The sequence below is a fragment of the Cytophagaceae bacterium ABcell3 genome (genome assembly GCA_030913385.1).
GTDB lineage: Bacteria > Bacteroidota > Bacteroidia > Cytophagales > Cytophagaceae > ABcell3.
This window is the reverse complement of the sequence record CP133159.1, coordinates 3751755-3809425: the sequence shown is the minus strand read 5'-3', so window position 1 is coordinate 3809425 and position 57671 is coordinate 3751755. Positions and strand designations below refer to the sequence as shown.

Genomic DNA, 57671 nt, shown 5'->3' with positions numbered 1-57671 from the left:
AAAAAGCTGGATTGACAGATAAAATTAGTTTTCAACAAGCAGATTCAGAGCAATTGCCTTTTGAAGACAATACTTTCGATGCCATTATCGTCGCTTTTGGTGTGAGGAATTTTGAGAACTTGGAAAAAGGACTTTCAGAATTTTATAGGGTGCTAAAAAGTAATGGTACCGTCATGGTACTGGAGCTTTCAATGCCAACAAATTCCATACTTAGAGGTTTGTTCAGTTTATATTTTAAGAGAATCTTGCCTTTGATAGGAAAACTTGTTTCGAGAGACAATGCAGCGTATTCTTATTTGCCAGAGTCTGTAGAAAATTTTCCATCAGGAGAGGCTTTTTTAGATAAATTAACGGGAATAGGTTTTAAATCTTCAAAATGTACAACATTAACTTTTGGAATAAGTTCCATATATACAGCAAAAAAATAGGTTTTATCTTTTTGCTTGTGCTGCTTTTCTCAGGAAAAGATATTTATGCGCAGAGTAGACAAAGGACAGAACTTAACCTCCCTTTTTATGACGATAAGCGGATGCACTATGGTTTCACCCTCGGCATGAATGCGGCGAGGTTCAATCTTACGCATTCTAATTATTACCTGGAGTCCGACACCTTGACTTCAGCGCTTTCCCCTGGTCGGCCAGGCTTTTCTTTGGGTTTTATAGTCAACATGAAGTTTGCAGATTATTTTGATTTGCGACTATTACCTACGGTGTCTTTTTATGAGCGGACAGTGGTGTACCGCTATAGAGGAGGTGCTTTTGAAGAACAACAGAACGAGTCCACTTTCATTGAATTTCCTCTATTGGTAAAATATAAGTCCCAGAGAAGAGGCAATATGCGTATGTATGCAGTAGGTGGCGTAAAAGCTGGTATAGAGGCTGGCGCTAATAAAAGAGATAGGGGTGATGACCAGTTACGGGTAAATACTATGGATTTTGCTATTGAATATGGAGCTGGTCTTGATTTTTACTTTCCATTGTTCAAGTTTTCCCCTGAAATCCGTTTGTCTCACGGACTGGTCAACTTGCTGTCACGAGACCCTAATATTTATGCCCGCAGCTTAAACCGGCTGAATACACATACCATCAGTCTATTCCTGCACTTTGAATAGAGAAGGTCATTTTCAACTTTTTTATAGTCTCAGTCAGGTGAGGCTTTTTTTATGTCCGCATGACAAGTAGCTCGTTCTGACGTAGGAGGGATCTGGCATCGAAAAACCTTTGTGCAACTTTATGAGTATGCTGCGTAATATTTTAGGGATAAAATATTTAGTTGAATTTGTGTTTTGGTTGAAGAAGGATTGCCTAATGCTTTGTTTGTAGTTAATATTAAGATAGTATCTGTGAAAGGTATTGTTTGTTGAATGTAATAAATTTCGCTTAAGTGTTTGTTTTTTGTATGTATTTAATTACTTTTGGCACATGATTCTGCTACAAGTGACGCAGGCTGTTAAGTTGTTTACAATTTAATTCTCATAGTTTGCTGACTTTGTGCTTTTATTGTAAATAGAGTGATATTTTTTTCAAATGCCATTTTTATTTGATCATATTTAATATTAATATTGTCATACGACTTACTTAAATTTTAGAAACAATTAACTTAAACAATTTATGAAGAAACTGCTACTATTAGCTGGTGCAATGGGTATTGCATCAATGTCTTATGCGCAGGATGAATTTGTTTGTGATGAACCAGCAATCGATGCGCATTATGTTTATGATGATTTTAGTGGACCAGAGCCATTTTTATGGAGAGCTCAAGACGATGACGATTTCGAACGCCGTTACGGAACTGGATTTTACGAATGGCAAGACACTTCTTATACGGTCTTGACGCTAGGTTCCACTCCTGAAAGAAATGAAGAAGGTACTTTCTCTTACTCTTTAGATAGAAATACTGAAGAAGGGTATTTGGAGGCTACTGTTACTCAGCCAATAGGTGCTTTTGAACCTTTTGGTATTAGTTTTGGGGACAGAGCAAATATTGAATACCCAGATAATGGGAATGGCGAAGAAAACGGGAATGGTGAAGATAATGGGAATGGTGCAACGGCTAGGTTCTATCATGATGATAATGGCAATGGCAATGGGGGGCAAGAAGGGGAAGATCCATTTACTTTAGATTTTACCCCAAGTAGTCAGTTATTGGCAATAGTATCGAACATGAATGATTATCCTGTAGAAATTAGGATTTCTCTACAAGATATTTATGGACATACTGCTGATACTAAACCTACTGTTGATGAAGATAATTTAGCTAATGCTTGGGAACACACTATAGCAGAAGTTATTCCTGCAAACCAGGAAGAGTTTGAAATTTTCTTCGAATATGATGGTGCTGTTCAAATGGAATGGTATGATCATCCAGATCGTCCTGATTATGGGCCTGGTGAATTGCACGATGTAGACTTGTCTCAAATTTCAAGCATCAATTTTACTTTAGTTAACACTGTTCCTAAATACGGAGAAGGTAACATGGAAAACGATCCTGAATGGTTCCATGCTGGTCTGGAAGATGCTACTATACTTATCCACTCTATTCAAGTAGGAGACTGCCGTATCACTCCTGTAAGAAAGGCTGCTGCTAAACAACCTTTGAAAGTTTTCCCTAACCCAGCTTCTTCTCAGGCGCTTGTTTCTTATGAGTCTGTGAAAAGTGGTAATGTTGAAGTTAGAGTATCTAACTTAATGGGTGTTGAAGTTGCTTCTTTCAACGGTGGAAGATCTGAAACTGAAATCCCTGTTAGCAACCTAAGCAAAGGTGTATACTTAGTTACTGTTTTAGGTGACGGTGTCCCTGTAGGTGCTTCTAGACTTGTAGTAGAATAAGCACAAGTTTAACAACTAACATTTAAAAAAAGCCTTGTCTTTGGACAGGGCTTTTTTTTTGACCGTTAGAGGATATTTGTTCTAGCTTTGTCAACTACATATTTTAGCTTTCTCTTTCGACTATTTTCAATAAAGCTGCTTTATTGATCTCATGCTCTCCTTCGAATGTAATTACCTCCAGGTCTTTTTTTACTTTTTTGAACGCTTCAAATTTTTCTAAGTGCTCTTGCTGTAGCATAGGGTCTTTAGTCCCATATACTACATAGGTATCAACGGCTTTAAGCTTGTCAATTTGGGATCCAAAGTCGGTTTTAATGTCTGGTGGGAATATTCCCGCCCATAGTATAAGTTTATTTGGATTGAATAATTGCGAACTTAGTGCCCATCGGTAGGCAGTAGAAACACCTTGCGAAAAACCTAAGATGTTTATGTTTATGCTGGCATGTGGTTTCAGTGTTTGGTAAACTTGGTTCATATATTGGATATAATCTTCAATTTCACTATCACGGTCTTCTTTGGTCATCCAACTAGCACCTACGCGCCCTGTATATCCTGATAAATAAAACCTGGACAAAGCCTCGGGGGCTACGATTACGTTCTCTTCATCATGAATAGGGGTGAAGTTTCTAATAAAATATTCGGCTAACTGACCATACCCATGAATAACAAACCAGATGTTTTTTGTTCGTTCTGTTATGGTGCCTAATGTAAAAAATCTTGCCGTACGGGTAGTTTTCAGCCGATGTTCCTTCATAAACTTTTGTTGTCTTGTATATTTGTTTTACCTTAATACTAAACAAACTGTTTATATGAAGCAAATTCTTCTTTTTGGTTCTGGGAAATCTTCTCAGGTACTTATTGAATATTTACTGGGTTTATGTGCAAAGAAACAATGGAAACTCACCATTGCAGATATGCTTTTAAGTCCTTATGTAGCAAACCTTCCTAAGTCTGTTTATTTTGAGACGCTTTCGATAGATGTTATGGATGACGAAGTGCGAAGGTCGCTCATACAAAAACATGACATAACTGTTTCGCTGCTTCCTCCTCGCTTGCATTATACAATTGCTAGAGATTGTGTTGAGCTGGGAGTACACTTTGTCTCTGCTTCTTATATGAGCGAGGAGATTAGGTCTTTAGACGATGAGGCAAAGAAGAATGGGGTAGTATTGCTCATGGAGGCAGGTCTAGATCCTGGTATTGACCATATGTCTGCTTTAAAAGAAATTGATGAACATAAGGCAAAAGGGGGGAAGTTGGTTTCTTTTAAATCGTATACAGGTGGCTTGGTTGCTCCTGAAGCAGATACAAATCCATGGCATTATAAAATATCTTGGAACCCTCGAAATGTCGTTCTTGCCGGTCAGGGGCCAGCAGCTAAGTACATGGAGGATGGAGGATATAAATACCTACCTTACCATAAACTCTTTCAGCGCCTTGAAGAGGTGCCTGTTGCAGGATATGGAACTTTAGAAGGTTACCCTAACCGGGACTCTTTGAAATATCTTGACCTATACAACCTTCAGGGTGTTTCTACTTTTATTCGGGGAACTTTACGCTATGCTGGATTTTCTTCTAGTTGGGATATGCTGGTGCAGTTAGGGCTCACAGACGATACTGTTGTACTTGAAGGGTCTGAACATTTGTCCAACCTTGCTTTTACAGAATCTTTTTTACCGGGTGGTAACGGCTCTGTTTCGGAACGTCTTGCCAGTTATTTAGGTATATCTCAAGAATCAGAAACGTTTGATAAACTGGTTTGGCTTGGATTGTTGGACGATCAGGAAAAGCAAGGTATTGCAAATGCTACTGCTGCCCAAATATTACAATCTATTATCGAGAAGAAATGGAAGCTGGATAGCTCTGATGCAGACTTGGTTGTAATGAAGCATATTTTTAGCTTTGACGTGCAAGGTAAGCAGGAAAACTTTTCCACCACGATGACATTTACCGGAAAGGATGCCGGCCATACGGCAATGGCTGCAACTGTCGGATATCCTGCCGGGATTGCTACACGCCTTATCCTTGAAGGGGAAATTTCGGCAAAGGGGGTAATGCTGCCAGTGACTTCTGAGTTTTATAACCCTATCTTAAAAGAGCTGGAAGCTTTTGGCGTAAAGTTTATTAAAGAAAAGCTCTAATGGCCAATAATTACTTCAAGTTTAAACAGTTCACTATTTACCAGGATCAGTGTGGCATGAAAGTGTGCACTGATTCTTGTGTTTTTGGGGCTTTGATTAAGCCCGAGGGTGCAAAAAGAATACTTGATATAGGTACCGGTACGGGGTTGTTGGCTTTAATGGTCGCCCAACGTGCCATAGGCCATATTGATGCCATTGAAAAAGATGAAAGTGCATATAAGCAAGCTTTATTTAACATCAATCATAGTCCTTGGCCAGAACAGGTTTCTGTTTACCATCAAGCGCTTCAAGATTATCGCCCTAGAGATGGATATGATTTGATATGTTGCAATCCTCCTTTTTATAAAGATTATTTAAAGTCTGGAAAGGCCAAATATGACCTGGCTTGCCACTCTGCTGGGCTGTCGCCTTCTGTTTTGTTGCAGTTTGCAGACAAGTATCTTAAATACGATGGCCGTTTTTATATTCTTTACCCCGAAAAAGAATTTGCTTCATTTGAGCAAGAAGCTGAGCGGTATCAACTGAGTTGCCAGGAAAAAATATTAATTAGGAATCACTATGGTAAACCAGCTATTAGGGTTGTTGGTGTATTTTCTAAAATTACAAAGCCTAACGCACTTGTTTCAGAGCTGGTGATCAGAAATAGTGATCAATCATATACTTCCGCATTTAACGATCTGCTGAAATCATATTACTATAACTTGTAAAGTAAGTTACATTCCTCCTGACTCATACCCTTCGTCTACTTTTAGGTTGCCACTTTCTGCGCTTTCTACCGCAAGTTTGTCGCAGATTTCGTTTTCGATATGTCCGGCATGGCCTTTAATCCATTTTAATTTTACCTTATGCCTACGGTATACATTGGCAAAGCGTAACCAAAGATCTTTGTTTTTTTTGTCTTTAAAATTCTTTTTTATCCAATTCCAGACCCAACCTTTCTCCACAGCATCTACTACATACTTAGAATCGGAGTATATAGTGACCTCCATGCCAGGCTTTTTTAAAGCTTCAAGTCCCACTATGACAGCTAATAGTTCCATTCTATTATTGGTCGTTTTCCTAAAGCCTTCGCTTATTTCTTTTCTGTGTTGATGGTATTTCATTACCACACCGTAACCACCAGGCCCAGGGTTCCCTCTTGATGCCCCGTCTGTATAAATTTCAATCATACGGTAAAATTACAGAACTAAAGGTAAAAGTGAAGGCAAATATTACTGGAATTAAAGAAAAAGTATTGAAATAATTTCATTTTATATAAATGAAGTTACTTTTGTGTAGTTTTTCTTAATTGTGGGAGTTGATTGATCCGAAGGGAATTTTTATACTTAGGAACTATTTTGTGCGTTTTTTTGTAGAAACAGCAACTTCTCCGACCGATCCAACTAAAGAAACAGGGGTATGAGTGTAAAAGTGAAAGAACTTACGAGGGTTTATGGTACCCAATATGCCGTAAACAATATCACATTTGAAGCCCAAAAAGGCCAAATTACAGGTTTTCTTGGGCCAAACGGGGCGGGTAAATCCACAACCATGAAAATTGCTACGGGATATATTCCGCCGTCCGGTGGCTCTGTTGAGGTCTGTGGGTACAGTGTTTCAGATGACCCGTTAGAAGTTCAGCGCAGGGTCGGTTACCTTCCTGAACACAACCCTCTTTACCTTGACATGTATGTTCACGAATACCTGCGTTTTATAGGGTCGCTTCATGGTATGAGAGGAGCTAAGCTAAAGGAGAGGGTGGCTGAGATGGTTGAGATTTGTGGTTTGACTATTGAGCAGAACAAGAAAATAGGCGCTTTGTCAAAGGGTTTCCGTCAACGTGTTGGTCTGGCACAGGCACTGATCCATGACCCGGAGGTACTTATTCTTGATGAGCCTACGACTGGGCTGGATCCAAATCAGATCCAAGATATTCGTACGCTTATTAAAGATGTGAGCAGGGAAAAAACGGTGATTTTTTCTACCCATATCATGCAAGAGGTAGAAGCTTTATGCGATAGGGTGATCATTATCAACAGGGGAGAAATTGTCGCTGATGATTCGGTTGCTGCATTGCATAGCAGAAGTAGTGGTACCAAAGTGCTTTCTGTGGAATTTGAGCATGAGATTGATGTTGAAGCATTGAGAGCTATTCCTGGCGTAATGGATGTGAAACAAATCTCTACTGGTCGTTATGAGCTTACTACTGGTGCAGAAGATATCAGATCCCAGATTTTCAAAGCTGCTTCTGAACATCATTGGGCTTTGGTAGGATTGAAGCAAGAGGTGAACTCTCTGGAAAAAGTCTTTCGTGAATTAACTAATAAAGAATCGGTTTGACGGGGGTATGTCCCTGATGCAATAAATCTTTTAATATGCTTAGTATATTACAAAAAGAAATTAACGCCTTTTTAAACTCTTTGATAGCCTATATCGTCATTATCTTGTTTTTGACGGCTATAGGCCTGTTTATTTGGGTATTTCCTGAAACGAGTATTTTCGAGTATGGCTTTGCTGAAATGGAAGCCTTTTTCTCCTTGGCGCCTTGGGTGTTCATCTTTCTTATTCCCGCTATTACTATGCGCACCTTTGCTGAAGAGAAAAAAGATGGAACTATAGAATTGCTGTTGACGCGCCCAGTTACTGACTGGCAAATTATATTTGGAAAATATTTCTCTGCCATAGTGCTGGTTTGCCTAGCTTTAGTGCCTACCTTACTTTATTATTATACGGTAAGTGAATTAGGTAGCCCCGCCGGAAATGTGGACTCCGCAGCAGTAGCTGGCTCATATATCGGGCTAATCCTTTTAGGAAGCGTTTTTGCCTCTATTGGTATTATGTCTTCTGTCCTTACTACCAACCAGATTGTCTCTTTTATTATAGCAGTGTTTCTCTGTTTTATATTCTATACCGGTTTTGAATCGCTGGCATCTGTCAATGTATGGGGACAGTATTCGGTATTAATAGACAAGCTAGGTATTTCCTATCACTACAGAGCACTCAGCAAAGGATTGATTGACTCCAGAAATCTTGTATATTTCTTTAGTGTCATTTCCATCATGTTATTGTCCACCAAACTTATCCTGGGAAGTAGAAAATGGTAAAAAATAAGTGGAATCAGATTATAGAATATGTCCTGATACTAATAATTATTGTATTAGTAAATATAATAGCGTCAGGTCACTTTTTCCGTATTGACCTTACAGAAGATAAAAGGTATACAATTTCTGATACATCTATAGATATTCTTAAGGAATTAGACGATGTTGTTACGGTAGAGGTGTATCTGGAAGGTGAGTTCCCGTCAGGTTTTGAGCGGCTTCAGCGTACTATTCGGGAAACGTTGGATGAGTTCAGAATTCACGCAGGCACTAAAATCCAGTATCGTTTCATTAATCCGGGAGCAGAAGCTGATGAGGAAATGCGCAAAAGAATTTATTATCAGCTTGCGCAAAAGGGAATTCAGCCAACTAACCTTTTTGCGAAAGAAGGTGATAAGAAAGTAGAAAAGCTGATCTTTCCGGGTGCCATGCTTAGTTATAAAAACCAAGAGGTGCCAGTAATGCTTCTTAAGGGAAATAAAACCGCTGACCCTCAGGAAACGTTGAACCAATCTGTAGAAGGGGTAGAGTATGAGTTGATTTCAGCGATTAGACAGTTGACCCAGAAAAAGCGTAAATCCATTGCGTTTATAGAAGGGCATGGCGAGCTTAATGAGGTAGAAGTGGCAGATTTAAAATCAAGTTTGCAAAAGTATTATAATGTGTACAGAATTAACTTGGAAGATACCAGGGAACTGGACAATTATGACGCTTTGGTGGTTGCAGCTCCTAAAACACCTTACACAGAACAGGAAAAATTCCTTATTGACCAATACATTGTGAATGGTGGGAAGGCTATGTTTTTTATCAATAATGTGAATGTTGATATGGATAGTCTGGGAGATGAAGGAGGGGTGATTTTTCCTTATGAAACTAATTTGGATGACCTGCTTTTTAGGTATGGTGTTAGGCTTAACTACAACCTGATCAAAGACTTGAATTCAGGATATATACCAGTGAATGTGGGCATGATGGGAGACAAGCCAAATGTTCAAATGGTCAATTGGCGGTTTTTCCCTCTATTGAATACTTTTGGGAACCATCCTATTGTCAAAAACATGGATGCTGTGTATGGTAAGTTTGTGGGGAGCATGGATTCTGTTAAGGCTGATGGTATTGTCAAAACCCCTTTGGTATTTTCTTCAAAGTATTCAAAATTGTTAAATGCCCCTGCCAAACTTTCGCTTAACGAAATGCGTGCAGATGCTAACCCAAGGGAGTATAACAAAGGGCCACAAGCCATGATGTTCTTGCTTGAAGGTAAGTTTACTTCATTGTATAAAAATAGACCGTCTCCTGTTGCGGGTCAGAAAGCTGTCGGGCAGAACCAGTCATCTAGTATCTTGGTATGTTCTGATGGAGACTTTATAAGGAACGAAATGGATCCAAAGCGCAATGAAGTGTTGCCACTGGGCTATGACATGTATTCCAGACAGACCTTTGGTAATAAAGAATTGGTTTTAAATGCTGTAGCGCATTTGCTTGATGATAAAGGCATTGTCAATGTTCGAGCGCGTGAAGTAATCTTACGGCCTTTGGATAAGGTTAGAATTGAAGAAGAGCGCTTGATGTGGCAGATCATCAACCTGGCAGTTCCTGTAATATTGATAATTGGTTTTGGAGTTGTAAGGTACATTTATAGAAAAAGAAAATTTGAGCAGTTTAGATCATGATTCTTACTACCAGAATAAAAATTTTATTATCCCTAGTTGTTGTATTGTCTATCGCAGCTTGGTTTACGGTAAAGGAAAAGCGTACCGGGTCTACCTTTAATGAAGATTTGGCTGTAAGCATTGCAGATACGTCTTCGGTTTATGAAATAGGGTATCAGTCTGACGAAATAAACGGCGTTCTGAGAAGAGACAGGAACAACGTGTGGATTATCAATGAAAAATACCCAACACGTATTCAGCTTTCTGATTTATTGCTTTTTGGTATTGCTAAGCTTGAAATAAGACGCCCTGTATCGGAAGAGAATAAGCAAAAAGTGTATGAAAAACTGAAAAGCGAAGGGATTCGGGTTAACGTGAAAGAAAAAGATGGCGAACATGTATTTCATGTTCTGTCTAATGATAACGACCCTAACAGTTCTTATTTTCTCAAAGAAGGTAGTGATACGCCATATATTACCTATGTGCCTGGTTTTACAGGAAACCTGACCAACCTGCTTACCTTGTCAGAAAACGACTGGAGGTCTAGGACTGTGTTTGCCAGTGATAACCGGTCTCTTCAAAAGATAAAGGTGCATTATCCTGAAAGCGAAGAAGATGATTTTGAGATCAAGTATCAGGAGGGGAGTTTCGGTATAGCAGGAATAAATCCTATAGACACTATGAAATTGGTTAATTACCTTCAGAGTTTCGTAATGGTCAATGTCAGTGGATTTGTAGATAATCCAGACTCTTTGCGTGAAGAACTGGCTAATTTACAGCCAAAAGCAATTTTAGAAGTGGAAGATATGCTTAAAGAGAGAAGCAATGAGCTGTTGATCTATAAGCCTAAGGATGAAAAGTATTGGTTCGGCCTGGTGAAAGCAATTAATGAACCTGTAATTTTAAGAAATGAGCTTGTTGAAAGGCTACTTCCTGTAAAGGAGGATTTTGTGTATAAGCAATAGCAAAGTGGACATAAAATAATAAAAGGTAAAATTGAAATTTCCTTAACTAGTGTATAGGTATTTTTTAATTTCTTTGCTACCTTTACCCGAGTATTTTTATTTCAAAATCCCAGGAATTTACCTATGAAATTCGTAGTTTCTTCATCATCATTACTGAAGCATTTAACTTCTATAAATGGTGTTATTACCACTAATCCTGTTGTTCCTATTCTGGAAAATTTCTTGTTTGAAATTGTTGATAGTAAGTTGGTTGTGTATGCGTCTGACTTACAGACTTCAATGATAACAGAAATTAATATAGATACCAAAGAGCAGGGGAGTGTTGCTGTTCCTTCACGTATCTTGTTAGATACGTTAAAGAACCTTCCTGACCAACCGGTAACTTTCTCGATAGACGAAGAAACCTACAGTGTTGAAATAAGCTCTGATAATGGCCGCTATAAACTGTCAGGTGAAAATGCAACGGACTTTCCTCGTGTTCCGGCAGTAACTAATGGATACAATCTGGATATAGCATCAGATGTTCTTGAAAGGGCGATCTCTAGTACCATATTTGCAGCTTCTAATGATGAGCTCAAGCCGGCGATGTCGGGTGTTTACATGTCTTTGAATGAAACAAATACTACTTTTGTGGCTACTGATGGGCACCGCCTGATCCGTTACAGAAGGGTTGATGTGGCCTCGGACATGAGCAACTCTATCATCATTCCTAAAAAAGCACTTAACCTTTTAAGGGCTTCTTTGCCTTCTGGTGATACTATTGTAAAAATGGAGTTTAATGCCTCCAATGCTTTCTTTAGCTTTAATAATACAAGGATGATTTGCCGCCTTATTGATGAGCGTTTCCCTGATTATGAAAATGCTATTCCTGTTAATAACCCGAACAAATTGACCATTAACAGGGGAGAGTTATTAAACGCGCTTAGGAGGATTTCTATTTATGCTAATAAAACAACCCACCAAGTGAGGTTTAAAATAGCCGGTAGTGAACTTCAGATTTCTGCTGAAGACCTTGACTTTTCCAATGAGGCGAATGAAAGGCTGTCTTGTGATTATGAAGGTGAAGATATGGAAATAGGCTTTAACGCAAAATTCCTTATCGAAATGCTCAATAATCTAAGTTCTGAAATAGTAGACATTCATATGTCAGAACCTAACAAAGCAGGGCTTTTGACACCTGGAGGAGATAAAAAAGATAAAAACGAAGATGTGCTGATGTTGGTAATGCCAGTGATGCTTAGCAACTATGTATAGTTTTCAGATATAAATGTCTGTAGTGTTGAAAAAGGCTACCTCTAAAATAGGGGTAGCCTTTTTTATTGTTTGTTGCTCTTACACTAATAAGATTGATGTTAATGGTTACTTTTTTGTCTTTGGGAGTATATACTCCTAAAGAAACTATTTAGTTGTTGGTCTTTTTTGAAGTATTTTTTGTTTAACAATCAGTTTTTATGAACAAGGTTTTTCTTTCCTTATTACTTGCTGCTTTAAGCTCATTTATGGCTTACGCTCAAAGCTGGAATCCCGGTGCCACTTGGAATTATAGTAGTATTCCTGGATGTTGGCCAGACGGTAGCGCCAAATACACTTTCAAGTACGAATCTGATACTATTGTTGGAGGTAAACAGTGTCAGAAAGTTGTTGAAGATAAGGTTTTTCACCCATATAGCTTAGGAGATGTCCCTCAAGATAGCATACTATCTGAAGAAATACACATAACGCATTTTTCGGGAGATACAGTTTTTTATTATCACAATGAAGCATTTTATACGCTTTATAACTTTGGCGCTGAAGTAGGTGACCAATGGCTTGTGAGGGTAAATGAACAGTTGGGGTGTAACGACTCTTCTTTTGTGCAGGTAGATCGAAAAGGAACTGTAAAGATAGGAGAGGAGGAGTTTAGGTGGATAGAAGTTTCTCCGGTGCTAGGTTCTTCATATGGGTTACATGGTAAAATTATCGAAGGACTAGGCATGGTGGATGTCTCTATTTCTGATGAATTAATTGTGCAGAATATGGGATGGGGATTTTTTATTCCTTATCAGGTTGACTGTCAAGGAAGAGAACAGTCATGCCTTAGGAGAAAAGTGGTAACCGGGTATAAGGATGATATTTTCGGCACCTCAATCTCTAAGAGTGATTTAAAATATTTTGAAGATAGAGAGGAGGATGTTTGGGTCAAGCCTGGGGCCACATGGCATTATGTTTCTTGTGGTGGAGATAGACGTCTGTCGTGGAGGCATGGATTGCATAGGCTAGTGTATGAAAGTGATACATTGGTGGATGGCAAGAACTGCCAAAAAATAGTTCATTATGTGGCAAAGCGTCGTCTTTATCCTGATAATTCTGGGGATAATTTTTATAAAGTTTATGAAGAAGAGATACCTCTCAGGAGTCTAATAACTTATGTGGATGATGACAAAGTTTTTTATTTAGAAGATGGAGGGTTTTACCTTCTTTATGACTTTGCTGCTGAGGTTGGTGATAGTTGGCTAATTAGTCCCCACGGTGATTCATATGTTGAAGTTACCCAGAAAGGAGAGGTTGTTGTTAATGGCAGAACATTACGATGGGTTGACATAGCGCCTAAAGAATGTGGGGTGAACGGGATTAACTCTAGAATTGTAGAGGGTATTGGAGCTGTTGGTAATTATTCTGATGCCTTTGGTGGTGGATATGCTAGCGCTATTCTTTACCCTATCCGACATAGATGTCCTGATGAACCTGTTAATTCTTACGGTCAAAGCTTCTACTCCTTTCAGTGTTTTCAAGAAGATGGTGGATTGGAGGCCGGAAATTTAGATGATAATTGTGGCCTTGACTGGTTTTTTGATGATTCTGAAGTGGGTAAAGATTCTCCTTATTGTTATTCACAGCACGGCTATGATTACTTTGACTGGGATGGCAGTGGGGAAGAAGCACCTAAAGATGATGATGACGATGAATCGAAAGGAGAGGTTACGGGAATTGGCAATGAGAAAGAGGTAACTAAAATTTACCCAAACCCTGTTGAAACAGAACTTGTTGTAAACAATCATGGTGCATTCAACTCATATGTTATATATAGGCTAACAGGTGAAAAAGTGCTGGGCGGTAAGTTGATAGAAGGGGTTAACTCATTGTATACAGATGGTTTGGTCAGTGGTACCTATATGATTCAATTGTCAAGACCTGATGGTCAAGATTATCATGTTTTTATTAAGCAATAAAGGATAATTAATTGAATCGGTTTTTTTTAACATTTGAGTTTAACAATCAGTTTTATGAACAAAATTTTTCTTTCCTTATTACTTGCTGTTTTAAGTTCATTTATGGCTTACGCTCAAAGCTGGAATCCCGGGGCTACTTGGCGGTACCAAAGTGGGACGAATTGTACACCAAGCGAAACGCGGTTTTATGAGTTTAAATATGAATCAGATACAGTAATCAGTGGTGTGCAGTGTGAAAAGGTTGTAGAGTATTTCGAAAGTCATGTCTATTTTGATGTAGAGACAGGAGAGTACCAAGATAGGGTTGAACATTTTTCCTATACAAGTGGAGATAGTGTTTTTTACAGGCTAGGGGATGATTTTATGTTAATGTACGACTATGGAGCAGAAGTGGGAGATCGTTGGCTGGTACATGTAGGAGATAATCAGCATTGCGATGACTCTTCTTATGTTCAGGTTGATAAAAGAGGAACCGTGCGTATTGGAGAGAAGAATCTTCGTTGGGTAGAGGTATCTCCGCTACCTAATGGTGGTTTTGGGTTCTCAGGTAAAATAGTAGAAGGATTGGGTATGGTTGGCGCTGCTAGTGGGACAATTCTTAACCCTGGTTTTTGGGGAACTCATCAGGTTAATTGCTCTTCAGGGTGTAGTAACGAAAAACTGTTTGGTAGCTATGAAGATGAAACATTGTTTATTAAGACGGATACACTTCTTAATTTTATAGAGCATGGTGAAGAGGGCGAAGACGATGAACCTTTAGGCGTGGCTGATGTACATACCTTAAAAACATTAGTATACCCTAACCCGATTGCGGAAAAGTTAAATGTTGATAATAAAGAAGCTTTTGAATATTATTTTATATATAATATGACGGGTGAGGTGGTCAAGCATGGAAGCCTGAAGGATGGGCAGAATGTTCTTTTTATGAATGGTACGCCTAAAGGGGCTTATATTCTTGAACTGTCAGGGAAAAATGGGAATAACCGGCAAGTTATTATCAAGTCATAATATATAGTTAACCATTGCCAATAGCTCCTAAATTCACGGTTTGGGGGCTATTCTATTTTTTACTGGTGATGTTTACTTTTAGTATACTGTCTGTGAGGGTGAGTACTTCGTAAATATAAGTTTCGGAGGTGGGTTCTTCGATCGTAACTAAGTATTTCGAACCTTTCTTTTTGACAAACTTGCCCTTATGCTCTATCCATCCATCTGCAGGGCTTGTTCGGAATTCAGAAAAAGTACCATCTTTTCGAAATTCTATAGCCTCTCTTGCTCTGGTGGGCGGAAAGTCGTATGTTTCGGGTCTATAAACTTTTACGTCACTGTCAGACTCTTCGTGGGAGTGATACCACTTTTGATACATTTCGTCAGGAATTTTCTGGCCTGGTGCTGCCAATAGCAGGTAGCTTAAGAGGCAAAGTATTAGGGCTTTCATAGTTGTTGAAGAAGATGCCCTTAGTGGGCATCTATCCTTTTTATATCTGCACCAAGCGCATTTAATCTTTTGTCAATATGCTGATACCCTCTGTCAATTTGGTTGATGTTGTGGATAACGCTCTTTCCCTCTGCTGACATAGCGGCTATTAAAAGGGCTACTCCTGCACGAATATCTGGTGATGTCATCTGAATGCCTCTTAATGGAAATTTACGAGCCAAACCTATTACTGTAGCGCGGTGTGGGTCGTTTAATATTATTTGAGCGCCCATATCTATCAACTTGTCCACGAAGAATAAACGGCTTTCAAACATTTTTTGGTGAATTAGTACTGACCCTTTGGCTTGAGTGGCTACCACAAGTACAATACTCATTAAGTCAGGAGTAAAGCCTGGCCAAATAGCATCTGCAACGGTAAGAATCGACCCGTCTATAAAGGTATCAATCTCATAAAGTTCCTGGGAGGGAATATGAATATCATCCCCACGGAATTCCATTTTTATTCCTAAACGTTGAAAAACACTTGGGATCATGCCAAGTTGATCAATCCTACAATTTTTTATGGTCAACTCTGATTGGGTCATGGCGGCAAGCCCAATAAAGCTGCCTATTTCGATCATGTCAGGCAAAATGGTATGCTCGGTTCCCTCAAGAGATTTTACACCTTCTATGTAAAGCAGGTTAGAACCTATTCCAGATATTTTTGCCCCCATCCTGTTTAGCATGGCGCAAAGCTGCTGAAGATAAGGCTCACAGGCGGCGTTATAGATGGTGGTTTTTCCCTTGGCCAACACTGCGGCCATAACGACATTCGCAGTTCCTGTTACAGAGGCTTCATCCAGTAGCATATAGGTGCCATTTAGATCTGACGCATCTATATGGTAAAAAGCATCTTTTGACTCATAGTTGAACTTGGCCCCCAGTTTTTGTAAACCAATAAAGTGGGTGTCTAGTCTTCTTCTTCCAATTTTGTCGCCACCAGGTTTGGGCATTTTTGCCCTGCCAAACCTTGCCAACAATGGCCCTAATATCATTATAGAACCTCGTAAGGATGCTGCTTTTTGTTTGAAGGTATCTGTTTCTATAAAATCGACATTGATTGTGTCTGCCTGAAACGTATAAGTATCTTCACTATCCTTTTTTACTTTTACCCCAAAGTCTTTAAGGAGATCGATTAGTTTGTTGACATCTAATATATCAGGTACATTTTTGACAACAACGGGTTCAGGAGTAAGCAAAACGGCGCATAAAATTTGCAAAGCCTCATTTTTTGCTCCCTGAGGAAAAATTTCTCCTTTCAGACGCTTCCCGCCTGTGATTTCAAAAGCATCCATTAATTATTACTGTTTCTTCTTTTATTATCAGATTGTTTTCTTTGTCTTCCGCGTCCATAGCTTCCACCCACCTGACGACTGTCCCTTTCTCTAGGGCTGTTTGAGTCAAATAAGTTTTCAGATTTTACTTTTTCAACATCTATATCCAGCTTGTTGTTTGAAAGAATACGTAGGTGCTCTATAATGATCTCGTCATCAATGCTTTCTTTGTTCCAGGCACTGTAGAATCTTTTCATTAACTTGCCTACAAAACTAATGGCAGCTTCTTTCTCTTCAGGGTCGTCTGTATCTATGGCTTTTTGGATGAGTAGTTCAACATTTCTCCCATAGTGCCTGAAGCGAAGGTTGTGGGTGTTGTATTCTACCTTCATAGGCTTCCTGCTTAAAATGGATACCTCAGGCATAGGGTACGGCGAGTCTACATCCAACTTAAACCCTGAGATCACATACAAGTGGTCCCAAATTTTTTGGTAAGTATCCTGTGCATCGCGCATGGTAGGGTTTATCTGCTTCATCAACTCGACAAGCGTTCTGGCAAACCTGCTACGTTTTTCGCGATCTTCTATACTAAGTATATATTTAACAATCTTTTGGACATTTCTGCCGTACTCCTTTAGGATTATACCCTCTTCTTCAGAATATTCCATAAATGTGATAGGGTTTTATATTTATTTACTAATTTCTTCTACTGTATACTATGAATTTTCAACTTGGCGAAATTCAAAATTAGTGTTTTTTCACCATGATTATCAAAATCTATTAGCGCCTTTTTATCATTCCCGGCTATGTCCATCTTTTTTACTATGCCATATCCAAACTTAGGATGCTCAACTTTCATGCCTGCTTTGAGCTTAGAAGTATCACTAGGTTTAAAGTCTGGTGATGGAATATAATGAATCTTAGGACGACTTCTGGCTGTAGCGGCTGTAAACCTTGTTCTTGGCGCATCTGCGGTTGACTCCCTTTCTCTTGCTACATACTTTCTAGACATTTTAATATAACTTTGGTCAAACTCTGTCAAAAACCTGCTGGGTTCACAAGGTTTCAGACGGCCAAAACGGTATCTTGTCGTAGCATAGCTAATGGTAAGGTTTTTCTCCGCCCTGGTAATGGCTACGTAAAAGAGCCTTCTTTCCTCTTCCAGGTCAGCCCTGCTGCTTAGCATCATTTGAGAAGGAAATAGGTCTTCTTCTAAACCTACCAAGTAGACATTTTTGAATTCCAGCCCTTTTGATGAGTGAATGGTCATTAACGTAACCTTGTCCAAGTCATCGTCTTTGTCATTGTCAGCGTCTGTAAGCAGAGATATTTCCTGTAGGAAAGCACTAAGGCTTTTATCCTCTCGGTCTGGTGTGTCTACAAACTCCTTTACTGCATTTAGTAATTCTTGTACGTTTTCATGCCTGTTTAAGCCTTCTATGGTTTTGTCTTCATAAAGCTCTTTCATTAGCCCGGACTCTTTGGCTATCTGCATAGCGGTTTCAAAAGCATCTTTCTTTTCCGAAAATAATCCAAATGCTTTTATCCTGCTGGCAAACTCTTGAATTGCCGAAGCTGTTCGGGTGGTTAAAAAAGAACTTGCTTTATTGAGGGTTTCCCATAATGTAAGGCTATTCTCCTCCGCAGCTACCATAAGCTTAGAAACTGAAGTCTCACCGATACCTCTCTTTGGATAATTAATAATTCTACGCAGAGATTGTTCATCATTGTTGTTAACAGTGAACCTCAGGTAAGCTACCAAGTCTTTTATTTCTTTTCTTTGGTAGAAAGAAAGACCTCCAAAAATTTTATACTTTATGTTTTTTCTTCGTAAGGCCTCTTCTATTGATCTGGATTGGCTGTTGGTACGGTAGAGGATGGCAAAGTCGCTGTTCTTTAGCTTTTTGTTCATTTTCTCCTCAAAAATGGAGTTTGCTACCAACATGCCCTCTTCGTTATCGGAGTTTGCTTTTATTACCTCTATCAGGTTGCCATCTTCATTAGATGTCCAGACGTTTTTAGGCAACTGAGCTTTGTTTTTAGTTATTACACAATTTGCCGCATTTACGATTGTTTTGGTAGACCTGTAATTTTGCTCTAGTTTAAAGACCTTTAACTCTGGATAGTCTTTTTCAAAGTTTAAGATATTTTGGATATCGGCGCCTCGGAATGCATAAATACTTTGCGCATCATCACCCACCACACAAATATTTCTATTCTGAGCAGATAGCTTTCTTGTAATCAGGTACTGGGAAAAGTTCGTATCCTGAAACTCGTCTACCATGACATATTTAAACCTGTTCTGATATTTGTTAAGAACGTCTATGTGGTCTTTGAACAAGACATTTGTATTGAACAACAAATCGTCAAAGTCCATGGCGCCTGCTTTGAAGCACCTGTCCTGGTAGAGCTTATAAATCCTTCCTATTTCAGGTCGCAAGGCTGCTTGGTCATCTGCTTGTATTCTTGGATTGTTAAGATAATCCCTTGCGGAAATCAAGCGGTTTTTGGCTCCTGAAATCCTTGCCAATACCGTATTGGGTTTATATACCTTGTCGTCAAGATAGTTTTCTTTTAGAATTTGCCGTATCAATGACTTGGAATCTTCCGTATCATAAATCGTAAAGTTGGAAGGATATCCTATCTTTTCAGCTTCAGAGCGTAAAATTCTGGCAAATACCGAGTGAAAGGTACCCATCCATAGATTGCGGGCATCCGTGCCTACAACTTCTTCTATACGGGTACGCATTTCTTTTGCCGCCTTATTGGTGAAAGTAAGGGCTAAAATGTTGAAAGGATCTATACCACTTTGTATGAGATTGGCAATCCTGTAGGTAAGTACTCTTGTTTTTCCTGAACCTGCACCCGCTATTATCATCACCGGTCCTTCTGTAGTCAAGACGGCATTTCTCTGAGGTTCGTTCAGACAGTCTAAATAGTCCATTCAGGGAATTTTATTCTTTAAATTGCAATTTAAGAATTTCCGAATTGGAAATATATTAATTTTGTTACTAAAAGAACATTAAATTTAATATAAAAAATCCTAAAAGTGATAGTAATTGACAATACCATTATAAGTGAGGATATCGCTGAGCAGATGTTCCTCTGTGATTTAAAGAAATGTAAAGGTGCTTGTTGTATTGAAGGGGATTCTGGCGCCCCGCTGGAAATTAGTGAATTAGATACCTTAGAGAAGAATTATAGCAAAATTAAACCTTACCTTATGCCGGAAGGAATTAAAGCGATAGAAGAGCAGGGGCTGTATGTAAAGGATGGTTTTGACGATGAGTTTGTCACACCTACTATTGGTGGGAGAGAGTGCGCTTATGTTACTTATGAAAATGGTATGCTGCAATGTGGTATTGAAAAGGCTTGGAAAGATGGTAAGATTAAGTTCCAAAAGCCGATTTCTTGTCACTTGTACCCGATTCGTATCAGTAAGTATGATCATTATGAGGCCCTAAACTATGACAGGTGGTATATTTGTAATGATGCTTGTAGAAATGGAATGGAAAACGGGGTAGAAATTTACAAATTTACCAAGGACGCTTTAATCAGAAAGTACGGAGAAGACTGGTATAAGCAGTTGGTTTATAAAATTGAAAACGAAAAGTAGCAAAGGGTAAACCTGAAATAGGATTACCCACTTAAGTCTTTAGGAAGTAGTGAATTTATATTGTATGATAAAATTATTTACACGGATTTCCTAAAGTGGCGGTATGTGTCATTGTTAGAGAATAAGGCGGCCATTGATGAAATTGCGTTAAGAACTTTGTAGCCATGAAGCGGCCAAAAAATTTGCTGTTTGATCCCGACGCAAGGAGGGTGAGTTTCAAATTTTTTAGCGTAATGGTTATAAAGTTTAGCAAATTTCATCACAGGCCTTGACTTTTTTGCTTACTTTTTTTGTCCAAGAAAAAAAGTAAGGCCCTGCCGGCGAGGCAAAAAGTAACTATGCGAGCATATGTAAGCAAATAAAACATAAGATATCTTAACGGGTAACCTTAACCTGAAACATGCAATAGTATTACGTAGCAACATAACTTTAAACCAGTGCATACAGGTTAAAAGCGGGTAATTACTCGTATGTTATTGGTACCATTAATACCATTTTAAGCATCAGTACATTATCCCTGACTGGGTTTTTACTAAGTTGACTGATGTTGTCTATGTAATCAGTCATTGGGTTTAGCAGTCCTGCTTGTAAACCTATGCCATAATGATTGGGAAAGAAATATGCTGCACCAAGAGTGGTCGGAAAGCTCAGGCTAACATTGGAGAAATCTTCGTTAGGTGCTCGCGTGTCTGTCCGGGATAATAAATCCTCGCCAAAAGCGTCGCGAGGGGAGAAGCGCAAAAGACCAACCCCTTGACTGACCCATAGCATGAATTGATCTGTTTTTATTAAATGAAACTGAAGGTTGTAGTTTAGTGATAAAATACGAGTTTTAAAATAGTCTGCTGCGGGGTATTGGTGGTTGAATGCTGAAAAGTAGTTGATGTTTTGGCCTTCAACATTTCCTGCCAACAATGTAACATGGCTGTTAAACCGTTCTTTAAAGTTCAACTTTAGCCCTAGGTGTACCATACCTGACCATCTTTCGAATCTTGGGGTTAGATCTCCTCTATAGGCTGCAGGACCTCCTCCAATTTCCAAAAAACGGGTTGGGTTTCGTGAATCCTGTGCACAGACATATTGAGTTGCGCAAGAAAGAAATATCAGTATGGTTATATATTTTTTCATTATTCAGTGAAAATAAGAAAAAATATGCTAAGCAAGAAGGACTGTAAGTGTGTTTATTTTGCTTCTCAAGACGAAGTCCATTGCGTAATTCAAAGTTGATAAATGCAAACTGGGAAATATAACATGGCATAAAAAAGGCTGCACAAAAATATATGCAGCCTTCTTAAGTTTTTCTGAAAATTTACTTCAGTTTGGAGAAGTCAAAACCTTCAAGGAATGCTGTTGTAAACCTGCCAGACCTAAACACAGGGTCGTCCATTAGTTTGATATGGAAAGGAATGGTTGTTTTCACACCTTCAATAACAAATTCTTCCAGCGCTCTTTTCATTCTGTTCAATGCCTCATCACGGGTAGCTGCACTACAGATGATCTTAGCCACCATAGAGTCATAGTTTGAAGGGATAATATATCCTGTGTAGCAATGGGTATCTACCCTTACGCCATTTCCACCGGGTAAATTAAAGTTTGTGATTTTTCCTGGTGATGGTCTAAAGTTATTGGCAGGGTCTTCAGCGTTAATCCTACATTCTATGGAGTATCTTTGCGGAGTCAGGTTTTTAGATTTAATCTTTTCGCCTGCTGCCATTCTTATTTGTTCTTTTATAAGGTCTACACCCGTTACCTCTTCAGTAATTGGATGCTCTACCTGTATACGGGTATTCATTTCCATAAAATAGAAATCGCCGTGCTTATCGACCAGAAACTCAATTGTCCCTGCACCTTCATAGTTAATGGCTTTTGCCCCTTTTACAGCAGCGTCTCCCATCTTGCTCCTGAGTTTATCTGTAATAACAGGAGAAGGGGTTTCCTCAACTAGTTTTTGGTGTCTTCTTTGTATAGAACAGTCTCTTTCAGAAAGGTGAATGGCTTTTCCATGTTTATCACCAAGAATTTGGATTTCAACATGCCTTGGCTCTTCAACAAACTTTTCTAGGTATAATCCGTCGTTCCCAAAAGCAGCACCTGCTTCTGCTTTAGCATCTTTCCAAGCTTTCTCAAACTCTTGGTCATTGCGAACAATCCTCATTCCTCGTCCACCTCCGCCTGCAGTTGCTTTTAAAATAACGGGGTACTTGATCTTGTTGGCTATTTTTAAACCTTCCTGAACAGATTCTAACAACCCATCAGATCCTGGTATGGTAGGGACGCCTGCTTTTTTCATGGTGGCCTTAGCCGAAGACTTGTCACCCATGGAACAGATCATTTCAGGACTGGCACCAATAAATTTTATATTGTAATCCTGACAGATTTTAGAAAAGTCTGCATTTTCCGAAAGGAAGCCATACCCTGGATGGATGGCATCTGCATTGGTTATTTCGGCCGCTGAAATAATGTTAGGAATGTTCAGGTAGGATTTGCTACTAGTGGCTGCACCTATACAAACCGCTTCATCTGCATATTTCAAGTGAAGGCTGTCTTTATCAGCCGTTGAATAAACCGCAACTGTTTTTATATTTAATTCTTTGCATGCACGAATTACCCGAAGAGCTATTTCTCCCCGGTTTGCTATGAGAATCTTCTTAAACATGATGTAGGGTGAAAAAAGTTGTAAAAGTAAAAATGCTGCATGGTAGTGCAGCATTTTTATCAATGATATTAAGGTTCAACCAAGAACAACGGCTGATCGTATTCTACTGGAGAAGCGTTTTCTACGAGCACTTTGACAATTTTTCCTGAAACTTCAGATTCAATTTCATTGAAAAGTTTCATTGCTTCAATAATGCAAACAGTTTTTCCTGGTTTTACTTCATCGCCAATGTTGACAAAAGGAGGGGTGTCTGGAGAGGATGAGCGGTAGAATGTACCTATCATCGGCGACTTTATAGTTATTAGATTACCTTCTGAGGATTTAGGAGCTTCAGGCTCTGCTTTTGAAGAAGGTGATGGCGAAGGTGCCGGGGCAGCTGGTGCCTGTGGGGCAGGAGCTGCTACTTGTTGAACTTCAGCACGTACAGGTGCCTCATTATGTTTTTTAACAGCTATTTTAAACTGTTCTGTTTCAATATTGACTTCTGCAAGACCTGATTTAGAAATAAAGTCTATTAAGTCCTGAATTTCTTTAGCTTTCATGTTTTTTCTTTTAAAATCCTGTAAATGCCCTGAAGCAGCTACATTCAAAAATTGATTTAAAAAGCCTCTTTTTTTATGATGTTCAAAATAAGACGCTAAAATTTAAAATACCAAACGCTAAAATGGAAAGATTATTTAGGGTCGTACGCCCATTTTAGGTACACAGAGCCCCATGTAAATCCTCCACCAAAAGCTGACATAATAATATTCTGACCTTTTTTAAAATTCTTTTCAAAGTCCCAAAGTAGAAGAGGAATGGTAGCATTGGTAGTATTTCCATACTTCTCAATGTTCATAAGTACTTTATCAGAACTTAAGCCCATACGCTCTGCTGTGGCATTAATAATTCTTTTGTTCGCTTGGTGTGGAGCTAGCCATGCAATATCATCGGCTGTTAGGTTGTTTTTCTCCATAATTTCTGCAGACACATTTGCCATATTGCTAACAGCAAATTTGAATACAGTAGCCCCCTCTTGGTAAGCATAATGCTCTTTGTTTTGCACTGTTTCAATGCTTGGAGGTCTACGGCTGCCGCCTGCTTTCTGGCAAAGATATTTTGCCCCAGCGCCATCTGTTTTTAAAATACTGTCAATGACTCCATGGCCGCTGGTATCAGGCTCTAACATTACCGCTGCTGCACCGTCCCCAAAAATTATGCAAGTGGTACGGTCTTCATAGTTGATGATGGAAGACATTTTGTCTGCACCAACAACAATTACTTTTTTAAACTTTCCTGTTTCTACAAACTGGGAAGCCGTGCTTAGGCCAAATATAAAACCTGAACATGCCGCTTGTAAATCATAACTAAAAGCGTTTTTTAGCCCGGTCATGTCGCAGAGTATATTTCCTGTTGCAGGAAACACAAAATCAGGGGTTGTGGTACAGCAGATCAGTAGATCTACCTCCTCGGGTTTGGTGTCTGTTTTTTGAAGAAGTTCATTAACGGCTTTTTCAGCCATATGGGAAGTCCCCTTGTCTTCTCCTTTTAAAATGCGACGTTCTTTGATACCTGTCCTGGAGGTAATCCACTCGTCGTTGGTTTCCACCATTTTTTCGAGTTCCTGATTGGTTAGTATGTACTCAGGTACATAGCCACCCACTCCGGTTATAGCAGCTCTTATTTTGCTCATTTAGTGAAATTCTTTCTTGAGTAAATCCCTTAGCAATACGCCTGTTTTATTTTAGAAGTGATATCAGCTTCTGCAAGTTTTACTGCTTGTAGGATCATGTTTTTTATAGCCATAGGATCTGAACAACCATGTGCAATGATTACATTTCCGTCTACGCCTAAAATAGGGCTTCCGCCAACAGTAGCGTAGTTAAAAAGTTCAATAAACGGAGATGTTATATTCCTTTTGCTCATTAGGTCGTAAAAAGATTCGGCCATTTTAAGGATAACGTTACCATTAAAGCCGTCACATACTATTACATCAGCCTTTTCATTAAAGAGATCTCTACCTTCGACGTTTCCGACAAAGTTGATTTTCTTATTGGCTTTCATTAATTGATGCGCAGCCTGTGTGATCACAGAACCCTTTTGTTCTTCTTCGCCAAGATTCATTAGAGCTACTTTAGGGTTTTCTATGTTCATAACATTTTGTGCATAGATAGACCCCAAGACAGCAAACTGATCTAATACTTCAGGCTTGCATTCGGCATTGGCTCCTACATCCAGGATTACGCCATATTCTCCACGTTCTTTGGGAATAAGACCTGCTATGCCTGGACGCATTATCCCTGGAATAGCCTTTACTGTAAAGAGCGATCCGACCATCATAGCCCCTGTGTTTCCTGCGCTGCAGAACACATCGGCTTTTCTACTTTTCAGCATTCCAAAACCTATCGCAATACTTGCGTTAGGCTTTTGCTGAAAAGCTTTGGTAGGATGCTCGCCCATTTCGATGATATCATCGGAATGGACTATGGTAAAGTATTCAGGAGAACCGCCGCATTCAGCAATTTCTTTAAGTATATCAGATTCTCTTCCGATAAGAACAATGTTCGTTTCGGAAGGAATTAAATCCCTGGCTAAGAGCGCACCTTCAATTACAGCCTTGGGCGCGAGATCGCCACCCATTGCGTCCAATGCTATATTCATCTCTTATACCAATACTTCTTTTTCCAATACAACCTGGCCTTTGTAATATAATTTCCCTTCGTGCCAGTAAGCTCTATGTGGTAGATGGTATTCTCCTGTTACTGAACAAACCGCAAGCTGATCTGCTGTGGCTTTATAATGGGTTCTTCTTTTGTCTCTTCTTGTTTTAGAAGTTTTACGTTTAGGATGAGCCATTTTTTATATTAATTATAATTGTTTCTAATGTTTTTTAAAATTTTCCACCGGGGATCTTCATCCCCTTCATCAGATTTTTCTTCTTTTTCTCCTTTTTCCTCAGTTTCTTCAGAAGTGTAAATCAATATAGATTCGGCATCTTCATGGTTCTCCTCAGTTATAAAACGAGGATGCAGTTTTTTCATAGGTACTGATAATCCTATGAATTCATATATGTACTGAGCTACGTTTAACGTCTGAAGGTTTCTTGGTATAAGAATAATCTCTTCAGTAAGCTCTGTATAGTCGTCTCCATATTTAAAGATCAACCCTTCGTCTAACAATATCTGGAAGTCGAACTGCTCGAGACTCCTGTCGCAAGTTAACTCTACTGTTCCATTGACCTTAAAATTGATCCTGATCAATGTTTCAGTTTTGTCGAGTGTAAGTTCTGCTTGTAAACTTCCTTGTTGTATATATGAATCCTCAAAAATTGCAAAAAAAGAACTGTCTATCTGATAGCTGTAATAATGTTTCTTATTACTTAATGATATTATGTCAATATCATACAATCTTCTGTCCTTCATGCCATCCCTTGTTTAAGTGCGCAAAGTTAGTACAATATTTCAATTTATAAAAATGTTAATTAGTTCAAATCGCTCTGTTGTCCCGTATGTTTGAACTTTACGATGTCGCAAGCCATAAACAAAGCTTGCCTAAATGAGTCTTCTTCGGCCAAATTTTTGCCTGCTATATCAAATGCGGTACCGTGATCCGGAGATGTTCTGACAAACGGAAGACCCGCCGTAAAGTTTACTCCGGTGCTGAAATTTAGGGCTTTAAATGGGGCTAACCCTTGGTCATGGTACATAGCCAGCACAGCATCATATTTTTTATAAAGCTGTTTGCCAAAAAAACCATCAGATGGATAGGGGCCAAATACCAGTTGCCCTTTTGTTCTTTTTTCTTCTATAAATGGTATTAAAAGTTTTTGTTCTTCTTGTCCCATTAAGCCGTCTTCGCCGGAGTGAGGGTTGAGTCCCAGTAGTGCGACTTTAGGTTTTGTTATTCCAAAATCACTTTTTAATGTTTGGAAAAGTGTTTTTAGTTTATTTTCCAGCAACTGCTTGTTCAGTGCCTCAGGTACTTGGTTCAGTGCTATATGGGTAGTTGCTAATGCCACCTTCATTAGCTCACTTGCCATGATCATTAATATATTGTCAACACCTGCTTTGTGTCCTAAATATTCGGTATGGCCGGCAAATTGAAATTTTTCGCTCCTGATATTGGCTTTATGGATGGGTGCTGTGACTATCGCGTCTAGCAAATTGTTCTGTATATCATTAGTCATTCGCTCTAACGCTAGAAAAGCGCCATTGCCAGACTCCTGTGTGGGAGTTCCTGGAGAAATTTCATAATCCTCCTCCCAACAATTGATTAGGTTTACTTTCTTATAATTGAGCTTTTCGGCTGTTTTTATTTGAAAAAACTGCACATCAGCCTGACTGTCCAAGAGTTTTTTATACTTAGAGAACACCTTTAATGATCCGTATACCACAGGTATACACATTTTCAAGATCCTGGAATCGCTTAAGGTTTTTAATATGATTTCAGGGCCTATGCCATTAAAGTCGCCAATGCTAATTCCTATTACGGGTCTATCTGATTTGTTATGTAAATATGACATGATTTTTTACGAAGCCTTCTTTTTAAAAAAATTATACATTAATCTAACGCCTATGCCTGTGCCGTTTTTGGAACGGTATGCGTCCGCAGCAGAAAGAAAAGCCATGCCTGCAATATCGATATGTATCCAGTCATATTCAACAAAGTGCTCAAGAAATTTGCCCGCGGTAATGGCTCCTGCCTCTGCACCACCTATATTCTTAAGGTCTGCTATATCCGATTCGATCATTTTTCCATATTCTTCCCATAGCGGGAATTCGACCAGCCTTTCATGGGTCTCCAGGCCAACTTGTTGAAGTTGATGGATGTTTTCAGGCGTATTGCCCATGCAAACTACACCTTCTTTGCCTATAGTTCTTGCAGCAGCACCTGTTAATGTTGCAAGGTCTATGACTAGCTCAGGCTTATATTTTGAGGCATAAGCCAAAGCATCCGCAAGTATTAACCTACCTTCTGCATCTGTATTTAATACTTCCACTGTTTTTCCATTATAGGTAGTAATTACATCTCCAGGTACCATGGCATTGCCATCAGGTCTGTTTTCAGTGGCAGGTATCATACCTATAATATAAATAGGTAATTTATTGGCAGCGATAGCGTAAATGGCACCTGCTACAGAAGCAGCACCTCCCATATCACTTTTCATAAACTCCATGCCTGAGGATGGTTTTAGGCTTAATCCGCCGGTATCATATACAACTCCTTTTCCGACCAATATATACGGTTGGTCATTCACGGCGTTTTCAGGCTTGTATTCCATGACTGTAAAAGTAGGTGGATTGGGACTTCCTTCGTTTACTGCCAATAATCCGCCCATTTTCAAGCTTTGTATCTTTGGCTTGTGGAAAATGTCAACTTTGAAATCAGCTTCATTGCCCATCTCCTGAATGGCTTCGGCCAACTGAACGGCATTTAGGGCATTTAAAGGTTCGTTGACTAGGTCTCTGGCCAAACATACTCCTTTTACTAAAACATTCAGCTCTGAAACTTCTTTTTCTGAAACTTTTTCGGATACAATAGATAAAGTATCTAAGGGATTTGTTTTTGGGTTACTTTTATATTTGTCAAATCTGTAGGAACTTAACATTAGTCCTTCTGCTAAAGACAAAAGCGCCTCTTTATTTTCTGAAAAAAGCTGAAGTGCTGATAGCTTTTTTTCTTCAACTAGTTTATAAAGTTTAGCGCCTTTGCTTCTCAGGGCTTCTAGTTGCTGGTCTTTAGTACCTTTTTTATTATTTTTAATAAAAAAGAAGTGTACCCCATTTTCAAAAATATGCGCTATCGGATTATGGGCTAAATCTTGTGCAGCTAATTTCTGATGTTCATTTACTTTAAGGAACTTCGTCAGTTCAGAATCATCGCTCAAAAGTACAGAAAGATGAACCTTCTCTTGCAAATTCTCTACTTTCTTAAGTTTTATATGCATCTTTGCTTTCTTTTTGGGACAACAAACGACAAAATTAAATTAAATTCTGAAATAAGTACATTTTATGAGATTTGTTTCGGAATTGCGATACGATTAATATTTAATGGAAAGAGTCAGAGCTAAAAAACATTTAGGGCAACATTTTTTGCGGGACAAGGGTATTGCTGCCGATATAGTTGCAGCGTTAGAACCGCAAAACAGGTTTAAGTATGTCCTGGAAATAGGTCCTGGTACTGGCGTTTTGACAGATATTCTTGTAAAAAGAACTGATATTGACCTTTCGGTAATAGAATTGGATAAAGAGTCAGTGGCCTTTTTGAAGGAAAATAAGATATTAAGTCCGGAAAAGATTATAGAAGGGGATTTTTTAAAGCTCGATATCCAACAGCTTTTTAACGGGCCGTTTGGCTTAATTGGCAACTTTCCTTATAATATTTCTTCGCAGATTTTCTTTAAAGTGTTAGAAAATAAAGAGATAGTTCCAGAAGTCGTTTGTATGATCCAGAAAGAGGTTGCCCAAAGAATAGCTTCTCCACATGGAAATAAGGATTATGGTATTCTAAGTGTTCTGCTACAAGCATTTTATGATATTAAATATCTATTTACTGTAGATGAAAACGTATTTATACCGCCACCTAAAGTGAAATCTGCTGTAATTAGACTTACGAGAAACAGTCGGGAAACACTTCCTTGTGATGAAGTTTTTTTTATAAAACTGGTAAAGCAGGCATTTTCTACCCGTCGGAAAACCCTGCGGAACGCCCTTAAACCCTATGGGATTTCTGCAGAATTGTCAAAAGACCCTATTTTTGATAAAAGAGCAGAGCAGCTTTCTGTAGATGCATTTATAGATCTTGCTGTAAGGATAAAACAAAAGTAAATACACACATTTGATTTATGAATCGGATAAAATGTCTTATAATAGACCAAATGCATGATTCTATAGTACCTTTGCTGGAAGGAATTGACGTGCAGGTGGATTATCGGCCGGATATAACGCGAGAGGAAGTTTTAAATATTATTGCTGATTATGATGGTATCATTGTAAGGAGTAAAACAAAACTGGATGTAGATTTTTTTGATCGCGCCACTCATCTAAAATTTATAGCTCGGGCAGGGGCAGGGTTAGACCAAATAGATACCAAAGAGGCTTTTAAAAGGAAAATTTTTATGCTCAATGCCTCTGAAGGAAACAGAGATGCCCTTGGAGAACATGCATTAGGTATGCTGTTGTGCTTGATGAATAAAATGCACCTCGGCGATCGTCAGGTTCGGCATGGTATTTGGGATAGAGAAGGTAATCGTGGCTATGAAATTGGAGGCAAGACAATCGGTCTTATAGGGTATGGCCATATGGGCAGGGCATTTGCACGAAAGGTCAAAAGCTTTGATTGTAAAGTGCTGGCTTATGACAAATATCTAAACAATTTCTCAGATGATTTTGTCATAGAATCTGATATGGAAGCCATATACAGTGAAGCGGATATTTTAAGTTTGCACGTGCCGTTGAACTCAGAGACTCGTTTTCTTGTTAATGGTGCATACCTTAGCCGTTTTAAGAAAAACATCTGGCTGCTCAATACAGCCAGAGGGGAAGTGGTAGATACAAAATTTCTACCAGAACTTTTATCATCGGGCAAAATTTTAGGAGCAGCGCTCGATGTGTTGGAAAATGAAAAGTTAAAAACTTTGTCAGCAGGACAATTAGAGACTTTTAAGCTTTTAGCTGCTAGTGAAAAGGTACTTTTGACCCCTCATGTAGGCGGTTGGACCTTTGAATCTTACGAGAAAATAAATGCAGTGTTAGTCAAGAAAATAAAAGAAGTTTTACCGCAACTTGTTAAAAGGTAAAGCTTTTCTATTTAGAATAAATTATTTAATTTTGTCATGCAGAACGGCTCGACAGCCGTTCTGTTTTATTTTATCACAGCCTAAAAAAGAGGAAAAGATGAGTAAAGTATCTTATTACACAGAAGAAGGACTACAAAAGCTCAAGGAAGAGTTGAACCACCTTAAAACTAAGGGAAGAGCAGACATGGCTAAACAAATTGCAGAAGCCCGTGATAAGGGAGACCTTAGTGAGAATGCTGAATACGATGCAGCAAAAGATGCTCAGGGCCTTCTGGAATTGAAAATTTCCAAGCTAGAGGAAATTGTGTCTAATGCAAGGATACTTGATGAATCAAATATTGATACTTCAAAAGTTTCCATACTTTCTACAGTTAAGATTAAAAACAAGAAAAACGGTCAGGAAATGACCTATACTTTAGTTTCTGAGGAAGAATCTGATATTAAGAAAAATAAAATTTCAGTAAAATCTCCTATTGGAAAAGGTCTGTTGGGACTTAAAGTGGGAGAAGCAGCCGCTATTAATGTACCTGCTGGAAAATTAGAGTTTGAAATCCTTGAAATTTCACGCTAATGGCATCTTTGTTCACGAAAATAGTTAACGGGGAAATTCCTGCTTATAAAGTGGCAGAAGATGATAATTTCCTTGCCTTTTTAGATATCAACCCTTTGGTTCCTGGGCATACTTTAGTTATCCCCAAGAAGGAGATTGATTATATTTTTGATATTGAAGATGACTTATATGTGGGATTACAGTTGTTTAGCAAAAAAGTCGCAAAAGCTTTGAAAGAGGCGGTTCCATGCCTTAGGGTAGGAGTGGCAGTTATTGGACTGGAGGTTCCTCATACACACATTCATCTGGTTCCCCTAAATAAGATGGATGATATTAATTTTTCCAGACCAAAGCTAAGCCTTCCAAAGGAACAAATGGAAGAAATAGCCTCAGCTATTAAAGCGGCTTATGCTGCTTGAATGTTTTTTCTGTTAATTTTTTTACATCAGAAATGTACACAAGGGGCATTAATATTTGACTGCTTTTATTAAAAGAGGCTTGTGTGGAGCTGCTCTCTTCTGAAATAGCAAACCTTACTACACATTTAACAAAAAAAGGCGGAAGCGTTTATTGGTTTAAAACGCTTCCGCCTTTTTTTTGTGGATTGTAAAACCAGATAACCCTAAAAGCTGTTTACTTTTTGTCTTTATCCTGGAGTATTGGATTTCTTTATGAGGGGCAAAAGAACAAAAAATCAGCGTATTTGGTTTACAAATCATTGTGGTTCTATGAACTAAATAAGAGTGAAGTTGCTGACTATAAGTTATTTTACTACGAAGTAAAAAGTTCTGATGCATTCTCTAGGTTTATGGTAGTAAGTAGGGTGCATTGAAAAACGCATAAAGTATTGATCTATTGATGTTTGTATAAAAATTGAAAGGTATAGGTGCAAGGTTTTTTGGTTCTTTCTTATTTTTCCGTGTACATTAAAGTGAGAAGCTTTTAACTCAATACTTTTTGGGTTAGCCACAAGCGTACAATCTACTTTGTGGCCTTACATTCGAAGTATTCCAATACTTCTTCATGCAAGGCTATGCGTATCTTGCACAACTTGTAACTTTTTCAGCAGGCCCTAAGTAATAATATAGGCGTACTGAGAAATCAACAAGAAGGGTTTTGAAAAAGCTCTTTACTGAGGTAAGCCAATGCTCTTATAAAATAATATATGATAAAGAAAGATATGCCATCGGAGCGTGAGTTGTTATTAAGCCAGATAGCAAAACTGCAAGAAGAAAACAAGGTGCTTAATGAGCAAGTCAGAAGTCAACAGGACATGCTGAGGGAGACTACTAGTTATATGCAGAAAATTCAAGAAGATCTGCAAGAATCAGAAGCAAAACTTATGCTTCAGAAGGAAGTACTTGAAAAAGCAGTGGAGGAAAGGACTTATGAGTTAAGAATGGCATATGAAGAAATTAAATTAGAGGTAGAGGAAAGAAAAATTATACAAGGGGAGCTACTGGATACCAATAAGGAACTGAATACCTTATTATATAAAGCTTCACATGATTTAAAAGCTCCAGTAAGCACCAGTTATGGGTTGCTTAATTTGTTGAAAGTTATCGATAACAGAGATGAATTTCCTTTATATATTAGTATGATTGAAAGTACCTTGGGAAAGCTTGATCTTATATTGAAAGAGCTTACTAAAATAGTTTCAATTAAACAGGAAAAAGAACTGGTTTTCGAAGATATAGTCGTGCGGGGGCTATGTTCAGAAGTATGGCGTAAATTTAAACCTCTGACATCCGATTTTCGGACATCTTTTTGTGTGGACGTTGAGCATGTTCATTCAAACCAAGAGCTTCTTTCCTTGGTTTTGGAAAAAGTTATAGGCAATGCCATCAAGTATAAAGTTAAGGAAGGCGCTTCATTAGCCCTCAAAGTTTTTGAGGAAAAAGGCTACATCAAATTTGAAGTAAAAGACAACGGTGAGGGTATTGAGCCTTCTTTGCTCCCTCATGTTTATGATATGTTTTATAAAGGCAATACTAACTCTAAAGGTAGTGGTATGGGGCTTTATATAGCTAAAGGTGCCTTGAAGCGGTTAGGTGGTGGCATTGAAATAATAAGTACGATAGGAGTCGGTACAATAGCTTGTATTTCTGTTCCTAAGCAGGTTTGAGGGGACGTATCTTTTTTTATATGGATTTTTTTTCTAAAAGAATCTTTTTTGAGCGTTAGGTGTTTTGCCAAAAAATAGTTAATCTTTGTTATGGCATTAGAAAATGAAGGGGATATAATCGCTTTGGAAAAGGTTTATGAAAATAAGTATGCATACCTTTCTTACAATAAGGACGCAGAGGTGATGGTATGTGAGGTTAGGGAAAGTTATATCCCCATGGGTGAATTTCAAGTTATATTCAACGCTGCTTTAGCGTTTATAAAAGAAAACCCGGTAAGAAAATTTATTTTTGACAAACGTGCTTTAAAGGCCTTTCATCAGCCCTCCATGGAATGGTATTTTACGGAATGGAAACCTAAGGTGTATGAGTTAGGCTTGTCTGTGCATAGAAAAATACTTCCGCCAGAAACTTGGTTTCGAAAATGTGTAGAAGCAGGGAAGCATATGATAATGACAAAAAATGATACCATAATTCCTGCGCTAGATATTCAATATTGCGAATCACTCAAAGAGGCACTGGAAGCTTAGCGTTAGAATTCCCTATACAACTCTGCCTGGGTTGTCTTTTATAAAAGCACCCCAGCCGGCGGATTTTTTTACAGGAGTGTTTTTTTGGAAATGGTGACATACGGCTACTCCCAAAGCATCTGTAGCATCTAACAACTCTGGGGTTCCTTTGATGCTAAGCATTTTAATCAGCATTGAGGCAACTTGTTCTTTAGAGGCATTGCCATTTCCAGTTACCGACACTTTAATTTTACGTGGTGCATATTCTGTGACAGGAATTTGACGGGAAATGGCTGCGGCTATGGCAACACCTTGGGCTCTCCCCAATTTTAGCATAGATTGTACGTTATTGGCATAAAACGGGGCTTCTATAGCCATCTCATCAGGCAGAAACTCGTCGGTGATTTGCGTTACCCTTTCAAAAATTTTACTTAACTTTATTGCATGGTCGCTATACTTGCTAAGGTGAATGACGCCATACTGAAGCAGGGAAATCTTGTTTTTACTAACACAAATGACTCCATATCCCATTACGCTGGTACCAGGGTCTATGCCGAGTATAATTTTTTCTGGTTCTATATTTCCTGATATGCCTTTCATTATGCAATTTATTTCCAATTTAAACATATCAAGGCTAATACCCAAGAGCAGGTACTTTAATCCCCTGTTAAAAGTGTTGGTTTTTCTGGTGTTAGGGTATCATATTGGAAAGATTGTTATAGCTAAAGACTTATTTTCAGTAGCATATGTTAGCAGGATAGCCGATATAGGTTTTGGGGCCAAATTGGCTGTTTTATTCGTCATTCTGTTGTTTCCTGTAAATTGGGCTTTGGAGACACTAAAATGGCGTTTCTTGATCAAAGGCACTGAGAAGGTTTCATTTTTTCAGGCTTATAAAGGAATATTGACAGGTGTGGCATTTGGGTTTGCTACACCACATGGTATAGGCGATTATGCTGGAAGGATTTTACAGTTAGAATCTGCAGAAAGAAGTTCTTTGATAGGTGCCGTATTTGTTAGCCGAATTGCTCAGTTCTTTATAACTTTCTTGTTTGGCAGCGCTGCGCTTGTATTCTTTTTTAGTAAATTCTACTCCGATTGGCTAATTTTTAATACACTGTCTGCTACTCTGTTAATGGCCAATGGTATGTTTTTGCTGATGTTTGTATTGCATAGGCAAGCTTTATATTCTTTAAAAAAAATAGTCTGGTTGAAGGGGATCTATCGGTATTTTAGTATCATAGGGCAATACTCTGTCAAGGAAATGTTTTCTGTTTTATCCTTTTCATGCCTCCGGTATATGGTTTTTACCATTCAGTTTGTTATTTTATTGCTTGTTTTTGATGTTCATTCCAATTATTTGATACTTTTTACAGGAGTCAGTTTTATTTTTTTCGTTAAGTCTGTTATGCCTACTTTGTTTGATTTAGGAGTTAGGGAGTCGGCAGCCTTGTACTTTTTTAGTTATTTCCAATCTGTCGAAGAAGGTGTTTTAGTGGCCAGTCTTTCACTTTGGGCCATCAATATACTTTTACCAGCTATTATAGGAATGTTTATGAGCTTGAAAATCAAAATAAGCGGTAAAGAATGATTTACATAATACTGGCGGCACCCCTTCTGATTTACTTTTTGTTTGTGCTTTATCTCTATTATAGCTGGCTATCTATTAAGGTTTATGCCTATGACAAAGAATCGGGTCGGCCTTGCCCTTTTATATCAGTTATTGTCCCTATAAGAAATGAGGCTGACAACCTTCCTTTGTTGATAAAAAGTTTACACGCGCAGCAATATGACAACTTCGAGCTTATTTTAGTTGACGATCATTCTACAGATGGCAGTGTGGATCTTGCAAAATCTTTGCTCGTTGATGAGCATAGGTTTAAATACAAAATAATATCAATGGAGGGAAGTGGTTGTGAAGGCAAGAAAAAAGCACTTTTGGAAGGAGTTGAAAATGCTTCAGGGGAAATTGTGCTATGTACCGATGGCGATTGCCAAGCAGGGCCGCACTGGGTAGCTTCTGTTGGACATTATTTTGCAGAAAATGATTGTGTCATGCTATCTGGTGGAGTTGCTTTTATTAACGACGGTACCTTGTTTAACAAGCTTCAAGATTTGGAGTTTACAAGTTTGATCGGCACAGGAGCTGCTTGTATGAAGGCTGGTTTTCCTAATATGTGCAACGGGGCCAATCTGGCCTATCGTAGAGAGGTGTTTTTTGAGGTAAATGGGTTTTCTGGCAATGAAGATGTAGCCTCGGGCGACGATGAGTTCCTTATGCATAAAGTATGGCAAAAGTACCCCGGAAAAGTGCATTTTCTGAAAAGTACAGACAATGTAATATATACCCGGCCATGCCCAAATTTAACATCTTTCTTCTTTCAACGCCGTCGTTGGTCTTCTAAGTGGGATAAGTATACTTTAAATAGTGTTAAATACATTGCTTTTTTTGTGTTTTTGACCAATGTGTCATTCCTTGTTCTTTTTTGGATGACTTTTGTTTACAAACTGTCTTTGCTAGTATTGCTTACTTTGTTTACCGTTAAGTTGTTACTTGATTTTATGTTCGTCAGGAAAGTAACCAACGATCAAGGGAGGCACGCTGGATTTCTCCCTTTTCTGCTTTTACAGCTGATTCATCCATACTATATTCTTATATTTGGGGTGCTGAGTAAAGTTGGTAACTATAAATGGAAAGGAAGAACTTATAAATAATGACAGATATAGAACTAGATATATTAGACGAGCTTTATTTTCCTATTTCTTTTGATGCGCTTAAAGATACGCTTGGTATAGAAGATGACGTTTTATTAAAGGAGCTTCAGGGGCTTGTTAAAAAAGGTTGGGTGCAGTGTATTATTCCCGAATCTGACGAGATTATCCCCATAACTGAAACATCTTTTAATAATTTACGTCAATACCATTATCTTGCAACGAAGGAAGGTCTTCTTGCGCACAACAGCAAATAAAGTAAATGGGAAGAAATAAGGATATTAAAAGTCCGTCGTGGTATGTCAGGAGAAGATTGATGAAAAATAAACCCGCATTGTTTGGGTTGTTTGTGATCGTTTTGGCTCATGTAATTGCGATATTGGGGTATTTGCTAATGCCTGACCAGACCCCCAATGCTAATGATGGTTCTGCATTAATTAAGAAGAAAAACCTAGGTTTTGAGGTAGATATTCTGAAATCTCGAAAGCCTCGGGAAATTAAAAAAGTAAATTTTTTAACTAAAATGTTTGTGGGGCAGGAGAGTGAGTACGTGTTGCTTCCTGTTAGTGATTGGAAAGTCAAAGACCTCAAAGTGTATTATTCAAGGTATGGACGGGAAACAGAAGTTGACTCTGCCGATCTTCCTTCTATGGTACTCCCGTTATATTCTGGATTCTCAGAAAAGTTCCCTCACGATGGTAAATACAACTACAAAGTAGATGAAAAAGAAGGTGTCATACATTATTTGGATTACAGTGAAGAAGTAAGACAAATAAGTAAAAGTGCCTTACTTGCTGACTTTAAAGATAATAACTATGAGCGGCGTAGGTATCTGCTTGGTACCGACAAGTCCGGTCGCGATATATTGAGTAGGCTTTTGTTTGGGACGAGGATATCATTGTCTATTGGTTTTATATCTGTGTTGATATCCATATTCGTCGGCATGTCTTTAGGGGCTATTGCGGGTTTTTTTGGAGGTAAGCTGGACAATATTATCATGTGGTTAATGACAGTGGTATGGTCTATTCCTGGTATTATGTTGGTAATAGCCATTAGCTTGGCATTGCAGAGTAAAGGAGTATGGGTAGCTTTTGTTGCCGTTGGACTTACTATGTGGGTAGAAGTGGCGCGTGTTGTGAGAGGACAGATTATGGGAATAAAAGAAAAGCAGTTTGTAGAAGCGGCCCGTGCACTGGGCATTAGCAACATGCATATTATATTCAAGCACATACTTCCTAATATACTTGGCCCTTTAATCGTTATAGCTACAGCAAATTTTGCCTCAGCTATTCTTATTGAAGCTGGGTTAAGCTTTCTTGGACTTGGAGTGCAGCCGCCCATGCCTTCTTGGGGCATGATGGTATATGAGGGCTATACTTCCATAGGATCCAAGAATAGTGGATATTTGGTAATTTTGCCTAGTGTGGCAATTAGTGCCTTGGTTTTGGCTTTTAACCTTTTCGGAAACGGACTTAGAGACGCATATGACCCTAAAACATCAGTTAAATGGTAGTTCAAAAGATTTAGGAAGGCAGTTGCACCTAAAGCAGTTAGAACTCAATGCCCTGCTGGACCTCACTAAAGCTATCAGTAATAACGAACCTGAAGAAAAGCTTTATAAAATCTTTTACTTTACCATCTTGTCCAATTTACATGTCAAGAAAATGGCCCTTTTTGTAAATGAGGAAGGTTGGCAATATAAAGTAGGACATGGGGTGAGCAAAAGTGAAATGACCAAAAGTGATTTTATCGATGATGATATCCTAAAGGTTAAGTCTATTGCTGAAATTGGTAAGGCTAATGGTATTTTGAGTGAGTTTGATCTGATCATCCCTGTTCAGCACAAAGACAAAGTGTTGGCTTATGTTTTTTTAGGAAATATTAAAAAGCAGACTGATGATGAGTATGTCGATATTTCTTTTGTTCAAACACTTTCCAGTATTTTAATTGTTGCCATAGAGAATAAACGTCTTGCTCGGAAAGAGCTTCAACAGGAAGCCTTAAAAAAAGAGCTGTCTATTGCCAGAGAGGTGCAGGCGCAATTTATTCCTGGAGAACTTCCTTCTACTGAAAGGATTTCTGTAAAAGCTACTTACTTGCCTCACCGTGCTATTGGAGGAGATTATTACGATTATATTGAAATTGATCCTAACAGGTTTCTCGTGTGCATTGCCGATGTTTCAGGCAAAGGCATTCCCGCTGCGCTTCTTATGTCTAACTTTCAGGCTTCGTTAAGAACACTCGTCAGACAAACCTCAGATCTTGTTAAGATTTTTGAAGAGCTTAATCACTCTATCATGAACAATAGCAAAGGAGAACGTTTTATTACTTTCTTTGCCGCTATCTGTGACTTAAAAGAAAACAAGCTCAATTATATCAATGCAGGTCATAACCCTCCAGTATTGCTGCTGCCAGATGGTGGGGAGTGTGTGTTAGATAAAGGTACGACTATTTTAGGAGCCTTTCCTACATTGCCTTTTATTGACCAAGACTGTATAGATGTTCCGCAGGGCTCTCTGCTGGTTGCCTTTACTGATGGGATAACAGAAACTTGCGATGAAGAGGGAGAAGAAGAGTTTGGTTTTGAAAAGTTAAAGGAGTTGGCACTTCGGTTTAGGGACAAGAATCCGCAGGAACTTCATAAGAGTATCATGAGCGAACTGGATGTTTTTAAAGGTGGCGCAAACTATGCAGATGATATTTCATTGATCACCTGCTGGTTTCACTGATTTTTGAGATTCTTTCATTTTTAATACAGCAATAATGGCTGTCAATGCCCAGAAAAGAGATGCCGCTTCTTCCTGGTCCAGAAAGTTGTTGAAAAACGCATGTGTTATATAGCTCGCAAGGGCTGATATGGAGCAGAGGGCCAGTATTCTGTCCATTTTATTGCTGCTATTATAATACACATCCATACCAGCATAAACTATATAAAAACAGATTAGTGCAAAGCTCAACATTGCCAGCAGTCCTGACTCTGATAGTAAAAGCAGGTATTCGGAGTGGGCGCTGCCTCCTATGCCTGGATTTGTGGCAAACTTACCCGAGGTTATACTTATCTCAGTCATGTCTTTACTGTACTGAAATGGTATATATTGAAACTGGTATGTACCCGGACCAAAACCTGTTATTGGCTTTTCGTAGAACATTCTTATAGCAGAATTCCATCTATTTACCCTTTCAGCATTGGAAACATCTGTTTTAATGCTGGTCACAGACTTCAATTGGTCATCAATGCCGGCATCATGTGCATTAGAGTCATACTTATTCTGTTTTAAACTACTAATGAACATTGATTTAAAGGCTATTGCCGAGGAAGTGCCTATTAACAGGCAAACCACAAAAACCTTAAATTTTATTCTAAACGCCAATGTGAAAGCCATGGCTAAAGCAACCCCCAAACTCAACCATGCAGCCCTACTGTAAGTGTAAAACAAAGCAATGGTGAGCAAAACTAAAATGGCGAACAGGAGAATATTGGCTAATACATTAATTTTAAAAGTTTTTCTGTTAAAGATCACTGCCGTAATGACAGGTATAACCATGCAGAGACAGGCACCATAAATTGTATGGTCGTTGTAAAAAGGCCCTGTTATAATGTTACTGGCATTTTTATCAAAACCATAAGCAGCGTGTTCATTAAGTATGTAAAGAATGACCGGAATAAAAGCCACACTGTATAGAATAAAAGCATTTTTTAAACCGCTAGGGTTTTCTCTTAAGATTTTTGCTGCTAAGAAGTAGAAAACTAGTATATAAGATATTTTGACGACCAGAAACTTAATCGTTACTACAGGCATCGTAGTAAAAAACGCTGTAAATAATATTATGCCTAAGTGCAACAGGATAAGCATAGATAGGGGAGTTTTAAGGAACTGCCTATCTTCCCGATTCATCAAAATGGTGATAATAGCTACTATTGCTAGCAGACCCACTAAAGGTTCAGCAGGTGTGCCTACTTGAAAACTATCCCCTGTGACTGAAACGTCTATAGAAAAAGGGACAGTGAAAAAGATAAGGTAAAATAGCTTTTTAAAGTCAAAAAAAGCCAGGAAAAGGATTAGAATGGCAGGAGGAGCCAATAACACCAAGTATTGCTCCGTAATGCCAAAAACAATGATAGTGAGTAGGACAATGGCAGCATAAGCCACCATTACCGATTTGCCAATATGTTTTTGGTCAATACCTGTTATCATTTTGCAAGAGCCTGCTTTATTTCTTTCTGATAATACTCAACACACATGATCCCTAATAATACCAGAATCAATGCGCCCAATGTACTTAAAAGAATGATTAAAGAGCGAAACGGTTTTGCCTTTTTCTCAGAAGGTGTGGCTTCTTCTATGATTAGTAATGTTTTAAACGGTTTTTCTAAGGAAGATACTGCCTGGTTGTACATCAATTCATAGGCCGCAAGCTCTTTTGAAAGCTCCTGCATTTGAGTGTCAAAATTTTTGATTAACTCAAAGTTCTTCTTTAATGACATGTATTCGTCGCTGGACGATACATCGGTAGGTTTTATTTTAGCATTTCGTTTATTATAAGCAAGAAGGGAATTTTCTTTTGTGAAGTCGTCTATGGAGTAACCCGCTCTAAGTTTAATTATAGAGTCATTGATCATGCTGATTTGTTTACGGCTATCATTTAGAAAGCTTTTGTATAATTCAGACATGTTTACATTTCTTTCAGTAATCAGTTCACTGTTGATTTTTTCAATTTGGTGAACAATGGTATTGGCCATTTCGCTGGCAAACTCAGGGTCTTTGTCTTCTACTGTTATCTCTATTCCCTTTTCTGTTTTTTTGATCTTGTAGTTGTCTTTTAGCTCTTCTGCAAGTTTGGTATATGGATACCGTTCCTTTTCACGGTCAATGTCATAATGGTTGAAAAGGTCAAATTTTTCTGTTAAGAACTCATTCATTCGTCTAGAGGTAGCGATAGACAAGACACGCTCAAAATCTTCGTCTTCTCCAATAATTTCATAATCCCTCGAAGAAAATGCTAGCCGTGGGTCACTTGCTTTAATGGTATATGGGTAAAACTTGACAGTAGATCTGTAATAATTGGGTAGGAGCAAGGCTACTACTGTGCTCACTAATAGAGCCGCAATTGTTACCGTCAATAAAAATTTTTTCCATTTTCTTACCAGTAAAATGAATGTTACTAGATTAAAATTGTTGAAATCCATAAATCCTTAAAAGTATACCAATACTACAACTTACAAAACTATAAAAAAATTATAGAAATTTATTTTTTATTTAAACGTTGTTTAAAATGGTCATAAAAGATAAAATTTTTCTAATTTTAAATCTTAAATAGTTCTTGCTATCAATAAATTCTTTCGAAATATTGTCCTTGTGGTCATTCTGAACATTATAATCAAGCCTGTGTGGCTTATTATGGAGAATGTTGTTCAGAATGAGATAGGACACGAACAGTTTGGTTTATACGCTGCTTTATTTTCGTTTGGACTTATGTTTATGGTGGTGGCCGATGCAGGGGTGAACCAATATTTTACAAAAGAGCTGGCCTCTAAGCCTAATGTGCTCAAAACAATTCTACCTTCTGTGTTTAGTTTCAAAATGGCAGTCTGTGTTATATATCCCTTTTTTATGGTATTGGCCGGATTTATTCTGGGATATCAGGAAAAGGAGCTCAAATACCTTTTTGTTTTAAGTGTTATTCAGTCTCTTTTACAGGTTATTTTATTTTATCGGAGCCAGTTGCAGGCTTTTCAGGCCTTTGCATTAGACTCTTTTGCTTCTGTATTGGACAAAACATTGCTGATTGTAATTGTCCTTTCTATGCTTACAGTGAGTATAGACCTAGATCGCTTTATCATGTCCAGAATGGCAGCAAGCGTCATTGCCCTGGTTGTGATAGCATTCATCATCTATAAAAAATTTGGGTGGACTGGTGTGAGCTTTAATGCTAAAGGGTTAAAGGTGCTTTTGAAGAACAGCTTTCCTTTTGCTATGATTGCACTATTGTTCTCTGTTCATGAACGGGTAGATTTGGTTATGCTGGAAAGGCTTTCCGATGAGCAGTCTGCAGGTCTTTATGCCGCATCTTACCGATGGGTAGATGCTTGTATGATGTATTTATGGGCAATACTCCCCTTGTTTTTTGCACGGTTTTCTTTTTATGACCAAAAATCATCCCAGCAGCAAAAGATTTTTAACATGGGGCTTATTGTCTCTAACATTCCGGTTGTCTTTGTTTGTGGTTTTGTGTTTTTTTACGGAGAACAACTATTTTGGCTCTTTGATAAAAGTACAGCAGGTGAATTAGATACCATGGCGTTGGGAGTTAGGATTCTTTTTATGGCTGTTTTTGTCCAAGGTTTTTTTGCTATAGGGGGCACCTATCTTACTTCTTCAGGTTATGTAAATCATGTGAATAAGATCGTATTAGGGAGTATAGTTATTAATATTGGACTTAACCTGATGTTAATTGATACTTATGGCGCATTGGCAGCCGCTATAAGTACAGTGGCAAGTACTGCCTTCTTGTCTCTAGGTTATATCTATTATATAAGAAATAAAACACCATTAAACTTTTCATTCAAGATTACAGGTATGTTAATGGTGAATGCAGCAGTGTTTTTGGGTGTATTGTATGTGCTTGATAAAGTTATTGACCTTTGGTATATCAATGTTTTACTTGGTGGAGTTGTACTGTTAACCATGAGCTATTTGACAGGATTACTTAAACTGTCCGGTTTGCTTGAAAAGAAAAATGCAAAGAGAAAAGTTTTTGCTGACACAGATGCTAAATCATGAATATAGCAAATGCTGATTGGTTGTTTTCAAAAATCTACCCCTCTCTCACTTGGAGGGTAAAGACTTCAAAGAAAGAGGTGTTTCTTACTTTTGATGATGGTCCGGTACCTGGTATTACCGATACCGTGTTGGACATTCTTTCAGATTTTAAAGTATTGGCTACTTTTTTTTGTGTGGGAGAGAATATCTCTAAACACCCTGCCACTTTTCAAAGGGTATTAGATCAGGGACATCAGGTTGGAAATCATACATTTAATCACCTGAACGGCTGGAAGGTTTCTGATAAAGAGTATTTTGCTAATATTGAAAAGTGCAGGCAGGTTTTACAAAGCAACATGGGGGAAAGCAGCGGGTCTAAAATGCTTTTCAGGCCTCCTTATGGTAAAATAAGGTTTTCTCAAATCAGGAAAGTGAAGGAACAATACCGTATTGTGATGTGGAATGTGCTTACAAAAGATTATGACAATACTTTTGATGAACAAGACTGTTTGGAACAGGCCCTTAAAGGCACTAAGCCTGGGGCGTTGGTGTTGTTTCACGATAACCATAAGGCTATGAAAAACCTCGAATTTGTGCTGCCTGCTTATATTAAACACTTGCTGGATCAGGGTTATTGTTTTAAAAAAATATAAAGAAGTATGTTTGTTGATAGTCATGCGCACATATATTCGTCGCAGTTTGCAGAAGATAGAGATAAAGTATTAGAAGATTGTAGAGAAGCTAAAGTCAATAAAATATATATGCCCAACATTGATGACCAAAGCATAGATCACATGTTGGAAGCAGAATTGAGATACAATAGTACATGCATCCCTTGTATGGGTCTGCACCCGTGCAGTGTGGATAAGGGGTTTGAAAAAAAGCTTTATATAATAGAAGATTGGCTTTCAAAAAGATCTTTTGCTGCGGTGGGAGAGATTGGTACAGATCTGTTTCATGATACTACTTGGTTTGAGCAACAGAAGGAAGCTTTTAATGTGCAAGTAAAGTGGGCGCTTCAATATGATTTGCCTATTGTTATTCATTGTCGCAACTCCTTAAAGGAAACCATTGCAGAGTTAAAGAAGCAGGAAGAAATGCCTAAGGGTATTTTTCACTGTTTTACAGGTACGGTTGAAGATGCGCGCGAAATTATAGAAATGGGATTCTATTTGGGCATAGGAGGGGTATTGACTTTTAAAAATGGTGGACTAGATAAAGTGGTTCCCGAAATCCCACTAGATAGGATAGTGTTGGAGACCGATAGCCCTTATTTAGCACCTACTCCACATCGAGGAAAAAGAAATGACCCTAGCTATATTCCTTTAATAGCCAAAAAGCTTGCTGACTTGAAAAACATTAACATAGAGGAAGTCGCGGCACAAACCACCCAAAACGCAGAGAATATTTTCGTTGAAGTTGAAAATTAAATTTGGATATAGCGTAATTATTCAATTAATTTGCACTCGCTTTTTACAGCTCCTAGTCGTTATAGGGTTTTAAAGATTTTTCTACGGAGAGGTGTCCGAGTGGTTGAAGGAGCATCCCGATAGCTATCGGGAGAAAGCGTGTATACCCCTAAAGGGTATCGTAAAAATAAAATGTTAAAATTGTAAAAGGAGAGGTGTCCGAGTGGTTGAAGGAGCACGCCTGGAAAGCGTGTATACCCCTAAAGGGTATCGCGGGTTCGAATCCCGCTCTCTCCGCTAAAAGCGATGATCAAGCTGAATACAAACAGCTTAGTCATCGCTTTTTTTATTACGCTCTCAGCAATTTACCGTCTTCTTTTGTAGACCTAGTCAGCGTAAGCCTTCAGGAGTTTTTTTAGCTTAAGGAATAAGCTATAGCGGACTTGTTAGAAACTTGCTGTTTTTTCCTGACTTCGACAGATATATAAGCTTGTTGTGGTTAACTAATTTAATAATAGTATTTTATGTGTTTTTTATTTGGGTGTCCAGCTCAGGAGGAAAAACATATAAAAGGAGAGGTGTCCGAGTGGTTGAAGGAGCATCCCGATAGCTATCGGGAGAAAGCGTGTATACCCCTAAAGGGTATCGCGGGTTCGAATCCCGCTCTCTCCGCTAAAAGCGATGATCAAGCTGAATACAAACAGCTTAGTCATCGCTTTTTTTATTACGCTCTCAGCAATTTACCGTCTTCTTTTGTAGACCTAGTCAGCGTAAGCCTTCAGGAGTTTTTTTAGCTTAAGGAAGAAGCTATAGCGGATTTGTTAGAAACTTGCTGTTTTTTTCCTGACTTCGACAGATATATAAGCTTGTTGTGGTTAACTAATTTAATTATAGTGTTTTATGTGTTTTTTATTTGGGTGTCCCTAGGTGTCCCAGTTATCCAAGTAAATATTATCACAGAAGGAGAGCTATAGTAAGGAAGTTCTTGGATAAATAGGGCGCACTGAAAAACGCCCAAAATATTGATCTGTTTATATTTGTATAAAAACTAGGAGGTATGGGTGCAAGGTTTTTTCGGTTATTTCTTATTTTTCCGTGCACAGTAAATTGAGAAGTTCTTAACCCAATGCTTTTTTGGGCTAGTCACAAGCGCACAATCTACTTTATGGCCTTACATTCGAAGTATTCCAATACTTCTTCATGTAAGGCCATGCGTATTTTGCACACTTGTGACTTTTTCAGCAGGCCCTAAATAGTCTGTGAAATAGAAGATGATCTTAAAGGTAGATGTGTGGTAGCGGCAAGGTGAATTATATGGAGCGAAAATTGTCAACGGGTCTTGAAATAATTTAACGAGGAGAAAAAAAATACCGACCCCAAAGAGCCGGTATTTAAAAAGTTGAAAAAGTGGTTAACTTTAGCTTAAAAAATTAAAACATACGTGATGTTTTATGATACCAATTTAGGAAAAAAATCTGATGTAAAGAAAGCATTGATTTAATAAATTTTTATAAAATTTTAATTAACGGCTTTGTGAATGCAAAAAGGCACCTTTTGGGTGCCTTTTTGTCGTTTGTCTTATTAAATATAGTTTTTATGATAGTTTTAGCTCTTTAATAATAGTGTCTATTTTTTTATCTAGCTTCTGATTAACCTCATCAAAGGCTTCTCTGGAATGTAATTTTTCATTAACACTGAAATAAAATTTAATTTTAGGTTCCGTCCCGGAAGGTCTGGCAGACACTAAAGTGTCATCTTCAGTACGGAATTGCAAGACATTTTCTTTCGGAAAAGTTAACGTTTTTTCCTCGCCAGAAATAAGGTCTTTTTCCGTTTGAGCCTTATAGTCCATCAATTTGGTCAATTTTGATCCATTTAAGGTCTTAGGCGGATTTTCTCTGAGGTTTTTCATCATTTCCTGTATCTCCTCAGCGCCAGTTTTACCTTTTTTGGTTATAGAAATGAGCTTTTCTTTAAAGAACCCATATTCTACATACATGTCACGCATCATGTCAAACAGGCTAGCACCTTTGTCTTTAGCCCATGCCACCATTTCTGCAATAAATGCACATGCAGCAATAGCATCTTTGTCGCGGACATCATCGCCTACCAGATAACCGTAGCTTTCTTCTCCTCCTACAATAAAGGTTTCTTTTCCTTGTAGTTCTTTAATTCTGGCGGCTATATATTTAAATCCAGTTAATGTATTATAACAATTAACCTTATAGTGATCTGCAATTCTGGATATAATTTCAGATGTTACTATGGTCTTGACAATAAATTCTTTGCCTGTTATTTTTCCGGCTTCTTCCCATGCATTAAGCATGTATTTAATCAATAAGCTGCCTGTTTGGTTGCCATTGAGCAATTGCCATTCATTTTTGTGATTTTTAACGGCTATCCCAACTCTGTCCGCATCAGGGTCTGTTGCCAGCACCAAGTCTGCATCGATTTCCTTTGCTTTCTTTACGGCTATAGATAGTGCATCTGCCTCTTCTGGATTAGGGTATATTACCGTAGGGAAAGTTCCGTCAGGTTTTGCTTGTTCTTCTACTACAGTAACATTTTCAAAGCCAAACTTTTCAAGTACCTTAGGTACTAGTGTAATGGCAGTTCCATGAATAGGGGTAAATACAATTTTTAAGTCTTTTTGCCTTCTGATAGCTTCTTTAGAAACTGACAGGGCTGCAATTTTGTCCAGATACGCTTCGTCCACCTCTTCGCCTATGGTTTCGATCAGGTTTTCGTCTCTCTTGAACTTGATCTCATTTACATCTTTGATGTTTTGTACTTCGCGGATAACATTCACATCGTGTGGGGCTATCATTTGAGCACCATCGTTCCAGTATGCTTTATATCCATTATACTCTTTTGGGTTATGGGAAGCTGTCAGGACTACGCCACTGTGGCATTGGAAATGCCTGATGGTATATGACAGTTCTGGTGTAGGCCGCAGGGCTTCGAAGAAATACACTTTGATGCCATTAGCAGAAAACACGTCAGCGGTAACTTTGGCAAAGTAGTCGCTGTTTATCCGGCTGTCATAGGCAATGGCTACCTTAATTTGCTCTTTAGGATATATGCTTTTTAAGTAGTTGGAAAGTCCTTGGGTAGCAGCGCCCACAGTGTATTTGTTCATCCTGTTAGAGCCAACGCCCATAACGCCTCTTAATCCTCCGGTGCCGAATTCCAGGTCTTTGTAAAAGGAATCAATAAGTTCGTCTTCCTGGTTCTCATCCAGCATTTTTTGGATTTTGTCCTTAGTCTCTTGGTCGTAGCTGCCATTTAACCATTCTTCTATCTTTTTTCTGGTTTTGCTGTCGATCCTGGATGATTCTTTCATTACACTTTCCATATTAGTTATAAAAATTTTGTGAGATTTTTTTGTGTGGATAATTATAAAAATAATTATGTATAAAAACACATATTTTAAGAATATGTTTAGTTTCTTAAACGTAATTTAAGGATTTTGGGTTAGATTATTCACAATATCTCACATTCTTTAGAATTTTCACTCCTATCTTTTTCCTTTTAGCAGAACATATCTATTTTTGTCCTTTGTTACTCAAATAATTTACATTTTAAAATAACCCAATAATGGACACTAAGCAGTTGGAAAAAGATTTGACCAAGCTTGTAGAGTTAAAAAACAAACTAGCCACTTTAGACTATAATGATAAGAACTACGATAAGATAGAAGATGAGCTTCATGACCTAGAGGACGAGTTTCTAGAAAATTATAGTGATGAGCTGGAAACGGTTTTGGAAACAGTTCATGACGAACACTGTCCTGAGTCAGATGTATTGCTTCCTACTGCTTATATTGCCAATAAATATGTAGAGACTGGTAAGAATGAAGATGGAACAAAAAGATTTGATGTGGCAATAGGAGAGGGTGTATGTGTGGAAACAGAGGAGCATGAGGGGAAAGATACCAGATTGGTTATTCTTCCTGGTCCATTAAGGGTTGTGCTGATTATTAACGGTAAAGAAAAACAAGTAGTTTGGGAAGCCTCAGCTTAAAGGCTTCCCTTTTTTTAGATATACACTTATAAAAATATTTTCGGTATAGGAGAAAAAGGTAGGTTTCCCAAATACTTTCAGGCGAAACCTGTGCTTTTTCTAACTCTTAGCATGACCTCACTGGCAATAGATTTGGCTTTTTCGGCTCCTTTTAGCAAGTGACTTTCCAATTCTTCCTGGTTTTCCATGTAGTAATTAAAGATTTTCCTTTCAGTCTTATATTTCTCTAGGATTAGGCCCAAAAGCTCTTTTTTGGCATGTCCATAACCAAAGTTCCCCCCTTCATACTTCTCTCTTAATGCTTGAGTTTCTGACGGAGATGCTATTAAGGAAAAAATCTTAAATACATTGCACGTGTCAGGGTCTTTGGGTTCTTCAAGCGGTGTACTGTCCGTAATAATGGAAAAAACGGACTTCTTTAGCTCTTTTTCAGGTAAAAATATATCGATGTAGTTGTTGTAAGACTTACTCATCTTCTGGCCGTCGGTTCCGGGTATGGTCATTACTTGGTTATTTACCTTGGCTTCTGGCAATATAAAAACTTCCCCATGCTTAAAATTAAAGCTGCTTGCAATATCCCTAGTCATTTCAAGGTGCTGCATTTGATCTTTTCCTACAGGCACTATGTTGGCGTCAAAAATGAGAATGTCTGCTGCCATTAAAACCGGGTAGGTAAAAAGACCTGCGTTCACATCAGAAAGTTTTTCTGATTTATCTTTAAATGAATGGGCATTGGAAAGCATTGGAAAAGGAGTGTAGCAGTTTAAAATCCACGCCAATTCGCATACCTCTTTAATGTCAGACTGTCTGTAAAAGATGTTTTTTTCAAAGTCAAAGCCAAAAGCCAGCCAAGCAGCGGCAACAGAAAAGGTGTTTTGCCGGCGAACTTCCCCATCTTTGATGGTGGTTAAGGAATGAAGGTCGGCAATAAAAAACATTGATTCGTTTGACGGATCTTTTGACAGCTCAATGGCTGGTTTGATGGCTCCTAATATATTACCAAGGTGAGGCCTGCCTGAACTTTGTATACCGGTAAGTACTCTTGCCATTTTTTTTTCAGCTTTTGTTGATTTTTTTGATTAGAATTACAACATTAATCAAATTTTTTTTATTCTTCAGCATTAACTTTTCGTTAGGCTAAGAGAGTCAAAAATAATTTGCACTTTTGTATATGATAATTTATAGTCTTATAAACCAAATAATGTGATGAAATACAGCAGGATTTTTCAGATTTTGTTTTTTCTTTTGATTGTTTCAAAAGTTGAATCCTATGCCCAAGGCAAAGGAAAGGTGGAGTTTGACAATAATACCCACAATTTTGGAACCGTAAATGAAGAAGATGGCAAAATTGACCATGACTTTATCTTCAAAAATACCGGTTCTGAGCCTGTTACCATTAAGCACGTAAAGGCTTCTTGTGGTTGTACCACCCCGGCTTGGACCAAAGAACCGGTAATGCCTGGGGAAACAGGTTTTATTAAAGCCCAATATAACCCAGCTAACCGCCCTGGTACTTTTAAAAAGTCTCTTACCGTAACTACTGATGGAGATCCGAGTAGCATGGTTGTTTATATTTCGGGTAGGGTGCTTTCGAAAAACAGGACACCTAAGGAAGAGTTTCCTCGTGTGACTGGTGGGATCCGGTACTCCAATGACAAAATTGACTTGGGTAGGGTCTTTTCGAAAGATACGGTTTCTCGTTCTTTCAAGCTTTACAACGAAACTGATGAGCCTATAAAGCTGTCATCTAAAGTTTCTCACCCAAAACATATTTCGGTAAGCGCAGACACCAATGTTATAGCTCCGAAAAGTTCAGCAAACATCAACCTTGTTTATATCGCAGCTCAAAAGAAAGACTTTGGTGCTGTTGACGATATGATTGAGTTTAAGACAGACCAGGAGGGAGAAAAGAAACTAGGTTTTTTAATTAAAGCCAACATTGCAGAGTATTTCCCTCCTCTAAATGAAGAGGAAAAAGCTTTGGCTCCTGTATTGGCGTTGGAAAAAACTGAGGTTGACTTGGGCGATGTTAAGGCCGGAAGTAATACCAAGACAGAAGTTGAGATTAAGAATACAGGAAAGCAGGACTTACAAATCAGAAAAGTAAAGTCTAATGCAGATAACCTAAATCTTAAATTGGATAAAGATACTGTAAAAGAAGAGAACAGTTCTAGACTGAAAATTCAATATAAGGCTCCTGATAAGCCTGGTGCTAATAATGCTGTGGTACATATTTATAGCAACGCACCATCGTCACCTGTTCAGACTATACTGATTAAAGCCAACGTGGTAGAGAAATAAGCGTTCTAATAAAGCGTGACAAAGCCCCAGTAGTTTTATCTGCTGGGGCTTTTTTGATTAATGTTTTTTATTTAAAAGCACTTATACCTGTAATGTCAGCACCTGTAATAAGTAAGTGGATATCATGGGTGCCTTCATAGGTAATCACAGATTCCAGGTTCATCATATGTCTCATAACTGGAAATTCTCCAGTAATGCCATTTCCACCTAAAATTTGCCTTGCCTCCCGAGCTATTTTTATGGCTGTATCGACATTGTTTCTTTTAGCCATAGAAATCTGTTGTGTCGTTGCTTTGCCTTCGTTCATTAAGGTGCCTAATCTCCATGCCAGCAATTGGCCTTTGGTAATTTCAGTAAGCATCTCTGACAGCTTTTTCTGGACCAGTTGGAAAGATGCTATGGGTTTGTCAAACTGGATCCTTTCTTTGGAGTAGTTCAGTGCTGTATGGTAACAGTCCATGGCGGCTCCTAAAGCGCCCCATGATATGCCATACCTGGCAGAGTCCAAGCAGCGGAGCGGACCTGACAAACCATCTGCTCCCGGAAGTAGGTTTTCTTTAGGTACTTTAACATCTTGAAAAACAAGCTCACCGGTTATGCTTGCCCTCAACGACCATTTGTTATGGGTTTCAGGGGTTGAAAATCCTTCCATGCCACGTTCTACGATAAGGCCTTTTATTCTTCCTTCTTCATTTTTTGCCCAAACTACAGCTATATCGGCTTCAGGAGAATTGCTTATCCACATTTTAGCTCCGTTTAGTAGGTAATAATCACCTTTGTCCTTTATGTTGGTAATCATACCTGAAGGGTTAGAGCCATGGTCAGGCTCTGTTAGGCCAAAGCAGCCCAACATCTCTCCAGATGCTAGTTTTGGTAAGTATTTTTTCTTTTGCTCTTCAGAGCCATATTTAAATATTGGGAACATTACCAAAGACCCTTGTACAGAAGCCGTGGATCTCATGCCTGAGTCACCGCGCTCTATTTCCTGCATCATCAGTCCGTAGGAAATATAATCCAACCCGCCACCTCCATATTCTGTTGGGATAGTAGGGCCAAAGGCCCCAATTTCTCCAAACTTTTTGACTATATGAGAAGGGAATTTTGACTGTTGGCAGCATTCTTCTATTATGGGAGAAATTTCCTTTTTAACAAAATCTCTTATGCTCTGCCGGATAAGTTTTTGTTCCTCAGTGAGAAATTCGTCTAAAAAGTAGTAATCAGGAGACTCAAAATTGTCAGTTCTCATATTAAGGTTTGGTTAAAAAAAATTAAATATCCAAATTTACAACTGTTATACGTAAATTATGTTATTTGAGATGCAAAGCAAAGACCTAGAACCCCGGATTCTGGAGTTAATTCAAAAACTTGAAGAAAAATACAAAGAAGATGACCAGGATCTGGCTACGCATCTTGAAGGGTTGTTGAATACTTCGTATTTAAAGTATTGGGATTATATTCAGCTAGACACATTATTGAGCCTTCAAAAACCTCGAACGGACTTTCCCGATGAACTTATTTTCATAACATACCATCAGATAACAGAACTTTACTTTAAGCTTATCCAACATGAAATCGGACAGCTCAAAGAGAGTGTTCAGGTAGAGGATGATTTTTTCTTGAAAAAGATAACTAGGATGAACTGGTTTTTGGGCAACCTGATTTCCTCTTTTGATATTATAGCTGTAGGGATGGAACAAGACCAGTTCTTGAAGTTCCGCTCAGCGCTTCACCCTGCCAGTGGATTTCAGTCAGTGCAATATCGTATGATAGAAATCGCTTCTACTGATTTTATAAACTTGGTAAGCAGTAACGATAGGGACAGTTTTTCCGATTATTCAACTATCGATGATATGTTTGATAATATATATTGGAAAAAAGGTGCTATAGACAGTGCTACAGGTAAAAAAACGCTTACCCTGAGACAGTTTGAAGAAAAATACTCCGATATGCTCTTGAAGCATGCTCATGAATACCAGTTTCGAAATGTATGGTCTATTTTTAAACGTTTGTCCAATGAGGCCCAAAATGATCAGGAGATAATTCAGGCCATGAAGAGGTATGATACTTATGTAAATATCAATTGGCCGCTGGCACACTATAAGTATGCAGTGAGTTACCTTTTTAAGTCTGGGCATATTAAAGCAACAGGGGGAACCAACTGGGCGCAATATCTCCCGCCAAGATTTCAAAAAAGAATTTTTTTCCCTGACCTCTATTCAGAACAAGAGGTTGATGAATGGGGCAAGGCCTGGGTGGAGACAGAAGTCTTAAGTAAATTATAGTATTTTATCAGTATTTTCGTTATTGATTATACAATAAGTAGTTTTGGGTACGATTAGTGTTTGATAATCTGCTGCATAGTTGCGCCTGGTTTTTATGACAAGGCTTCTTGCTTTAGATGTGCCGTTTGTGGAATATTGTATTATTAATAACCTTTTTCGGTTAACAGCTTTGCCAAAAGGATGGCATGTAAAAACTGTTTCTAAAAATGCCTGTGGCTGGATATAAATTTTATATTCCTTTTTGTTTCTTTCTGATGGTAAGCATTGGTGCATACACTCAGAACCATAAAAAAGTTGAAACTTTTTATGATCATAAAAAGCAACTTTTAAAAGAGGAGTATTATGTCCTTGCCAAATCCCCAAATGTTACAGATAGTTTATACACTTCTTTTTATCAGAACGGAAAAGTCAAGTCTAGAGGGCATTATAAGAAAAACAAACCAGAGGGTCTTTGGGAGTATTTTTATGAGAATGGAAACCCTCGTATGACTACCGAAATTAAAGATAGGCAGAACCATGGGGCTTGTGTCTATTATTATGAAAATGGGAATGTGCAGGCAAAGGGAAATATGGAAAAAGGCCTACGAGAAGGGGAGTGGGAGTATTTCTATGAGAATGGTGCCTTGAAAAATGTTGGTTCTTTTGAAAAGGATAAGAAAACAGGTATCTGGATATATTACCGGGAGGATGGGATGCAGAAAGCGCAAGCGGAGTACGAAAAAGACAAAGGTATTTATAAAGAATATTTTGAAAGTGGAAAACTTAAGAGCAAAGGCCCTATTGTAAATGGAAAAAGCAATGGCTTATGGAAGTACTATTATGAGTCTGGAGGTGTAAAAGGAGAAGGTTATGAGAAAGACGGACTGAAGGAAGGGATGTGGAAATTTTATTATCCTAATGGTACATTAAGTAGTGAGGGTACTTATGATGCAGGGAATTTACAAGGAGAATGGAAGTATTTTCATGAGAACGGAACGTTAAGTGCTGAAGGGGAGCAAAAGGATGGTAGCAGGCACGGGTATTGGAAATTGTATTATGACAATGGTGCTTTTAAAGGAGAAGGGAATTTTGATCGCGGAGAAGGGCCTTATAAAGAGTACTATGAAAGTGGCAAACTTAAAATTAAAGGGTTCATAAAAAATGAGCGGAACGAAGGGCAGTGGAAATATTATTATGAAACAGGAGAGCTAGAAGGTAGGTGCCATTTTACGGGCGGAAGAGGCCATTATACAGGATATTATGAAAATGGCAACCTGAAGATGGAGGGGATTATTGACAATGGCGTACGGACTGGTATTTGGAAGCTTTACAAAGAGGAAGGGGGGATTTCGGGATATTATAGAACGTATTATGATAAGGAAAACCTCGTGTTCAGAGAGGTGCCTACTGTGGCAGATACCTTACGCGCCGATTCTATTATTGCCTATGAAAAGCCTAAAATAGTTATCCCTAAAAAGAAGTCCAGGTATTACACTAAGACTATCAATGAGTATAAAGGGTATATCATTGGGTTTAATCCAATTGCAATCATATTAAATGAACTGCCTGTTTATGGCGAGTATTATATTCAAGAAAGGATTGGGTTTGAATTGGGATTAACTTATCACAGAAGGCCCATATTAGGAAGTATTTCCAATGCGCCCTTAAATCAGTTTACATCTACAGGTTTTTCTGCACATTTTCGACACAAGCTTTACCAGCCAGACGGAGAGTATGGCATGCTTTATTACGGCCATGAAGTAAGGTTTAGTTATATGGAATATGGCAGGGCTATAGTAGATACCACGCATGGAGGATATGAGCATATTAATAACCTTAATGCCCGAGAAACTTTATACGAGTATTCTTTCATCGTGGGTAACAGATTGATGCAGGATTATAGAAAAGATGGATTTACTATTGATGTTTTTGCAGGTATAGGTATTGGATATAGGCATTTGTCGAGAAACTATCCTCAAGAAGATTTATATACAAACTCTATGAACAGGGTTCGCTCTTCAAGGATTACTATTCCCATCCGATTAGGTTTAAGCGTTGGGTACTCCTTTTGATTAAAATATTTAAGAAAAGCCGATTTATGTAACCAGATTTTCTGTTCGTTGTAAAAATACAGATAGTGGAGGTAGCTTATAAAAGCTGGTTTTTTATGCTTAATTGCATTTTTCGGAATCTTTCAAATCATTTATGGTAAAAGAAATAGAGTTAAAACTTGCGCCTGAAGAAGCAGCAAGTGGTGATTTAGTTGATTCAGCTGTAAGGCATAAGCTTGGCTTAGCCCCTGGCGATGTTGTTATAACCGAAATTGTCCGCAGGTCCATAGATGCCCGCTCTAGACAGGTGAAGGTGAACCTAAAAGTAAAAGTTTTTATTAATGAGACACCTGTAAAAAAAGTATTTAAAAAGCCTGAATATAAAAACGTTTCCACTGCTCCACGCGTGATCATTGTTGGTGCAGGGCCAGCCGGACTTTTTGCGGCTTTGAGGTTATTAGAGTTGGGGCTAAAGCCCGTTGTGTTAGAAAGGGGGAAAGATGTGCGATCACGTAGGAGAGATCTGGCTGCCATTAATAAGGAGCACATCGTAAACCCTGAGTCGAACTACTGCTTCGGGGAGGGTGGTGCCGGTACGTACTCCGATGGCAAGCTTTATACAAGGTCTAAGAAAAGAGGGAGTGTACAGCGTGTACTTGAGATAATGGTGGTCCATGGGGCAACAGAGGAAATCTTGGTAGATACACACCCGCATATTGGCACGAACAAATTACCTAAACTTGTTCAGTCTTTAAGGGAAACTATTATTGAGCATGGGGGAGAAGTGCTTTTTAATACTTGCGTAAAGGACTTTATTGTAGAAAAAGACGAAGTGCTTGGAGTGAAAGACCAAGAAGGGAATAAACATGAGGGGATTTCTGTGATTCTTGCCACGGGGCATTCAGCACGGGATATTTTTTATTTGTTGAACAATAAGAAAATTTATATAGAAGCGAAACCTTTTGCTTTAGGTGTGCGGGTTGAGCACCCTCAGGAGTTAATAGACTCTATACAATACCATTGTACTTCCAGAGGGGCATATTTACCCGCAGCGTCTTACGCATTGGTAAACCAGGTAACTTATAACAAAGTACAGCGCGGGGTGTTTTCTTTCTGTATGTGTCCTGGAGGTTTTATAGTACCCGCTGCTACCAGTCAGGAAGAGGTGGTTGTCAATGGCATGTCGCCTTCCAGAAGGGATTCGGCGTTTGCCAATAGTGGCATAGTTGTAGCCATAGAAAACGAGGATTTTAAGGAGTTCTCCCATTATGGGCCTTTTATGGGATTAGAACTGCAAAAAGCTGTTGAACGTAATGCCTGGCTATCCGGAGGTAAAACACAGTCCGCGCCAGCGCAAAGAATGGTAGATTTTGTCAATGGTAAAATTTCGCCCTCTTTAACCAAAACATCTTATCAGCCAGGTTTGATATCAGTAAACATGGACGAGGTATTGCCTGAAAGTATAAGTTATAGGCTTAAACAAGCTTTTAAGGCTTTTGGCAAATCTATGAAAGGCTATTATACCAACGAGGCACAGGTGGTAGGGGTGGAAAGCCGTACGTCTTCGCCAGTATTTGTTCCTAGAGACCGGGAAAAGCTTGAACATATCCAGGTTAAAAGATTGTTTCCTTGTGGAGAGGGGGCTGGGTATGCTGGCGGTATTATGTCGGCAGCAATAGATGGGGAGAAATGTGCTGAAGCTGTGGCTAACCTTTATGCCCACAGGTAAATAATAGAACTGTGCGTGTGGTATGCCTGTGACTTTTTCAACAGGCCTTAAATTATTTTTTGCTTTTTTTTGTTATGACTAGAGAGTAAAAACCTAATTATAATAATGAAAAAAACTTTAGTACTTGGCGCTACCCCAGACGCTACTCGTTTTGCTTACAAAGCAGCAAACATGCTTACAGACTATGGACATGAAATCGTTCCTGTAGGGATGAAAAAAGGGGAAGTGGCCGGAAAAGTTATTCAAAATGATTATCCTCAGGTCGAAGGTGTCGACACTGTGACCCTCTATGTAGGTACTAGAAACCTTGAACCTCTTTTTGACTACATTATCAATTTAGGTCCTAAAAGGATTATTTTTAATCCTGGGACTGAAAACGATGCTCTTATTAGACTTGCAAAGGAAAAAAATATAGAAACGGTAATAGGGTGTACCCTTGTTATGTTGGCAGTAGGCAATTACTAGCACACTTTGTAACTTTTTCTCTAAACAATATGAATTATTTCGGTATAAAAAATGAATTTTTTGCTGGAAAATTTTAATTTTACATATTGTGAATAAAATAAA

General features: G+C 38.5%; 54 protein-coding genes, 1 tRNA gene and 1 pseudogene (1 of these 56 only partly in view). 35 read left to right on the top strand and 21 right to left on the bottom strand.

Annotated features, from left to right (window positions below; translation table 11 throughout):
• From ubiE to RCC89_15440, 3 genes are all read left to right on the top strand, one after another.
• Positions 1-428 carry the 3' portion of a bifunctional demethylmenaquinone methyltransferase/2-methoxy-6-polyprenyl-1,4-benzoquinol methylase UbiE gene (gene ubiE / locus RCC89_15450; GenBank protein ID WMJ74549.1) on the top strand. The gene continues 295 nt to the left of window position 1, outside the view, so the window shows 428 of its 723 coding nt (coding positions 296-723); the start codon falls outside the window, past its left edge; the stop codon is at positions 426-428.
• Positions 429-445: 17 nt separating this feature from the next.
• Entirely contained in the window at positions 446-1111 is a 666-nt protein-coding gene (locus RCC89_15445; protein WMJ75666.1) for a porin family protein, read from the top strand.
• Positions 1112-1610: 499 nt separating this feature from the next.
• Positions 1611-2828 carry a T9SS type A sorting domain-containing protein gene (locus RCC89_15440; protein ID WMJ74548.1) on the top strand — a complete coding sequence of 406 codons (1218 nt, stop codon included), beginning with the start codon at positions 1611-1613 and terminating at the stop codon, positions 2826-2828.
• Positions 2829-2931: 103 nt separating this feature from the next.
• Here RCC89_15440 and RCC89_15435 read toward each other — a convergent pair whose 3' ends face one another.
• Complete coding sequence (locus RCC89_15435) at positions 2932-3582, bottom strand: hypothetical protein (GenBank protein ID WMJ74547.1); 651 nt, start codon at positions 3580-3582, stop codon at positions 2932-2934.
• Between the two features lie 55 nt (positions 3583-3637).
• Here RCC89_15435 and RCC89_15430 point away from each other — a divergent pair, with 55 nt between their 5' ends.
• On the top strand, positions 3638-4969 hold the full coding sequence (locus RCC89_15430; protein WMJ74546.1) for a saccharopine dehydrogenase C-terminal domain-containing protein: 1332 nt from the start codon (positions 3638-3640) through the stop codon (positions 4967-4969).
• Positions 4969-5676, top strand: coding sequence for a methyltransferase (locus RCC89_15425; GenBank protein ID WMJ74545.1), 708 nt, complete (start codon positions 4969-4971; stop codon positions 5674-5676). The genes RCC89_15430 and RCC89_15425 overlap by 1 nt, the downstream gene beginning before the upstream one ends.
• Positions 5677-5682: 6 nt before the next feature.
• Here RCC89_15425 and rnhA read toward each other — a convergent pair whose 3' ends face one another.
• Positions 5683-6138 (bottom strand): ribonuclease HI, encoded by a 456-nt coding sequence (rnhA, locus tag RCC89_15420; GenBank protein ID WMJ74544.1) that lies wholly within the window; start codon positions 6136-6138, stop codon positions 5683-5685.
• Positions 6139-6367: 229 nt separating this feature from the next.
• Here rnhA and gldA point away from each other — a divergent pair, with 229 nt between their 5' ends.
• The 7 genes from gldA (at position 6368) to RCC89_15385 (ending at position 14883) form a co-directional block, all read left to right on the top strand.
• Positions 6368-7288 carry a gliding motility-associated ABC transporter ATP-binding subunit GldA gene (gldA, locus tag RCC89_15415; protein ID WMJ74543.1) on the top strand — a complete coding sequence of 307 codons (921 nt, stop codon included), beginning with the start codon at positions 6368-6370 and terminating at the stop codon, positions 7286-7288.
• Positions 7289-7323: 35 nt separating this feature from the next.
• On the top strand, positions 7324-8052 hold the full coding sequence (gldF, locus tag RCC89_15410; protein ID WMJ74542.1) for a gliding motility-associated ABC transporter permease subunit GldF: 729 nt from the start codon (positions 7324-7326) through the stop codon (positions 8050-8052).
• The gene (gldG, locus tag RCC89_15405; protein WMJ74541.1) at positions 8046-9722 is read left to right on the top strand and encodes a gliding motility-associated ABC transporter substrate-binding protein GldG; all 1677 of its coding nucleotides are present in this window, start codon (positions 8046-8048) and stop codon (positions 9720-9722) included. Before gldF ends, gldG begins: the two co-directional genes overlap by 7 nt.
• Positions 9719-10666, top strand: coding sequence for a DUF4340 domain-containing protein (locus tag RCC89_15400; GenBank protein ID WMJ74540.1), 948 nt, complete (start codon positions 9719-9721; stop codon positions 10664-10666). Before gldG ends, RCC89_15400 begins: the two co-directional genes overlap by 4 nt.
• A 123-nt stretch (positions 10667-10789) precedes the next feature.
• Complete coding sequence (dnaN, locus tag RCC89_15395) at positions 10790-11920, top strand: DNA polymerase III subunit beta (GenBank protein ID WMJ74539.1); 1131 nt, start codon at positions 10790-10792, stop codon at positions 11918-11920.
• Positions 11921-12117: 197 nt separating this feature from the next.
• Positions 12118-13875 (top strand): T9SS type A sorting domain-containing protein, encoded by a 1758-nt coding sequence (locus RCC89_15390; protein WMJ74538.1) that lies wholly within the window; start codon positions 12118-12120, stop codon positions 13873-13875.
• A 54-nt stretch (positions 13876-13929) separates the two neighbouring features.
• A complete protein-coding gene (locus RCC89_15385; protein ID WMJ74537.1) occupies positions 13930-14883 on the top strand; it encodes a T9SS type A sorting domain-containing protein in 954 nt (317 codons plus the stop codon).
• 52 nt (positions 14884-14935) lie between these two features.
• Here RCC89_15385 and RCC89_15380 read toward each other — a convergent pair whose 3' ends face one another.
• The 4 genes from RCC89_15380 to RCC89_15365 are packed head-to-tail and all read right to left on the bottom strand — an operon-like array spanning position 14936 to position 19570.
• Complete coding sequence (locus tag RCC89_15380) at positions 14936-15313, bottom strand: hypothetical protein (GenBank protein WMJ74536.1); 378 nt, start codon at positions 15311-15313, stop codon at positions 14936-14938.
• A gap of 20 nt (positions 15314-15333) precedes the next feature.
• Positions 15334-16647: a UDP-N-acetylglucosamine 1-carboxyvinyltransferase gene (gene murA / locus RCC89_15375; GenBank protein WMJ74535.1), complete on the bottom strand. Its 1314-nt coding sequence runs from the start codon at positions 16645-16647 to the stop codon at positions 15334-15336.
• Positions 16647-17294 (bottom strand): DUF4290 domain-containing protein, encoded by a 648-nt coding sequence (locus tag RCC89_15370; GenBank protein ID WMJ74534.1) that lies wholly within the window; start codon positions 17292-17294, stop codon positions 16647-16649. The genes murA and RCC89_15370 overlap by 1 nt, the downstream gene beginning before the upstream one ends.
• 38 nt (positions 17295-17332) lie before the next feature.
• Positions 17333-19570, bottom strand: coding sequence for a 3'-5' exonuclease (locus tag RCC89_15365; GenBank protein WMJ74533.1), 2238 nt, complete (start codon positions 19568-19570; stop codon positions 17333-17335).
• A gap of 105 nt (positions 19571-19675) precedes the next feature.
• Between RCC89_15365 and RCC89_15360 the strand changes: the two genes are divergently transcribed.
• A complete protein-coding gene (locus tag RCC89_15360) occupies positions 19676-20242 on the top strand; it encodes a DUF3109 family protein (protein WMJ74532.1) in 567 nt (188 codons plus the stop codon).
• A gap of 462 nt (positions 20243-20704) precedes the next feature.
• Here RCC89_15360 and RCC89_15355 read toward each other — a convergent pair whose 3' ends face one another.
• The 9 genes from RCC89_15355 to RCC89_15315 form a co-directional block, all read right to left on the bottom strand.
• Positions 20705-21370, bottom strand: coding sequence for a hypothetical protein (locus tag RCC89_15355; GenBank protein ID WMJ74531.1), 666 nt, complete (start codon positions 21368-21370; stop codon positions 20705-20707).
• Between the two features lie 181 nt (positions 21371-21551).
• A complete protein-coding gene (gene accC, locus RCC89_15350; GenBank protein ID WMJ74530.1) occupies positions 21552-22898 on the bottom strand; it encodes an acetyl-CoA carboxylase biotin carboxylase subunit in 1347 nt (448 codons plus the stop codon).
• Positions 22899-22966: 68 nt separating this feature from the next.
• Positions 22967-23440, bottom strand: coding sequence for an acetyl-CoA carboxylase biotin carboxyl carrier protein (gene accB / locus RCC89_15345; protein ID WMJ74529.1), 474 nt, complete (start codon positions 23438-23440; stop codon positions 22967-22969).
• 131 nt (positions 23441-23571) lie between these two features.
• Positions 23572-24570 (bottom strand): beta-ketoacyl-ACP synthase III, encoded by a 999-nt coding sequence (locus RCC89_15340; GenBank protein ID WMJ74528.1) that lies wholly within the window; start codon positions 24568-24570, stop codon positions 23572-23574.
• A 29-nt stretch (positions 24571-24599) separates the two neighbouring features.
• Complete coding sequence (plsX, locus tag RCC89_15335; GenBank protein WMJ74527.1) at positions 24600-25538, bottom strand: phosphate acyltransferase PlsX; 939 nt, start codon at positions 25536-25538, stop codon at positions 24600-24602.
• A gap of 3 nt (positions 25539-25541) precedes the next feature.
• A complete protein-coding gene (gene rpmF, locus RCC89_15330) occupies positions 25542-25733 on the bottom strand; it encodes a 50S ribosomal protein L32 (GenBank protein WMJ74526.1) in 192 nt (63 codons plus the stop codon).
• Positions 25734-25741: 8 nt separating this feature from the next.
• Positions 25742-26299, bottom strand: coding sequence for a DUF177 domain-containing protein (locus tag RCC89_15325; protein WMJ74525.1), 558 nt, complete (start codon positions 26297-26299; stop codon positions 25742-25744).
• A gap of 59 nt (positions 26300-26358) precedes the next feature.
• Positions 26359-27399, bottom strand: coding sequence for a 4-hydroxythreonine-4-phosphate dehydrogenase PdxA (pdxA, locus tag RCC89_15320; GenBank protein ID WMJ74524.1), 1041 nt, complete (start codon positions 27397-27399; stop codon positions 26359-26361).
• Positions 27400-27405: 6 nt separating this feature from the next.
• Positions 27406-28824 carry a leucyl aminopeptidase gene (locus RCC89_15315; GenBank protein WMJ74523.1) on the bottom strand — a complete coding sequence of 473 codons (1419 nt, stop codon included), beginning with the start codon at positions 28822-28824 and terminating at the stop codon, positions 27406-27408.
• 103 nt (positions 28825-28927) lie between these two features.
• Between RCC89_15315 and rsmA the strand changes: the two genes are divergently transcribed.
• The 6 genes from rsmA to RCC89_15285 all read left to right on the top strand — a co-directional run bounded on the left by rsmA (position 28928) and on the right by RCC89_15285 (position 33878).
• Entirely contained in the window at positions 28928-29704 is a 777-nt protein-coding gene (gene rsmA / locus RCC89_15310; protein WMJ74522.1) for a 16S rRNA (adenine(1518)-N(6)/adenine(1519)-N(6))-dimethyltransferase RsmA, read from the top strand.
• A gap of 17 nt (positions 29705-29721) precedes the next feature.
• Positions 29722-30675 (top strand): NAD(P)-dependent oxidoreductase, encoded by a 954-nt coding sequence (locus tag RCC89_15305; protein WMJ74521.1) that lies wholly within the window; start codon positions 29722-29724, stop codon positions 30673-30675.
• A gap of 97 nt (positions 30676-30772) precedes the next feature.
• The gene (greA, locus tag RCC89_15300) at positions 30773-31246 is read left to right on the top strand and encodes a transcription elongation factor GreA (protein ID WMJ74520.1); all 474 of its coding nucleotides are present in this window, start codon (positions 30773-30775) and stop codon (positions 31244-31246) included.
• Entirely contained in the window at positions 31246-31644 is a 399-nt protein-coding gene (locus RCC89_15295) for an HIT family protein (GenBank protein ID WMJ74519.1), read from the top strand. The genes greA and RCC89_15295 overlap by 1 nt, the downstream gene beginning before the upstream one ends.
• A gap of 746 nt (positions 31645-32390) precedes the next feature.
• Positions 32391-33350: a HAMP domain-containing sensor histidine kinase gene (locus RCC89_15290; protein WMJ74518.1), complete on the top strand. Its 960-nt coding sequence runs from the start codon at positions 32391-32393 to the stop codon at positions 33348-33350.
• Positions 33351-33440: 90 nt separating this feature from the next.
• On the top strand, positions 33441-33878 hold the full coding sequence (locus RCC89_15285; protein WMJ74517.1) for a hypothetical protein: 438 nt from the start codon (positions 33441-33443) through the stop codon (positions 33876-33878).
• Between the two features lie 12 nt (positions 33879-33890).
• Here RCC89_15285 and ruvC read toward each other — a convergent pair whose 3' ends face one another.
• Positions 33891-34457 carry a crossover junction endodeoxyribonuclease RuvC gene (ruvC, locus tag RCC89_15280; GenBank protein WMJ74516.1) on the bottom strand — a complete coding sequence of 189 codons (567 nt, stop codon included), beginning with the start codon at positions 34455-34457 and terminating at the stop codon, positions 33891-33893.
• Between the two features lies 1 nt (position 34458).
• Between ruvC and RCC89_15275 the strand changes: the two genes are divergently transcribed.
• The 5 genes from RCC89_15275 to RCC89_15255 are packed head-to-tail and all read left to right on the top strand — an operon-like array spanning position 34459 to position 39298.
• Positions 34459-35448 (top strand): lysylphosphatidylglycerol synthase transmembrane domain-containing protein, encoded by a 990-nt coding sequence (locus tag RCC89_15275; GenBank protein WMJ74515.1) that lies wholly within the window; start codon positions 34459-34461, stop codon positions 35446-35448.
• The gene (locus RCC89_15270; protein ID WMJ74514.1) at positions 35445-36572 is read left to right on the top strand and encodes a glycosyltransferase; all 1128 of its coding nucleotides are present in this window, start codon (positions 35445-35447) and stop codon (positions 36570-36572) included. The genes RCC89_15275 and RCC89_15270 overlap by 4 nt, the downstream gene beginning before the upstream one ends.
• Complete coding sequence (locus RCC89_15265; protein ID WMJ74513.1) at positions 36572-36826, top strand: hypothetical protein; 255 nt, start codon at positions 36572-36574, stop codon at positions 36824-36826. The genes RCC89_15270 and RCC89_15265 overlap by 1 nt, the downstream gene beginning before the upstream one ends.
• A gap of 5 nt (positions 36827-36831) precedes the next feature.
• Entirely contained in the window at positions 36832-38082 is a 1251-nt protein-coding gene (locus RCC89_15260; GenBank protein WMJ74512.1) for an ABC transporter permease, read from the top strand.
• Positions 38054-39298, top strand: a complete 1245-nt coding sequence (locus RCC89_15255; GenBank protein ID WMJ74511.1) for a PP2C family protein-serine/threonine phosphatase — start codon at positions 38054-38056, stop codon at positions 39296-39298. The genes RCC89_15260 and RCC89_15255 overlap by 29 nt, the downstream gene beginning before the upstream one ends.
• Here RCC89_15255 and RCC89_15250 read toward each other — a convergent pair.
• Both RCC89_15250 and RCC89_15245 read right to left on the bottom strand, forming a co-directional pair.
• On the bottom strand, positions 39272-40765 hold the full coding sequence (locus RCC89_15250) for an O-antigen ligase family protein (GenBank protein ID WMJ74510.1): 1494 nt from the start codon (positions 40763-40765) through the stop codon (positions 39272-39274). The genes RCC89_15255 and RCC89_15250 overlap by 27 nt on opposite strands.
• A complete protein-coding gene (locus tag RCC89_15245; GenBank protein WMJ74509.1) occupies positions 40762-41757 on the bottom strand; it encodes a hypothetical protein in 996 nt (331 codons plus the stop codon). The genes RCC89_15250 and RCC89_15245 overlap by 4 nt, the downstream gene beginning before the upstream one ends.
• Positions 41758-41884: 127 nt before the next feature.
• On the opposite strand from RCC89_15245, the gene RCC89_15240 reads away from it, so the two are divergent.
• The 5 genes and pseudogenes from RCC89_15240 (at position 41885) to RCC89_15220 (ending at position 45411) form a co-directional block, all read left to right on the top strand.
• The gene (locus RCC89_15240) at positions 41885-43351 is read left to right on the top strand and encodes an oligosaccharide flippase family protein (protein ID WMJ75665.1); all 1467 of its coding nucleotides are present in this window, start codon (positions 41885-41887) and stop codon (positions 43349-43351) included.
• Positions 43348-43983, top strand: a complete 636-nt coding sequence (locus RCC89_15235; protein ID WMJ74508.1) for a polysaccharide deacetylase family protein — start codon at positions 43348-43350, stop codon at positions 43981-43983. Before RCC89_15240 ends, RCC89_15235 begins: the two co-directional genes overlap by 4 nt.
• A 6-nt stretch (positions 43984-43989) precedes the next feature.
• On the top strand, positions 43990-44760 hold the full coding sequence (locus RCC89_15230; protein WMJ74507.1) for a TatD family hydrolase: 771 nt from the start codon (positions 43990-43992) through the stop codon (positions 44758-44760).
• A gap of 188 nt (positions 44761-44948) precedes the next feature.
• Positions 44949-45036: transfer RNA gene (locus tag RCC89_15225), tRNA-Ser, on the top strand.
• A 275-nt stretch (positions 45037-45311) separates the two neighbouring features.
• Positions 45312-45411, top strand: a pseudogene (locus RCC89_15220).
• A gap of 922 nt (positions 45412-46333) precedes the next feature.
• On the opposite strand, the gene RCC89_15215 reads toward RCC89_15220, so the two are convergent.
• Positions 46334-48082: a phospho-sugar mutase gene (locus tag RCC89_15215; protein ID WMJ74506.1), complete on the bottom strand. Its 1749-nt coding sequence runs from the start codon at positions 48080-48082 to the stop codon at positions 46334-46336.
• Positions 48083-48336: 254 nt separating this feature from the next.
• On the opposite strand from RCC89_15215, the gene RCC89_15210 reads away from it, so the two are divergent.
• A complete protein-coding gene (locus tag RCC89_15210; GenBank protein WMJ74505.1) occupies positions 48337-48762 on the top strand; it encodes a hypothetical protein in 426 nt (141 codons plus the stop codon).
• A gap of 77 nt (positions 48763-48839) precedes the next feature.
• On the opposite strand, the gene trpS is transcribed toward RCC89_15210, so the two are convergent.
• Complete coding sequence (gene trpS, locus RCC89_15205) at positions 48840-49811, bottom strand: tryptophan--tRNA ligase (GenBank protein WMJ74504.1); 972 nt, start codon at positions 49809-49811, stop codon at positions 48840-48842.
• Between the two features lie 157 nt (positions 49812-49968).
• Here trpS and RCC89_15200 point away from each other — a divergent pair, with 157 nt between their 5' ends.
• Complete coding sequence (locus tag RCC89_15200; protein ID WMJ74503.1) at positions 49969-51063, top strand: DUF1573 domain-containing protein; 1095 nt, start codon at positions 49969-49971, stop codon at positions 51061-51063.
• 67 nt (positions 51064-51130) lie between these two features.
• On the opposite strand, the gene RCC89_15195 is transcribed toward RCC89_15200, so the two are convergent.
• Positions 51131-52309 (bottom strand): acyl-CoA dehydrogenase family protein, encoded by a 1179-nt coding sequence (locus RCC89_15195; protein WMJ74502.1) that lies wholly within the window; start codon positions 52307-52309, stop codon positions 51131-51133.
• 58 nt (positions 52310-52367) lie between these two features.
• Between RCC89_15195 and RCC89_15190 the strand changes: the two genes are divergently transcribed.
• The 4 genes from RCC89_15190 to RCC89_15175 all read left to right on the top strand — a co-directional run bounded on the left by RCC89_15190 (position 52368) and on the right by RCC89_15175 (position 57569).
• Positions 52368-53345 (top strand): tryptophan 2,3-dioxygenase family protein, encoded by a 978-nt coding sequence (locus tag RCC89_15190; GenBank protein WMJ74501.1) that lies wholly within the window; start codon positions 52368-52370, stop codon positions 53343-53345.
• Between the two features lie 212 nt (positions 53346-53557).
• Positions 53558-55396, top strand: a complete 1839-nt coding sequence (locus RCC89_15185; protein WMJ74500.1) for a toxin-antitoxin system YwqK family antitoxin — start codon at positions 53558-53560, stop codon at positions 55394-55396.
• A gap of 133 nt (positions 55397-55529) precedes the next feature.
• Positions 55530-57104, top strand: a complete 1575-nt coding sequence (locus RCC89_15180; protein ID WMJ74499.1) for an FAD-binding protein — start codon at positions 55530-55532, stop codon at positions 57102-57104.
• 105 nt (positions 57105-57209) lie between these two features.
• Complete coding sequence (locus RCC89_15175; GenBank protein WMJ74498.1) at positions 57210-57569, top strand: CoA-binding protein; 360 nt, start codon at positions 57210-57212, stop codon at positions 57567-57569.
• Positions 57570-57671 lie beyond the last annotated feature (102 nt).

Excerpts from the sequence above, each read along its gene's own strand:
- RCC89_15260 (WMJ74512.1), top strand. The coding sequence starts at position 36,832 with ATGGGAAGAAATAAGGATATTAAAAGTCCGTCGTGGTATGTCAGGAGA.
- gldF (WMJ74542.1), top strand. The coding sequence starts at position 7,324 with ATGCTTAGTATATTACAAAAAGAAATTAACGCCTTTTTAAACTCTTTG.
- RCC89_15435 (WMJ74547.1), bottom strand. The coding sequence starts at position 3,582 with ATGAAGGAACATCGGCTGAAAACTACCCGTACGGCAAGATTTTTTACA.
- ruvC (WMJ74516.1), bottom strand. The coding sequence starts at position 34,457 with ATGAAAGGCATATCAGGAAATATAGAACCAGAAAAAATTATACTCGGC.
- plsX (WMJ74527.1), bottom strand. The coding sequence starts at position 25,538 with ATGAATATAGCATTGGACGCAATGGGTGGCGATCTCGCGCCCAAGGCT.
- greA (WMJ74520.1), top strand. The coding sequence starts at position 30,773 with ATGAGTAAAGTATCTTATTACACAGAAGAAGGACTACAAAAGCTCAAG.
- accC (WMJ74530.1), bottom strand. The coding sequence starts at position 22,898 with ATGTTTAAGAAGATTCTCATAGCAAACCGGGGAGAAATAGCTCTTCGG.
- RCC89_15210 (WMJ74505.1), top strand. The coding sequence starts at position 48,337 with ATGGACACTAAGCAGTTGGAAAAAGATTTGACCAAGCTTGTAGAGTTA.
- RCC89_15230 (WMJ74507.1), top strand. The coding sequence starts at position 43,990 with ATGTTTGTTGATAGTCATGCGCACATATATTCGTCGCAGTTTGCAGAA.
- rpmF (WMJ74526.1), bottom strand. The coding sequence starts at position 25,733 with ATGGCTCATCCTAAACGTAAAACTTCTAAAACAAGAAGAGACAAAAGA.
- RCC89_15385 (WMJ74537.1), top strand. The coding sequence starts at position 13,930 with ATGAACAAAATTTTTCTTTCCTTATTACTTGCTGTTTTAAGTTCATTT.
- accB (WMJ74529.1), bottom strand. The coding sequence starts at position 23,440 with ATGAAAGCTAAAGAAATTCAGGACTTAATAGACTTTATTTCTAAATCA.
- gldA (WMJ74543.1), top strand. The coding sequence starts at position 6,368 with ATGAGTGTAAAAGTGAAAGAACTTACGAGGGTTTATGGTACCCAATAT.
- dnaN (WMJ74539.1), top strand. The coding sequence starts at position 10,790 with ATGAAATTCGTAGTTTCTTCATCATCATTACTGAAGCATTTAACTTCT.
- RCC89_15285 (WMJ74517.1), top strand. The coding sequence starts at position 33,441 with ATGGCATTAGAAAATGAAGGGGATATAATCGCTTTGGAAAAGGTTTAT.
- RCC89_15365 (WMJ74533.1), bottom strand. The coding sequence starts at position 19,570 with ATGGACTATTTAGACTGTCTGAACGAACCTCAGAGAAATGCCGTCTTG.
- RCC89_15175 (WMJ74498.1), top strand. The coding sequence starts at position 57,210 with ATGAAAAAAACTTTAGTACTTGGCGCTACCCCAGACGCTACTCGTTTT.
- RCC89_15235 (WMJ74508.1), top strand. The coding sequence starts at position 43,348 with ATGAATATAGCAAATGCTGATTGGTTGTTTTCAAAAATCTACCCCTCT.
- RCC89_15270 (WMJ74514.1), top strand. The coding sequence starts at position 35,445 with ATGATTTACATAATACTGGCGGCACCCCTTCTGATTTACTTTTTGTTT.
- gldG (WMJ74541.1), top strand. The coding sequence starts at position 8,046 with ATGGTAAAAAATAAGTGGAATCAGATTATAGAATATGTCCTGATACTA.
- murA (WMJ74535.1), bottom strand. The coding sequence starts at position 16,647 with ATGGATGCTTTTGAAATCACAGGCGGGAAGCGTCTGAAAGGAGAAATT.
- RCC89_15440 (WMJ74548.1), top strand. The coding sequence starts at position 1,611 with ATGAAGAAACTGCTACTATTAGCTGGTGCAATGGGTATTGCATCAATG.
- pdxA (WMJ74524.1), bottom strand. The coding sequence starts at position 27,399 with ATGTCATATTTACATAACAAATCAGATAGACCCGTAATAGGAATTAGC.
- RCC89_15245 (WMJ74509.1), bottom strand. The coding sequence starts at position 41,757 with ATGGATTTCAACAATTTTAATCTAGTAACATTCATTTTACTGGTAAGA.
- trpS (WMJ74504.1), bottom strand. The coding sequence starts at position 49,811 with ATGGCAAGAGTACTTACCGGTATACAAAGTTCAGGCAGGCCTCACCTT.
- RCC89_15265 (WMJ74513.1), top strand. The coding sequence starts at position 36,572 with ATGACAGATATAGAACTAGATATATTAGACGAGCTTTATTTTCCTATT.
- RCC89_15200 (WMJ74503.1), top strand. The coding sequence starts at position 49,969 with ATGAAATACAGCAGGATTTTTCAGATTTTGTTTTTTCTTTTGATTGTT.
- RCC89_15325 (WMJ74525.1), bottom strand. The coding sequence starts at position 26,299 with ATGAAGGACAGAAGATTGTATGATATTGACATAATATCATTAAGTAAT.
- RCC89_15215 (WMJ74506.1), bottom strand. The coding sequence starts at position 48,082 with ATGAAAGAATCATCCAGGATCGACAGCAAAACCAGAAAAAAGATAGAA.
- RCC89_15250 (WMJ74510.1), bottom strand. The coding sequence starts at position 40,765 with ATGATAACAGGTATTGACCAAAAACATATTGGCAAATCGGTAATGGTG.
- rsmA (WMJ74522.1), top strand. The coding sequence starts at position 28,928 with ATGGAAAGAGTCAGAGCTAAAAAACATTTAGGGCAACATTTTTTGCGG.
- RCC89_15430 (WMJ74546.1), top strand. The coding sequence starts at position 3,638 with ATGAAGCAAATTCTTCTTTTTGGTTCTGGGAAATCTTCTCAGGTACTT.
- RCC89_15425 (WMJ74545.1), top strand. The coding sequence starts at position 4,969 with ATGGCCAATAATTACTTCAAGTTTAAACAGTTCACTATTTACCAGGAT.
- RCC89_15370 (WMJ74534.1), bottom strand. The coding sequence starts at position 17,294 with ATGGAATATTCTGAAGAAGAGGGTATAATCCTAAAGGAGTACGGCAGA.
- RCC89_15195 (WMJ74502.1), bottom strand. The coding sequence starts at position 52,309 with ATGAGAACTGACAATTTTGAGTCTCCTGATTACTACTTTTTAGACGAA.
- RCC89_15305 (WMJ74521.1), top strand. The coding sequence starts at position 29,722 with ATGAATCGGATAAAATGTCTTATAATAGACCAAATGCATGATTCTATA.
- RCC89_15275 (WMJ74515.1), top strand. The coding sequence starts at position 34,459 with ATGCAATTTATTTCCAATTTAAACATATCAAGGCTAATACCCAAGAGC.
- RCC89_15380 (WMJ74536.1), bottom strand. The coding sequence starts at position 15,313 with ATGAAAGCCCTAATACTTTGCCTCTTAAGCTACCTGCTATTGGCAGCA.
- RCC89_15400 (WMJ74540.1), top strand. The coding sequence starts at position 9,719 with ATGATTCTTACTACCAGAATAAAAATTTTATTATCCCTAGTTGTTGTA.
- RCC89_15255 (WMJ74511.1), top strand. The coding sequence starts at position 38,054 with ATGACCCTAAAACATCAGTTAAATGGTAGTTCAAAAGATTTAGGAAGG.
- RCC89_15390 (WMJ74538.1), top strand. The coding sequence starts at position 12,118 with ATGAACAAGGTTTTTCTTTCCTTATTACTTGCTGCTTTAAGCTCATTT.
- RCC89_15190 (WMJ74501.1), top strand. The coding sequence starts at position 52,368 with ATGTTATTTGAGATGCAAAGCAAAGACCTAGAACCCCGGATTCTGGAG.
- rnhA (WMJ74544.1), bottom strand. The coding sequence starts at position 6,138 with ATGATTGAAATTTATACAGACGGGGCATCAAGAGGGAACCCTGGGCCT.
- RCC89_15180 (WMJ74499.1), top strand. The coding sequence starts at position 55,530 with ATGGTAAAAGAAATAGAGTTAAAACTTGCGCCTGAAGAAGCAGCAAGT.
- RCC89_15290 (WMJ74518.1), top strand. The coding sequence starts at position 32,391 with ATGATAAAGAAAGATATGCCATCGGAGCGTGAGTTGTTATTAAGCCAG.
- RCC89_15295 (WMJ74519.1), top strand. The coding sequence starts at position 31,246 with ATGGCATCTTTGTTCACGAAAATAGTTAACGGGGAAATTCCTGCTTAT.
- RCC89_15355 (WMJ74531.1), bottom strand. The coding sequence starts at position 21,370 with ATGAAAAAATATATAACCATACTGATATTTCTTTCTTGCGCAACTCAA.
- RCC89_15315 (WMJ74523.1), bottom strand. The coding sequence starts at position 28,824 with ATGCATATAAAACTTAAGAAAGTAGAGAATTTGCAAGAGAAGGTTCAT.
- RCC89_15340 (WMJ74528.1), bottom strand. The coding sequence starts at position 24,570 with ATGAGCAAAATAAGAGCTGCTATAACCGGAGTGGGTGGCTATGTACCT.